This window comes from Kitasatospora sp. NPDC058063, assembly GCF_042885395.1.
Classification (GTDB): domain Bacteria; phylum Actinomycetota; class Actinomycetes; order Streptomycetales; family Streptomycetaceae; genus Kitasatospora; species Kitasatospora lactacystinica.
In genome coordinates this window covers 283146-340816 of sequence record NZ_JBHVSD010000007.1, presented here as the reverse complement: position 1 = coordinate 340816, position 57671 = coordinate 283146, and the positions used below count along the sequence as shown (strand labels likewise).

Genomic DNA, 57671 nt, shown 5'->3' with positions numbered 1-57671 from the left:
CGGTGGCTCCGCTGCCCTGGTACCGGCGGGTGCCCCGCAATGTTGTGATCGCGGCGGTCGTGGTCGTCGCCCTGTTCGCCGCGGTGACCGTCGCGGCGGTGACCGGGGCCGGCGCCCCGACGCGGCACCGGATCGTGCTCGCGGACCGGATCGGCGACCAGGTGCGGCTCCCGGACGCGGACAGCACTCTGGCCCTGCGCGCCGACTACGAGCGGCGGATGACGGCCCTGCGGCCGTACCGGGAGCTGACGGTGGCCGGCTACGGCGCCGCCGGGTCGACCAGGACCACGCTGACCGTGATCGGGCTGACCGGCAGCTACCCGGACGTCCGGCGGGAGCTGGACAAGTACTTCGGCAGGCTGACGACGATCGACCCGTCGGGTGAGACGGTGGTCGACCGCCTGGACTACCCGGCCGGCCCTCTCGGCGGCGCGCTGGACTGCGCGGTGCTCGACCTCCCGGCCGCGTTCCAGACCACCTGCGCCTGGGCGGACGGCAACACCGTCGGCATCGTCGTCGACGAGACGGGCGCCAGTGAGCCCGAGGAACTGGCCCGGCGCACGCTGGACATCCGGGCCGCCGTCGAGGTCGAGGCGAAGGACTGACCGAAGGCCCGGCCGGAACTGTCGGACACGCCTTAGGGTCGGCGGAATGAAACCCAACCTTGTGGACCCGGCAACGGTCACCACGGAGATGGCCCTGCAGATTCGCACGTGGCGAGTCGACGAGGAGTTCAGCTGGCGCGCCGTGGCCCGGGCCGCGACCGACCTGTGGAGCTCCGAGTACGGCAGCAACCAGATCTACGGCAGGGAGCTCTGCGTGGCCGCCGCGAAGGTGCTGGGCGAGGACCCCGACGGGGAGCCGTGGAACTGACCCCCGGGGGTGAGCACAGGAAGTCGGGCGGGCCGACTTCCTGTGCGGGCGGCGAACCTTGTGGTCAGTCGCGGGCCGGTGGCGGGGACCAGAGGCCCAACCACTGGTCGGCGCCGAAGGCCTCGAAGCGCTCCACCTCGGTGAAGCCCAGCTTCGCCGCGAGGCGCATCGAGGGGAGGTTCGCGGTCTGGGTGGCGAGCACCACCGGCTCGCCGGGGAGCACGCCCGCGAACCAGTCGAGTGCCGCCGCACACGCCTCGGCGGCGTAGCCGCGCCCCCACGCCCGCGGCAGGAACAGGTAGCCGAGCTCGGCCCTCTCGCCGACCCGGCCGACGCGCCCCGCCTCCTTGCGGAGCAGGACCTGGCCGATCGTCTCCCCGTCGAGATCGACCGCGAGGACGCCGGGGCTCCGGCTGGGAACCCCGGGCATCTCGCGCTCGATCTCGTCACGCGGCCGGGCTCCACCGAGGTAGGTGTTCACCTCAGGCGAGGCCAGCAGCTCGATGAACGCCGCACGGTCCCGGGCCTCGGGCTCGCGGAGCACGAGCCGCTCGGTCCTGATCGGGGCGGACGGCGGCCAGGGAAGGGGGCGCACGGTGGTCTCCTGATCCTCTCGGGCGGCGACTTTCCGGCGCCGTCGAAGATCAGGACGCGCTCTAGCGCGACGCCAGTTGCGTGCGCCCGGAGGACGGGCTCAGCCGTGCGGGTTGGCCGGGGTGGGGAGGGCCAGTTCGCACCAGACGGTCTTGCCGATGTAGCCCTCACCGCGCAGGTGGGCGCCCCAGGAGGTGGAGAGGGAGGCGACGAGTCCGAGGCCACGGCCCGACTCGTCGTCGAGGGTCGCGTGGCGCAGGGTCGGGAGGTTGGCGTTCGCATCGGAGACCTCGATGCGGAGGAGGGAGTCGGTGGGGAGGAGGACGCGGACGCCGATCATCCGGTCACGCTGGGAGCGGGCGTGACGGCAGGCGTTGGTGACGAGTTCGCTGAGGAGGACGAGCCCGGTCTCGGCGGAGTCGACGGGCACCTCCCACTCGAAGGCCTGCCGGATGAAACGGATCCGGGCACGGCCGGCGCTGCGAGGGAGGCGGGGGAACATCCACTCGACGACATCGACGGGGTGAGTGAGCATCAGAGTCCTTGGGGGGGCGTACGGACGGCTTCACTCGGGAGAGCTGAGTTCGGCCATTTCACCCTTCAAGCGTCGGCAGCCGGGCATAGCCTCAGCAGTAACGCGATATGTACAGCGAGAGCTTGACCGCCCTGTGACCAGGGCAGGGAGGGGCACCGGCGATGAGCGCGCCGAAGGAGAACCCGATGTCGTGGAAGTACTGCGGCGATCAGCTCAAGCGGTGGCGTGCGAAGGCGGGCGTGACCCGGGAGCAGCTGAGCAAGGAGGCCTGCTACGACATCGAGAGCGTGCGATCGATGGAGGCGGGGAGGCGGAAGCCGTCTCTCAAGCTGCTTCAGGTGGCGGATGAGTTGTGCGACGCGAAGGGGATGCTGGTGGCTGCCGAGCCGTATCTTCTTCCGGAGACCAAGCCGGCGCGCAGTGATGTTTTCTTCGACGCCGAGAAGGAGGCAGCTGCCTGCTACTTCTTTGAGGCTCTCTATATCCCGGGCTTGATGCAGACCGAGGACTATGCCAGGGCGATCCTCAGCCGCCACATGCCCCCTGTGGACAGCGCCACCATTGAAGAACGTGTGGCGTCTCGCCTCAAGCGACAAGAGAGGCTCATGGAGCCCGAGGTGCTGTTCAGTTTCACCATCTATGAAGCGGCCCTCCACACTTCCATCGGTGGCAAGGAGGTCATGAAGGAGCAGCTCCATCGGCTGCTTGAGTTCGAGGACTCACGCAACATCCAAATCCAGATCGTACCTACCAAGCAGATGCCCCCTTCCGGACTCTCGGGATCGCTCACCATCTTGGAAACGATCAACAATGAGCAGTATGCGTATGTTGAGACGCATCTGACGAACGCTCTTCACTCCGAACCACGACTCGTAGGCCAGCTCAGCCGACGCCACGCGATGATCCGCTCACAAGCCCTGAACTCGCAGGAATCAGCACAGCTCATCCGAAAGACACTGGAGCAACTATGAACGCCACCATGCCGTGGTTCCGCTCTAGCTACAGCGACCACGACGCTGGCAACTGCGTCGAAGTCGCCCCCTCCCCCACCACCATCCACGTCCGCGACTCCAAGGACAAAGCCGGTCCGACCCTCGCCTTCTCCCCCGCCGCCTGGTCGGCCTTCGTTGCCTTCGCGGCCGAAGCTCAAGCCACCGAGCCCGAGTGACCCCTTAGTGGAACGGGTGGGTAACCACCTTCCAACCACCCCCGCACGCAGCAGATATGACTTATCGTCACGACTTCTCCACGGGCAGTTCCCCCATGTAGCGTGCGCACTAACGAAACAACCCCCGCCGGTGCAGCAACACCGAACGGGGGTCTGACCGGCACGATCGAAGGCTCGATCCTGTGGCTACCCAGAACTCTACCGTCATGGCCTCCCCCGGATACGGCAAGCAGTCGGCCCCCGGGCAACTCCCCCCGGCGGCGGACGACTTCACCCACCTACCGGCCCGCGAGGCATACCTCGCCAGCCTGATCAACCAGCTCCCCGACGGCGCCGCGATGGACGTGAAGACCCTCGCCGCACACCAGCCCCTCTTCGGGCAGATGGCCGTCCGCTCGGCTCTCAACAAGCTCTCCACCGCAGGTCACCTGCGCCGTGTCCGGGAACGGGTCAACGCCGAACACCCCCAGTGGGTGTTCCGCACCTACTTCTCCCGGACGCCCCGCTCCGACGCCTGGTGGAACCACTTCCTCGCCACCGGGGGCACCGGGGAGGCGTCAACGGATTCCGCACCCGATCCCCCGGAAGAGCGAACGCGCAACCGCACCCCCCTCACCTCGGTCGCCTATGCCGCCCTCGCCGGCCTCGGCATCGCGGACGCCCGCCTCTCCCTCTCCGCCACCGACTGCGAAGCGCTCGAACCGCTCGCCGCCGAGTGGTTCGCCCGGGGCGCCACCCTGGCCCTCTTCGTGAACGCCCTCACCTCGGGCCTGCCCACCCCGGTCCACAGCCCGGCGGCCCTCACCCGCCGCCGCCTGATCGACAAGCTTCCGCCCGAACGCCCGCATCTGCCGGAAGCCGTCCGCATCCCCGAGTGCACCGACTGCCGGACCCCCTGCCGACCGCAGGCCCTCCTCGGCGGCCTCTGCCGCGCCTGCCGCAGCAGCAGCGGAACGGCGACCCGACCGCCCCGCCCTGGCGGCCTCTCCCCGACCGCGGTCCGGGCGCACGCCGCACGAGCCCGTCAAGCCATGGTCACATCGCCGCGTTCGTGAATATTCACAGGCAATGGCGTTAACCTATGCAAAATCCAAAGGTGAACTAGGTAACAAGCCTTGCATTCCAAGACGCCTGGTTTGCCCGCATGCTGAGATCCGTGCGATAGTCGAAGCAGCCCAACGGCGGGCGACACCGCACGCCGCCCTGGGCCGATGACTTCGGCGGGCCCGACCTGGCACTGCCGACGCCCATCGCGCGGCACGCACCCCCTTGGCCGGCGCGATGACCTGCAAGGGCCCCCGCCCGCCGGACCACGGCGAATCCGGGGGCCTTGCGTGTTTTCCGGGGAAACCGTCGGCCCCGCCCGGACCCCTCATGGCCGCTCGCGCACCTTCAGGACCGCTCGCGCACCTTCAGCTCGAACCAGACACCCTTGCCCCGCGGCAGCAGGTCCGCGCCCCAGCGGTCGGCGAGGTCGTCGACGATCTTCAGCCCCCGACCCCGCTCGTTCACCGGCCTGGCCTCGGCGAGGATCATGCAGGGCAGCGCCCGGGAGGAGTCCCGGACCTCGATCCGGAGCCAGCCGGGCTTGCGGCTGACGTGCAGGCCGATGGTGCGCCCGGCCGCGTGCCGCACCGCGTTGGCCACCAGCTCGCTGGTGAGCAACTCCCCGGCCTCCAGGCACTGGTGGAGATCCCAGGACTCCAGGACGGAGAGCACCAGTCTGCGGGCCACCGGGCCGGACTCCGGCCGGGACGGCAGCCGCACCTCGTTGGGCGCCGACTGGTCGCACAGTCTGCCGGAGTACAGCTCCTCCAGTTCCTCGGAGGTGAGCCGCTCCAGCGCCGAGAGCCCGCCGCCCTGGACGTCGATCCAGGAAACCTCGGCCACCGCGCCGACCCCGGGAACCGATGACTGATCTGCTTCGCCCCAACCCGCCATGCGGACCATCATTGCGGAACGCAAGCAGCCGCGTACGGACAATGAGCAAACGATCTCCGCGAGTCGGCATATGCCGGAAGCAAGAAGGGGTCACCCGGGCCGACTTCCGTCAATCCCGGGTTGACCCCTCGCACGCCTCAGCAGCCGGTCACCAGGTGCTCCACGGCATGTTCCAGCCGCTCAGCCCGTTCGCCGGGTCGAGCGTCTCCTTCCGGATCGAGTTCTTCACGACCATCACGTCGCCGACCAGCGAGCCGTCGTAGAACTTGCCCATGGAGGTGTTGGCGCCGCCGCCCTCGACGTCCTTGAGGCCCACGCAGCCGTGGCTGACGTTGTCCTCGCCGAAGGTGCTGCTGCTGCTCCAGTAGTTGCCGTGCACGTACGTGCCGGAGGTGGTCAGCCGCATCGAGTGCGGGACCTGGAGGTCGTACGGCGCGCCGGTCATCCCGGGCAGGGTGCTGGACTGCATCCGCACCACGCCCTCCTTGGACATGACCACCATCGTGCCGTTCCAGGTGGGGTGTTCGGGCGCGCCGGCGCTGATGTCGATGTCGCTCGACACACCATCCCGTACGACCGTCATCTTGTGTGCCGCGGCGTCAACCGTCGAAACCTGGGACCGCCCGATCGTGAAGGGCTCGTCCCGGTCCGCGCCGTACACCCCCGTGGCGATCTCGACGCTCTTGAGCCGGTAGTGCACGACCACCTTGGTCCCGGGCGTCCAGTACTGCTCCGGGCGGAAGTCCAGCCGGCGGTCGTCGAACCAGTGGCCCTTGACCACGGTGCCGTTGTCGGTCTGGAAGGTGATGCCCCGCAGGACCTCGTCCTTGTTCTTGACGTCCTTGCCGAAGTTCACCGAGACGATCATGCCGACGCCGTACGTGGCGTCGTTGTCCACGTTGTCGGAGGCCTTGACGAGCGCCGTCGGCGTCAGCGTGGTGAAGCTGCTGTCCGCCGTGGCGACCGCGCCGTTCGCGTCCGCGGCCATCGCGCTGACCTGGTAGGCGGTGCCCACCTCCAGGCCGGCCGTGGGCGTCCAGGAGGCGCCGTCGGCGGAGATGGTACCGGGGACCTCCTTTCCGGCCTTGTCGCTCACCTTGACGGTGGTGAGCCTGCCCCCGGTCGCGCCGATCCTGAGCGCGTTCGGCGCCACGTCCACCGAACCGGCCTTGGGCTCGATGCTCACGGCGGCCGTGGAGACCTTCGGCACCGCGCTGGTGGGCGCCGCCGCGGGCGCCGTGGGCGTGGCAGCGGCCGCGCCGGCCCCCAGGTCGGCCTTGGCCGCGCTGCCCCCCGCACCCCCGCCGCCCCCGCCGCAGGCCGCCGTCAGCGTCATCGCCCCGCCGACCAGACCGACCGCCACCACTCTGCGTATCGACCTCAACGTCGATTCCCTCCCTCAGAAGATCCGAGAAACTCCCCGTGGACCCGACGGACCCGACCGGCTGCACGCACCCGGCCACCGGAAAGGTTGCGTCACGCGTGGGGCTGATCGCCCCGGAAACCGCGGCGGCCCGACCCCAACGGGTGAGGATCGGGCCGCGCTGCGAAGGACTCGCCGGAGGGCCCGGGTATCCGGGCCCTCCGGCGGGTAGGGCCTACCAGTTGGCCCAGTCCACGTTCCAGCCGCCCAGCCCGTTGGAGGGCGCGACGGTCTTCTCCTTGGTGTTCACGACCTTGATCGGGTCGCCGATCATCGAGTCGTTGAAGAACTTGCCCGCGACCGAGCTGTCGCTGCCGCCCTTCACGTCCTGCATCGACACGCAGCCGTGGCTGGCGTTGGTCTTGCCGAACGGGCTGGCCCAGTAGTTGCCGTGCACGAAGGTGCCGGAGGTGGTCAGCCGCATCGCGTGCGGCACGTCCTGGATGTCGTACTCGCCGCCGAGACCGACGGTCTGCGAGTTCATCCGGGTGACCTTCTCCTTGGACATGACCACCATCGTCCCGCCCCAGGACGGCGTGGCGTCCGCGCCCAGGGTGACCGGCAGGGTGGCGCTCTGGCCGTCCCGCTCCACGGTCATCTGGTGCGACTTGGCGTCCGCGGTGGAGATCATCGACCGGCCGATGGTGAACGGCTCGTCCTTGTCCACGTCGCCGTAGATGCCGGGCGCGACCTCGACGTTCTTCAGCCGGTACTTGACGGTCACCTTGGTGCCCGGCGCCCAGTACTGCTCCGGGCGGAAGTCCACCCGGCGGTCGCCGAACCAGTGGCCCTTGACCACGGTGCCGTTGCTGGCCTCGATGCTGATGCCCTTGACGACGGCGTCCTTGTTCTTGACGTCCTTGTTGAAGTTCACCGAGACGATCATGCCGACGCCGTAGGTGGCGCCGTCGCTGATGTTGTCGTTGGTGGCGATCTTCTTGTCCGGCGTCAGGGTGGTGAACGAGGTGGTGGACGCGGCCACCAGGCCCTCGCCGTCCTTGGCCTGCGCGTTCACCTTGTACGCCATGCCGACCGCGAGCGCCCCCGCGGGCTTCCAGCCGGCGCCGTCCGGGGTGATCGCCCCGTCGACCGGCTTGCCGTCCTTGTCGGTCACCTCGACCGTGGTGAGCTTGCCGTTGGAGACGGACACCTGGAGCCCGTTCGGCGGGACGTCCTGGGCACCGTCCTTCGGCTCGACGGCGAGCACCGCGGCCGAGGGCTTCGGCGTGGCCGACCCGCCCCCGTCCGCCGCGGCCGACGCCGAGGCGCCACCGCCGGCCGCCGAACCGCCCGAACCCCCCGAACCGCTGCCCTTGTCGTCATTGCAGGCGGCAGTGAGCAGCAGCACCCCACCCATGACCAGCGCCATCGCACTCCTGCGCCCGTAGCGGTTGGTGGTGCGTATCGCTGCCTCGGCCGTCTTACCCGTCTTCACGGTTTCTCCCCTCCCGGTATTCACTCACTTGACGCGCTGAGTGCCCCCATGAGTTGCACTGTCCGGCCGATCTTTCCGGCCGGACCCCGGACGCGCCGGAGCAGGATAACTAAGCCATCCGAGTGAAAGCTGAGGGGAGTCGGGTTGACGGCATGTGAAGCAGCCGTGAAGTCGGGACGGAACGGGACGGAAACCCCTTACGGCACGGGCGGCACGGGCGGCACGGCCGTCACGGGCGGCGCGGGCGGCACAGCGGGCACGGAAACCACGGCCGACGGCCCGGCCGGCCCGGACACCCCGGCCGACGGAAACCCGGCCGACGGAACCCCGGACTCGGACGCCCCCGCCGACGCCGCCTGCGGCAGCGCGCTCCCCGCCACCCACTGCTCCCACGGCACGTTCCAGCCGTTGAGCCCGTTCTGCGGCGGCACGAAGTCCCCGGACGAGGCCCTCACCTCCAGCACGTCCCCCGGGATGGTGTGCTCGAACAGCCAGCCCGCCGGGGAGTCCTTGCTCGCCCCGCCCTTGGCATCGGCCAGCCCGATGCAGCCGTGGCTCGTGTTGGCGGCGCCGAACACCCTCTGGTCCGCCCAGTAGTTGCCGTGCACGAAGGTGCCGGAGGTGGTGAGCCGCATGGCGTGCGGGACGTCCTTGATGTCGTACTCGTCGCCCATGCCGACGGTCTGCGAATCCATCCGGGTCACCCTGTACTTCTCCGACACCACCATCACGCCCCGGTAGGTGGAGTGGTCCGGGCTGCCGCCGGAGACCTTGAGCACCCGGACGACCGTGCCGCCCTGGCCGGCCCGGACGGTCAGGGTGTGGGCGTCCAGGTCGACGGTGGAGACCTGCGCCCGGCCGACGGTGAAGTGCAGGTCCCGGCTCTGGGTGCCGAACTCCCCCGGCGCGCCCTGCACATCCTTGAGCCGCAGCGCCACCGTGACCCTGGTGCCGGCCGCCCAGTACTGCTGCGGGCGGAAGTCCAGCCGCTGGCCGCCGAACCAGTGCGCGGCCACCGGCACCGGCGGGTCGGCGGCGACCTGAACGGCCTTCTCCACCGCCGCCCGGTCGGTGATCGGACGGCTGAAGCGCAGCGAGACCGGCATGCCGACGCCGACCGTGGAGCCGTCCTCCGGGGTGAAGAACGCCACGAAGGTGTGCGCCCGGGCGACGGTCGTGAACGCCGAGTGCTGGGCCGCCTTCTGGCCCTGGTCGTCCTCGGCGACGGAGTCCAGGGTGAACGCGGTGCCGAGCGGCAGCGGGCCGTCCGGCGCCCAGCCGGTGCCGTCCGGGGCGATCGTGCCGGGCACCTCGGTGCCCTTGGCGTCGGCCAGCCGGACGGAGACCAGCCGGCCCTGCGCGGCGTTCACCCGCACGGCGCCCTCCGGCTGCACGTCCTGCGCGCCGTCGGCCGGCGTCGTGGTGAGCACCGCCCGGGACGGCGCCGCCGGCGCGGTGCGCCCACCGGCCGCGGCCGCGTCCCCGTCCGGCAGGGCCGTGGAGCCGCCGCCGCAACCCGTCAGGACCGCCAGGCAGCAGGCCACCGCCGCCGCGCCCCGCGCCCACACCCGTCCTCGGCGCCGCATCCCGGGGCCCTCCCACTGTTCGCGTCCGACGCCGGGAACAACGAGGCGCATCGACACGGGGACACGCCGATCGCCCCGGAATCCCCCCGTCCCGTCAACCCGCCACCCTGGCCGCCATCCGCCGGTAAGCCCCCGTTCAACGGCTTCCGATCTGCGCAATCCGGGAAGGAGAAGGTGAACGGGGTCCGGGACACCCCGCCCAGGGAGGGTGCGGCCATGGCGTCAGGGCAGGAGCTGGAAGCCGGGGTACGGCCGGTCGGCGGTCCGCACCGCACCGCCGAACCGCCCTGGCCCGGCAGCTGGCAGCCGCTCGGCGCCCGCTGCCGCACCGACCGGCGCGGCCGCCGGGGCACCAACTTCGCGCTCTGGGCGGCCGGCGCCGAGGCCGTCGAGCTGTGCCTGTTCGACGAGGACGGCCGGGAGAGCCGGCACCACCTCACCGAGCAGGACGTCCAGATCTGGCACGGCTTCCTCCCCGGCGTGCGCCCCGGCACCCGCTACGGCTTCCGCGTGCACGGCCGCTGGGACCCGTGGACCGGCGCCCGCTGGAACCCGGCCAAGCTGCTGCTCGACCCGTACGCCCGTGCCGTGGACGGCTGTTACACCTCGCACGACGCCGTCTGCTCCGCCGTCCGCAACTGGCCCGAGGCGGACGTCGCCGACACCGTCCGGGACAACCGCGACTCCGCGCCGTACGTGCCCAGATCCGTGGTCGTCCACGACGACGACGACTGGTCCGACGACCACCGCCCGAGGACCCCGTGGGCCGAGACGGTGCTCTACGAACTGCACGTGCGCGGCTTCACCATGCGCCACCCCGAGGTCCCGCCGCAGCTGCGCGGCACCTACGCCGGCCTCGCCCACCCCGCCGCCGTCGCCCACCTCACCCGCCTCGGGGTGACCGCCGTCGAGCTGCTGCCGGTGCACCAGCACGCCAGCGAGGACCACCTGCAGGCCCGCGGACTGGTCAACTACTGGGGCTACAACACGATCGGCTACTTCGCCCCGCACGCCGGCTACTCCGCCTCCGGCTCCCGCGGCGGCCAGGTCGGCGAGTTCAAGCGGATGGTCCGCGCCCTGCACGCCGCCGGGATCGAGGTGATCCTGGACGTGGTGTTCAACCACACCGCCGAGGGCGGCGCGCTCGGCCCGGCGCTCTCGCTGCGCGGCATCGACAACGCCGCCTACTACCGCCTCCCGCCCAACCGCCCCCGCGGCTACGCCGACTACACCGGCTGCGGCAACACCCTGGACACCCGCCGCCCGCAGGTGATCCGGCTGATCACCGACTCGCTGCGCTACTGGGTCGCCGAGATGGGCGTGGACGGCTTCCGCTTCGACCTGGCCGCCGCGCTGGCCCGCGGCGGACCGAACGGCGGCGACGCCGTCGACATGGACCACCCCTTCCTCGCCGCCGTCGCCCAGGACCCCCTGCTCAGCCGGGTGAAGCTGATCGCCGAGCCCTGGGACGTGGGCCCGGGCGGCTACCAGGTCGGCGGCTTCCCCCCGCTGTGGGCCGAGTGGAACGACAAGTACCGCGACACCGTACGGGACTTCTGGCGCGGCGCCCGCCCGGACGTGCGCGAGCTCGGCTACCGCCTCTCCGGCTCCTCCGACCTCTACCAGCGGGCCGGCCGCCGCCCGGGCGCCTCGGTCAACTACGTGACGGCGCACGACGGTTTCACCCTGCGCGACCTGGTCTCCTACGACCGCAAGCACAACGAGGCCAACGGCGAGGACAACCGGGACGGCACCGAGGACAACCGCTCCTGGAACCACGGCGCCGAGGGCGAGACCGCCGACCCGGCGGTCAACTCCCTGCGCCTGCGCCAGCTGCGCAACCTGACGGCCACCCTGCTGCTCTCCGCCGGCGTCCCGATGATCACCGCCGGCGACGAGCTGGGCCGCACCCAGGGCGGCAACAACAACGCCTACTGCCAGGACAACGAGGTCGGCTGGCTGGACTGGTCACTGCTGGAGCAGCCCGGCTGGCAGGAGCTGTGCGAACTCACCGCCCGGCTGGTCCGGCTGCGCCGGGCCCACCCAGTGCTGCGCCGCCGGGCGTTCTTCTCCGGCCGCGCCACCGCCCCCGGCGGCCGGCCCGACCTCGTCTGGTTCACCCCGCGGGGCACCGAGATGACCGAGGCCGACTGGTTCGCGCCGACCGCCTGCCTCGGCATGCTGCTCTGCGGGACCGCGCTGTCCGAACGGGACGAGGCCGGGCTGCCGCTCAGCGACGACAGCTTCCTGCTGCTGCTCAACGCGGGCCACGAACCGGTGGTGTTCACCCTGCCCGGCGAGCCCCGGGCGGCGCCGGCCGCCGGGCAGGAGGCGGCGGCCGGCTGGGAGACCGCGGCCGGGCGGGAGGCGGCGGCCGGCTGGGAGACGGTGATCGACACCGCCGCGGGCCCGGACGGACCGTGCCCGCGCGGCGCCGTCGTGCTGGGCGGGCGCTCGCTGCGGCTGCTGCGCGCACCCGCCGTCTGAGGGCCCGGGCTCAGCCGCGGGCGTGCCCGAGCTCGACGTTCTCCAGCACCCCGATCGCGTCCGGCACCAGCACCGCCGCCGAGTAGTAGGTGCTGACCAGGTAGGAGGCGATCGCCTTCTCGTCGATGCCCATGAACCGCACGTTCAGGCCCGGCTCCACCTCGTCCGGGATGCCGACCTGGGTGAGGCCGACCACGCCCTGGTTGTCCTCGCCGACGCGCATCGCGATGAACGCGGTGGTCTGCTGGCCGGACACCGGGATCTTGTTGCACGGGAAGATCGGCACCCCGCGCCAGGTCGGCCGCTGCTTGCCGAGGACGTCGACGGTGGACGGGTAGACGCCGGCCCGGTTGCACTCCCGCTCGAAGGCCGCGATCGCCCGCGGGTGGGCGAACAGGTAGTCGGTGTCACGGCGCATGCTCAGCAGCTCGTCCAGGTCGTCCGGGGTGGGCGCCCCGGCGCGGGTCTGGATCCGCTGGTCGAAGTCGGCGTTGCCGAGCAGGCCGAACTCCGGGTTGTTGATGATCTCGTGCTCCTGCCGCTCCCGCAGGGCCTCGACGGTCAGCCGCAGCTGCTCCTCGGTCTGGTTCATCGGCTGGTTGTAGAGGTCCGCGACCCGGGTGTGCACCTTGAGCACGGTCTGCGCGACGCTCAGCTCGTACTCGCGCGGCTTCAGCTCGTAGTCCACGAAGGCGCCGGGCAGCTCGTACTCGCCCCGGTGGCCGGCCGAGAGGTCGATCCTCGCCTCGCCGTGCTCGTTCTGCGCCTGTGCGACGTCGGCGGCGAAGCCCAGCAGCTGCTCGCGCAGCGGCTCGGAGCGGCCGATCAGCTCCTGGAGCACCGGCCAGGACAGCGTCATCGCGACCCCGGAGGTGTTCGCCCGCACGGTGTACGGCCAGGTGCCGCCGCCCTCGGTGATCGCCTCGTCGCCGAGGTGGTCGCCGTCCGCGAGCGAGCCGAGCACGGTCTGCTCGCCGTACTTGCCGGTGCCGATCCGGTCCACCTTGCCGTGCGCGATCAGGAACACCTCCTCGATCGGCGCCCCCTCCTGCGCCAGCACGTCGCCCTGCGCGAAGTCCCGCTGCACGAACCGGCGGGCCATCTCGGCCAGCACCTCCTCGTCCTCGAAACCGCGCAGCGCCGGCACCTCGGCCAGCGAGGGGGCGATCACCGTCACCGCGGAGCCGGTCTTCGCGAAGCTCACCCGGCCCTGCCCGGGGGCGAAGCTCAGCCGCCGGTTGACCCGGTAGGTGCCCGCGCTGACCTGCACCCACGGCAGCATCCTCAGCAGCCAGCGGGAGGTGATCTCCTGCATCTGCGGCTTCGACTTGGTCGTCGTCGCCAGGTTCCGCGCCGCGGTCGTGCTGAGGCTGAGCTGGGCCCGTACCTGCACGATTGCGGAGCCGGGCCCTGGCGTGGGTTCGGTTTCGACCGTCATGTGTGCACTCCTGTCACTCGCGCATCAAAAGGCATCCGTCAGGAGGTGTCATCGGCCGATCAGCAGGGCGCTCGCAAGAGGCGCGCGGCGCACTCCTCCCCGCACGAACGGCTGCGCGCGCCCCGCCGTTTCGCGCGCGCCCCGGCCGTTCGGGTGGCCGGTTCTCGGCGGGCCGCACCGACAGGGGCGAAAAACCGGATGAGAAGTGACGGGCTCTGTGCCTACCCTCACCGCGATGGCCGAGAACAGGCAGGACCACGACAACGCGCCCCAGGGAAGCCCCCGAACCGACGGCCCCGGGGAGCCGGACAGAACCGACGAACCCGACGGAACCGGCCGGACCGGACCCGGGCCGCGGCACTCCGCGGTCCGCTCCCTGCTGCGCCTGTGGCCGTACGCCCGTGCCGTCCGCGGCCGGCTGGCCGTCTCCGTGACGGCCGCGACGCTCGCCATGCTGAGCACCCTCGCCGTCCCGGTGATCCTCGGCCGGATCGTGGACGGCCCGCTCGCCGAGCGCGACCTCGCCGGCCTCTGGCCCCTGGTCGGCCTGCTGGTGCTCCTCGGCCTGGTCGAGTCGGCGCTGTTCTACACCCGCCGGGTGGTGCTGGCCCGCCCGCTGGCCGGGCTGGAGACGGCGATGCGCGGGGACCTCTTCGCCAAGCTCCAGCGGCTGCCGGTCTCCTTCCACGACCGCTGGGGCTCCGGCCAGTTGCTCTCCCGGGCCACCGCCGACATGTACACCATGCGGCTGTTCCTGGCCTTCCCGCTGGTCTTCCTGATCGTCAACTCGGTGATGTTCCTGGCCGGCACGGTGCTGATGTTCACCCAGGACTGGCGGCTCGCCCTGATCGCCCTGATCCCGGTCGTCCCGCTGTTCGTGGTCACCCGGCGGTTCGAGACCGGCTACTCCGGCGCCACCCGGCGCGCCCAGGACCAGAACGGCGACCTCGCCACCGTGGTCGAGGAGTCCGTCCTCGGCATCCGCATCCTCAAGGCCTTCGGCCGGCACCGCTCCATGGCCGAGCGCTTCCGCGCCCAGTCCCAGGAGCTGCGCCGCACCGAGCTGCGCAAGGCGCACCTGCTCGCCAACCTGTGGGCGGTCACCGTCGGCCTGCCGGAGATCGCGCTGGGCTGCGCCCTCGCCGTCGGCGCCTACCTGGTGGCGAACGACGGCCTGAGCGCCGGCACCCTGGTCGCCTTCCTCTCCACCGCGCTCGCGCTGCGCTGGCCCGTCGAGTCGCTCGGCTGGCTGCTCGCCTACGGCAACGACGCGGCCACCGCCACCGACCGCTTCTTCGAAGTGATGGACGAGCCGGAGACCCCGGACCCGGGCACCGCCGCCGAACTCGCCACCGCGGACGGCATCCGCTTCACCGGCGTCCGCTTCCGCTACCCCGACGCCCCCGGGGACAGCCCCGACCTGCTGGCCGGCATCGACCTGCACGTCCGCAGCGGCGAGACGATGGCCCTGGTCGGCGCCACCGGCAGCGGCAAGACCACACTCACCGCCCTGCTCCCCCGGCTGTACGACGCCACCGCCGGCACCATCACGCTGGACGGCCGGGACGTCCGCGAGCTGCCCCGGCAACGGCTGCGCGAACTCGTCGCGGTCGCCTTCGAGGAACCCACCCTGTTCTCCGCCACCGTCCGGGAGAACGTCCTGATGGGCGCCCCGGGCGCCGGCGAGGAGCAGCTGCGCACCGCCCTCGCCACCGCCCAGGCCGGCTTCGTCGAGAAGCTCCCGCAGGGCCCGGACACCGAGGTCGGCGAGCAGGGGCTGAGCCTGTCCGGCGGCCAGCGCCAGCGCCTCGCGCTGGCCCGCGCGGTGGTCGGCGACCCGGCCTTCCTGGTGCTGGACGACCCGCTCTCCGCCCTGGACGTGCACACCGAGGCCCTGGTCGAACGGGCGCTGCGCGAGGTCCTCGGCACCACCACCGCCCTGGTGGTCGCCCACCGCCCCAGCACCGTGCTGCTCGCCGACCGGGTCGCGGTGCTGGCCGACGGCCGGATCGCGGCCGTCGGCACCCACCAGGAGCTGCTGCGCGACTGCGCGCACTACCGAGAACTGATGTCGGGCGAGGCCGCCCCGGTGCCCGAGGGCTCCCTCGCGTCGAATGGAGGGCACGCATGACCACCACCGCCGAACCCGTCCGGACCGGGCCCGCCGAGCCGGCCGAGGAGGAGCTGCCCGCGCCTCCCGCCGACGAGGAGGACATCCCCGTCCCGCCGGGTGCGCCCCGGGCGCTGCTGCGCTCGCTGCTCGGCCCGCACCGGGCCCGGATCACCATCGCGATGGTGATCATCCTGGTCCAGCAGGCCGCGCTCCAGTCCGGGCCGCTGCTGGTCGCGGTGGCGATGGACCGCGGCATCCCGGCGCTGCGCGAGCACGACTCCGGCCCGCTGATCGCGGTGGTCGCGGCCTACCTGTTCTGCGCGCTGCTCAGCCCGGTGCTGCAGTGGGCGTTCATCAAGATCAGCGCCCGGGTCAACCAGGACATCGTGCTGGAGCTGCGCGGCCGGATCTTCCGGCACGCCCAGCGGCTCAGCCTGGACTTCCACGAGCGCTACACCTCGGGCCGGATCATCTCCCGCGCCACCAGCGACATCGACGCGCTGCGCGAGCTGCTCTCCGAGGGCCTGCAGGAGCTGCTGACGGTCTTCCTGTCGGTCTGCTACATCTCGGTGCTGCTGCTGGTGCTGGACTGGCGGCTCGGCCTGGTCTCGCTGGCGGCCTTCCTGCCGCTGGCCCTGATCGCCCGCTCCTTCCGCCACCGCTCGCGCCGGGTCTACCGGCGCTCGCGCACCGCGGCGGCCTCGCTGATCGTCCGCTTCACCGAGACCATGAACGGCATCCGTCCGGTGCAGGCCTTCCGCCGCGAGAAGGCCAACGACGCCGCCTTCGCCGTGGTCAACCAGCAGTCCGCCACCGCGACGGCGGACGGCCTGCTGGAGATCGCCCGCTACGTCGGCCTCTCCCGCGCCACCGCCAACCTGTGGACCACCGGCGTGGTGCTGCTCGGCGCCTACCTGGTCGTGGACGACGCCCTGGAGCTGGGCGTGCTCACCGCCTTCGCGCTCTACCTGCGCCGGCTCTTCGACCCGATCGACCAGCTGGCGATGTTCCTGAACAGCTACCAGTCGGCCGCCGCCGCCCTGGAGAAGATCTCCGGCCTGCTCGCCCACGAGCCGACCGTCGCCGAGCCGGCCGAGCCCGTCGAGCTGCCCCGGGCCGACGGCAAGGGCCGGGCGGTGGCCTTCGAGGGAACCCGCTTCGCCTACCGGACCGGCAAGGAGGTGCTGCCGCCCTTCGACCTGTCGATCCCGGCCGGGCAGACGGTGGCGGTGGTCGGCGCGACCGGCGCGGGCAAGTCGACGGTCGCCAAGCTGCTGGCCCGCTTCTACGACCCGACCGACGGCCGGATCCGGCTGGACGGCGTGGAGCTGCGCGACCTGGCCACCCCCGAGCTGCGGCGCGGGGTGGTGATGGTCACCCAGGAGTCCTTCCTGTTCTCCGGCACCGTCGCCGAGAACATCGCGATCGGCCGACCCGGCGCCACCCGCGCGGAGGTCGAGCAGGCCGCCCGCGACATCGGCGCGTACGAGTTCATCGCCGCCCTCCCGGACGGCTTCGACACCGACGTGCGCAAGCGCGGCGGCCGGATCTCGGCCGGCCAGCGCCAGCTGGTGGCCTTCGCCCGCGCCCTGCTGGCCGACCCGGCGGTACTGATCCTGGACGAGGCGACCAGCTCGCTGGACGTCCCCGGCGAACAGGCCGTGCAGCGGGCGATGCGCACCGTGCTGGCCGGCCGGACGGCGGTGATCATCGCCCACCGGCTCTCCACCGTGGAGATCGCCGACCGTGTCCTGGTGATGGATCAGGGCCGGATCGTGGAAGATGGCTCCCCACAGGAGCTGATCGACGGCTCCGGCCGTTTCGCCGCCCTCCACCGGGCCTGGCGGGACAGCCTGGTCTAGGGTCCGGCTCCGGGCCCCCATGAATGTGCCCGCCCGGGTGCGCCGTCACGCACCCGGCCGGGCCTCCCCACTTCCCGACCGGACCTACGGGCCCGGCCGCGGCCGCGGTTCACGGCCGCCCCGCGGGCCGCCGCCGTCCTCGCCGGGACGCACGGCGGCCGCCCGCGAGGTCAGCGCAGCAGTCCGGCGTCCATCCCGGCCGACTCGGCCGGCAGGGCGACCAGCCCCAGCTCGGCCGGCGAGGCCAGCCGGGGGTGCGCGGGCAGCACCCGGACGGTGTAGCCGAACGGGCCGGTCCGGCACAGCTCCAACGAGCCCTCGTAGCGGGTGCGGCCGTCCAGGTCCGGCCCGCCGACCGGCTTGAGGGCGAGCAGGCAGGCGTCCGAGATGCGGTCCCGTTCGTCCACCCGGCCGGAGACCGCCTGCACCTCGACGTCGCCCGGTTCCAGCGTCCCGAGCGCGACCTGCACCCGCAGCGCCAGCGAGCTGCCCAGCTCCTGCGCCTCGGCCGGGCAGTCCGCCTCGACGTGCTCGACCCGGACGGCCGGCCACGCCTCCCGGACCTTCGCCTTCCAGACCGCCAGCTCGCGCGCGCCCGTGAACCGCCCGGCCGCTGGCTGCCCCGCCAGCTCCCGCTGGGCCTGCGCCGCCGGGGCGTACAGCCGTTCGACGTACTCCCGGACCATCCGCCCGGCCAGCACCTTGGGCCCGAGGGTGACCAGGGTGTGCCGGACCATGGCGATCCACTGCTGCGGCAGCCCGTCGGCGTCCCGGTCGTAGAACCGGGCGGCGACCTGGTTCTCGATCAGGTCGTAGAGCGCGGCCGCCTCGATGTCGTCGCGCCGCTCGGCCTCGCCGCTGTCCGGGTCGAGCGCCCCGCCGCTCTCGTCGGCGGTGGGGATCGCCCAGCCGTTGCGGCCGTCGAACCACTCGTCCCACCAGCCGTCCAGGACGGACAGGTTGAGGCAGCCGTTGAGCGCGGCCTTCATCCCGGACGTGCCGCAGGCCTCCAGCGGGCGCAGCGGGTTGTTCAGCCAGACGTCGCAGCCCGGGTAGAGGCGCTGGGCCATCGCCATGTCGTAGTCCGGCAGGAAGACGATCCGGTGCCGCACCGCCGGGTCGTCGGCGAAGGCGACCAACTGCTGGATCAGCCGCTTGCCGCCGTCGTCGGCCGGGTGGGCCTTGCCGGCGACCACGATCTGCACCGGCCGGGTGGGGTGCAGCAGCAGTCCGCGCAGCCGCTCCGGGTCGCGCAGCATCAGGGTGAGCCGCTTGTACGAGGGCACCCGGCGGGCGAAGCCGATGGTGAGCACGTCGGGGTCGAGCACCGAGGAGACCCAGCCGAGCTCGGCCGCGCCGGCCCCACGCCGGCGCCAGGAGGCGTGCAGCCGGCGGCGGGCCTCCTCCACCAGCTGGGCCCGCAGGGTGCGCCGCAGCTCCCAGACCTCGGTATTGCCGATGCGTTCCAGTCCGCTCCAGCGCCGGGTCTCGCCGGTGGTCATCGCCTCCTCGGCGCGCTCGGCGCCGAGTTCGGCGGCGCCGAGCCGGACCACCGCCGGGTCGATCCAGGTGGCGGCGTGCACGCCGTTGGTGACCGAGGTGATCGGCACCTCCGCGGGGTCGAAGCCGGGCCACAGGCCGTTGAACATCGAGCGGCTGACCTCGCCGTGCAGGGTGGAGACCCCGTTGGCGCGCTGGGCGAGCCGCAGGCCCATGGCGGCCATGTTGAAGAGCTTCGGGTCCCCGTCGGGCCAGCTCTCGGCGCCGAGCGCGAGCACCTGGTCGACCGGTACGCCCGGCAGCGTGGCGTCGCCGCCGAAGTGGCGGGCGACCAGCTCGCGGTCGAAGCGGTCGATGCCGGCCGGGACGGGTGTGTGGGTGGTGAAGAGGGTGCCGGCCCGGACGGCCTCCAGGGCGGCGGCGAAGTCGAGCCCGGCCCGGCCGTCGGCGATCAGTTCGCGGATGCGTTCGACGCCGAGGAAACCGGCGTGGCCCTCGTTGGTGTGGAAGACGTCGGGGGCGGGGTGCCCGGTGAGCCGGCAGTAGGTGCGCACCGCCCGGACGCCGCCGATGCCGAGCAGCATCTCCTGGAGCAGCCGGTGCTCGCTGCCGCCGCCGTACAGCCGGTCGGTGACGTCCCGCTCGGCGGGCGAGTTGGCCTCGATGTCGGAGTCGAGCAGCAGCAGCGGGACCCGCCCGACCTGGGCCTTCCAGATGTGGGCGGCCAGGGTGCGGCCGCCGGGCAGGGCGAGGTCGACCCGGCCGGGGGTGCCGTCGGCCTCGCGCAGCAGGCTGACCGCGAGTTCGTCCGGATCGAGCAGCGGATAGCGCTCCTGCTGCCAGCCGTCCCGGCTCAGGGACTGCCGGAAGTAGCCGTGCCGGTAGAACAGGCCGACGCCGATGACCGGCACGCCGAGGTCGCTGGCGGCCTTGAGGTGGTCGCCGGCCAGGATGCCGAGTCCGCCGGAGTACTGGGGCAGCGCGGCGGCGATGCCGTACTCGGGCGAGAAGTAGGCGATCGCGGCGGGCAGCGGGGCGGCGTCGGACTGCTGCCGGTTCTGGTACCAGCGGGGGCCGGTGAGGTACTCGCGCAGGTCGTCGGCGAGGTCGCCGAGTCTGCGCAGGAAGCGCCGGTCCGTGGCGAGTGCGGCCAGTCGGGCGGCCGGGACCTCCCCGAGCAGCCGTACCGGGTCCTCGCCGGTCGCGGCCCAGACCTCCGGGTCCACGGACCGGAAGAGGTCCCTGGTCTCGGGGTGCCAGGACCAGCGCAGGTTGAGGGCCAGCTCGTGCAACGGCTGGAGTTGTTCGGGCAGGACGGTGCGGACGGTGAATCTGCGGATTGCCTTCACGGCGTGAAGCGTAGCCTCGGCGGTCGGCCCGACAGTGCGTCAAGTGGGCTATTGGGCATCCGTTCGGGCTATTGATGAGATCGCATTCGGCGCATTGGTCTGCACGAGGGGCGCGCGAGGCGCACATTTCGGGGGCCCGCGCTACCAATACGTGAACTCTTCGGTACGACTCCATTTCCGGGGGCCCGTCCACCCGGGAGAAGGCCCGAAACTACTGTCGTACCGCTGCAAAAACCTTGTCGCCGGTGCGAGGATGACCGAAGGTCGTTGGTGCTGTGGGGAGAGCGACGACGGGTGGCGTCCCCCGCGAAGCAGCACGTCCGAATCCTTTTCGTGTTGGCCGTTCCCGTCCTTCTTAGCCCATTCGGCGCTCACCGCGCACGGACGCGTGTCCTGACCCCCGGCCCGCTCGTTCACGGGTGGACCGGGTCGGCCGGGGCGCGGCCCGCGCAGGCGTGCGCCGGGACGCACACGGGCTCCGGGGCGTCCCACCACCGGCTCGGCGGGCGCCGGGCAGGTTGCCGGGAACAGCGGCGCGGGCAGGCTCCGGTGGCACGTCCTCCCCACCCAGCAGTCCTCCGGTACTCCCCCGGCCCGACCCCGGCCCGCGGGGAGCTGCCGCCGATCTCGGGCAGGAGCTTGGCATGCACGGCGACACGCGGGACCAGTCCACACCGATGGCCGAAGGCCTCGACGCAGCGGTCGCGGAATCCGCCGGACGGATGGATTCTGACACTCGGACAGATCCGGCGATGCCGGCGCCGAGGGCGTCCGGGGCGGTCGGTGGCGGATCCTCCGAAGCCCAGCCCCCCGCGGCACAGCCCTCCGCGACCCGACACCCCGGGAGCGAGGAGGACCGGACCGCGGCGCCCCGCCGGCGCACCACCACGCGCCGCACCACCGCCACCGCGTCGGCCACCACCCCGAAGGCCGGCACCGGGGCCGATCCCGCGCCGCGCCGCCGGACGGCCGCGGCCGAGGCGCCCGCAGAACCGGCGACCGCCCGCCGGACCGCGGCCGAACCCGCCGGGAGGACCGTCGGCAAGGCCGCCGCCAAGCCCTCCACCAAGCCCGCCACCAAGCCCTCCGCCCGCAAGACGACAGAGAGCGACACCGTGATCGGCCGCATCCCCGTCCTGGACGTCAGTCCCCTCGTCGACGCCGGCCGCCGCCCGGCCAAGGCCGTCGTCGGCGAGACCTTCCCGGTCACCGCGACCGTCTTCCGCGAGGGCCACGACGCCGTCAACGCCAACGTGGTGCTGCGCGACCCGCGCGGCCGCAGCGGCCCGTGGACGCCGATGCGCGAACTGGCCGAGGGCACCGACCGCTGGGGCGCGTACGTCACCCCGACCGCGCCCGGGCGCTGGTCCTACCTGGTGGAGGCGTGGAGCGACCCGGTCGCCACCTGGCGCAAGGCCGCCGCGGTGAAGCTGCCCGCCGGGATCGACACCGCGCTGGTCCTGGAGGAGGGCGCCCGGCTGCTGGAACGGGCCGCGGCCGGGGTGCCCAAGAAGGAGGGCCGCGCCGACGTGCTGGCCGCCGCCGAAGCGCTGCGCGACCCGACCATGCCGCCGCTGTCCCGGCTGGCCGCCGCGCTCGCCCCCGAGGTGCTCGACGTGCTGGTCCGTTATCCGCTGCGCGAGCTGCTCAGCGCCTCCCGCCCGCTGCCGCTCCAGGTGGACCGCGAGCGCGCGCTGTTCGGCTCCTGGTACGAGTTCTTCCCCCGCTCGGAGGGCGCCGTGGTGGACCCGGCCGGCGTCGAGCCGCCGCGCCCGGGCAACCTGCGCACCGCCGCCGAGCGGCTGCCGGCCGTCGCCGCGATGGGCTTCGACGTGGTCTACCTGCCGCCGGTCCACCCGATCGGCCGAGCCTTCCGCAAGGGCCCGGACAACACCCTGACGGCCGGTCCGCACGACGTCGGCTCGCCCTGGGCGATCGGCTCCCCCGAGGGCGGCCACGACGCGGTCCACCCGGACCTCGGCACCATCGAGGACTTCGACCACTTCGTCGCCGAGGCCCGGGCGCTGCACCTGGAAGTGGCGCTGGACTTCGCCCTCCAGTGCTCCCCCGACCACCCCTGGGTGAACAAGCACCCGGAATGGTTCAGCCACCGCGCGGACGGCACCATCGCGTACGCCGAGAATCCGCCGAAGAAGTACCAGGACATCTTTCCGGTCAACTTCGACCAGGACATGGACGGAATCGTCAAGGAAACCATCCGGATCCTCCGGTTCTGGATGTCCCACGGCATCCGGATCTTCCGGGTCGACAACCCGCACACCAAACCGGTGGCGTTCTGGGAGAAGGTGCTCGCCGACGTCGCCCGGACCGACCCCGACGTCGTGTTCCTGGCGGAGGCCTTCACCCGCCCGGCGATGATGCACACCCTGGCGAAGATCGGATTCCACCAGTCGTACACGTACTTCACCTGGCGCACCACCAAACCGGAACTCACCGAGTACCTCACCGAACTCACCGGTGACGCCGCCGCCTACATGCGGCCCAACTTCTTCGCCAACACCCCGGACATCCTGCACGCGTACCTCCAGCACGGCGGCCGGGCCGCCTTCGCGATCCGCGCGGTGCTCGCCGCCACCCTCGCCCCCAGCTACGGCGTCTACGCCGGCTACGAGCTGTACGAGGACGAGCCGGCCCACCCGGGCTCCGAGGAGTACCTCCACTCGGAGAAGTACGAACTGCGCCCGCGCGACTGGAGCCGCACCGACACCCTGGCCCCGCTGCTGACCGTGCTGAACCGGCTGCGCCGCCGCCACCCCGCCCTCCAGCAGCTGCGCGACCTGCGCTTCCACCCCACCGACAACGACCAGGTGCTCGCCTACTCCAAGACCGCGACCACCCCCGAGGGGCTCACCGACCAGGTCATCACCGTGGTGAACCTCGACCCGCACCACGTCCAGGAGGCCACCGTCACGCTGGACGGCGACGGCCCGTACGCGGTGCACGACGAGCTCACCGGCGCCGTCTTCACCTGGGGCCGGCACAACTACGTCCGGCTCGATCCCTCAGCCGAGCCGGCTCACCTCCTCACGGTTCGGAGGAACCCAGCGTGACAGTGAACGAGCCCGTCCCCGACACCTTCCCCGAGACCTCGAAGAAGACGCTCGACCCCGACTGGTTCAAGCGTGCGGTCTTCTACGAGGTGCTGGTGCGGTCCTTCCAGGACAGCAACGGCGACGGGGTCGGGGACCTCAAGGGGCTCACGGCCAAGCTCGACTACCTCCAGTGGCTCGGGATCGACTGCCTCTGGCTCCCCCCGTTCTTCGCCTCGCCCCTGCGCGACGGCGGGTACGACGTGTCCGACTACACCTCGGTACTGCCGGAGTTCGGCGACCTCGCCGACTTCATGGAGTTCGTCGACGCCGCCCACGCCCGCGGCATGCGCATCGTCATCGACTTCGTCATGAACCACACCAGCGACCAGCACCCGTGGTTCCAGGCCTCCCGGACGGACCCGGACGGGCCGTACGGCGACTTCTACATGTGGGCCGACGACGACAAGCAGTACCCGGACGCCCGGATCATCTTCGTCGACACCGAGACGTCCAACTGGACCTACGACCCCGTCCGCAAGCAGTACTTCTGGCACCGCTTCTTCTCGCACCAGCCGGATCTCAACTACGACAACCCCCGGGTCCAGGACGAGATGATCGCCGGGCTGCGGTTCTGGCTCGACCTCGGCATCGACGGCTTCCGGCTGGACGCGGTGCCGTACCTGTTCGCCCGCGAGGGCACCAACTGCGAGAACCTGCCGGAGACCCACGAGTTCCTCCAACGGGTCCGCAAGGAGATCGACGCCAACTACCCGGACACCGTGCTGCTCGCCGAGGCGAACCAGTGGCCGGAGGACGTCGTCGACTACTTCGGCGACTTCGCCTCGGGCGGCGACGAGTGCCACATGGCGTTCCACTTCCCGGTGATGCCGCGGATCTTCATGGCGGTGCGCCGGGAGTCCCGCTACCCGGTGTCGGAGATCCTCGCCAAGACCCCGCAGATCCCCGGCGGCTGCCAGTGGGGCATCTTCCTGCGCAACCACGACGAGCTGACCCTGGAGATGGTCACCGACGAGGAGCGCGACTACATGTACGCGGAGTACGCCAAGGACCCGCGGATGCGCGCCAACGTGGGCATCCGCCGCCGGCTCGCCCCGCTGCTGGAGAACGACCGCAACCAGATCGAGCTGTTCACCGCCCTGCTGCTCTCCCTGCCCGGCTCCCCGGTGCTCTACTACGGGGACGAGATCGGCATGGGCGACAACATCTGGCTCGGCGACCGGGACGGCGTGCGCACCCCGATGCAGTGGACCCCGGACCGCAACGCGGGTTTCTCCTCCGCCGACCCGGGCAGGCTCAGTCTGCCGCCCATCATGGACCCGGTGTACGGCTACCAGGTGACCAACGTCGAGGCGCAGCAGAGCAGTTCGAGTTCGCTGCTGCACTGGACGCGTCGCATGATCGAGATCCGCAAGCTCAATCCGGCGTTCGGCCTCGGCGGCTACGCCGAACTGCCCTCCAGCAACCCCGCCGTACTGGCCTTCGTGCGCGAGCACGAGGGGGACCTGGTCATGTGCGTGAACAACTTCTCGCGGTTCGCGCAGCCGACCGAGCTGGACCTGCGGCAGTACGGCGGGCGGTATCCGGTCGAGCTGATCGGTGGGGTCCGCTTCCCGTCGATCGGCGAGTGGCCCTACCTGCTCACCCTGGCCGGGCACGGCTTCTACTGGTTCCAGCTCCGGCAGCCCCCGCGCCTGAGCGGGACCAGGCGATCGAAGTAACGATCCGCCGCACGCCGCACACCAGCGTGAACAGCACCATCAGACCCTCCGGGGGCGCGAGTTGAACCCCGCGCCCCCGGAGTTCTCTGCACCACCGCGTACGGAGAACAGCCCAACGGCCACCCACACGAAGGCGTGACACCCGAGCCGTGCTCGCGTGCCGCGACCGCCGCGCCGCCGCAATCCGGAAGACTGACGGACCCGGCCACGACCCGTCGGGCAGTCCGCGTGCTTCCGGGGAAAGGGAGCCATGTCCGAAACCTCCCGTTCTCAAGCCCACCTCCAGGACGGCGCCCCCGCCGGTTCCGCCGCCGCGGCGGGCACCCGGGGCGCCGGGGCCCGGAGAACCGCCCTGGGCGTCAGCGAACTCGTCCAGGCGGCCCTGCCGCTGATCGCGGCGTGGCTGCCCACCCAGCGCTGGTACGCCGGCAAGGGGCGGCCCATCACCGGCCTCACCCCGGTGGTCGGCACCCCGCTGCAGGTCGGCGACCCGGCCCTGCTCCACCTGTTGCTACGGGTCGAGCACGCCACCACGGCCGGCGCCCCGCACGGCGACATCTACCAGCTGCTGCTCGGCATCCGCTCCGGCGGGCTCGGGGACATCGAGCCCGGCGCCGTACTCGGCCGGCTCAGCCAGGGCCCGTACGACGGCGCGACCCTCTACGACGCGGTGCACGACCCGGAACTCACCGGGAGACTGCTGGAACACCTGGCCACCGGCGACCGCTTCGGCGCGCTGTCCTTCCGCCGCACCCCCGGCTCGGGGCTGCCCGCCAACCTCCCCGGCCGCGCCTCCACCGCCGAGCAGTCCAACAGCTCGGTCATCTACGGCACCTCGTACATCCTCAAGCTGTTCCGCCGCATCCACCCCGGCACCAACCCCGACCTCGAACTCTCGCTCGCGCTCTCCCGGGCCGGGTCCACCCGCATCCCCCGGGTCGCCGCCTGGTTCGAGAGCCGGATGGAGCGCGCCGAGCCCGCCACCCTCGGGCTGCTGCAGCGCTACCTGCCGGACGCCGAGGACGGCTGGGAACTGGCCCTCGACCAGGTCGGCCGGCTCAAGGGCGACCGGTCCCCGGGCAACTTCGCCATCGAGGCGCACCGGCTCGGCCGGGCCACCGCCGAGGTGCACCGGGTGCTGGCCCGCTCGATGCCGGTCGCCCGGCTCGACCGCACCCAGACCGGACGCCTCGCCGGCGCGATGGCCGACCGGCTGGACAGCGCCGTGGCCGCCGTCCCCGGGCTGCTGCGCTTCCGGGCCGCGCTGCGCGCCGCCTTCCAGCAGCTCGCCGACGCCCACCCGGACGGTCTGCCGGTCCAGCGCATCCACGGCGACCTGCACCTCGGACAGGCGATGCGCACCCCGCACGGCTGGGTGCTGCTGGACTTCGAGGGCGAGCCGGCCAAGTCCGTCAACGAGCGCCGCGAACCGCAGCCCGCCCTGCGCGACGTCGCCGCGATGCTGCGCTCCTTCGACTACGCGGCCGCCCACCTGCTGGCCGGCGGCCCGGTCGACCCGGAGCTGGCCCACCTGGCCGCCGCCTGGGCCCAGCGCAACCGCACCGCCTACTGCGCCGGCTACACCGCCGGCGGCGGCGCCGACCCGGCCGCCTCACCGGAGCTGATGCGCGCGCTGGAGATCGACAAGGCGGTGTACGAGGTGGTGTACGAGGCCCGGCACCGGCCGAGCTGGCTGCCGATCCCGCTGGCCGCGATCAACCGGCTGGCCCTGTCCGTCTGACCCCCCGCTTCCTGTACCGCCCGCAGGAGTTCGCCCACCCCCGTCGCAGGAGGACCCCGCCGTGACGCCGATCGACCCGACCGGCCGCCCCACCCGCACCGTACCGGCCACCTTCCTGGCCGGACCGCTCCCAGCCGAAGGGCGGGCGGCCGAAGGGCGCGCCGGCCACGACCGCGAAGCGCGCCGGGCGACCGAGGAGAAGGACGCCGGGACCGCCTCCGAGCCTCCGCCCACCCCCCGGCCCGCCCCCCGGTCCGCCGCCGGAGAACCCCGGGAGGCCGGACGCCCGGCCCCCTCCGGGGCGCTGCGGCTGCCCGAGGCACCGCTGCCGCCGTCCGAGGTGGACCGGCTGGTCGGCGGGCAGCACCACGACCCGCACGCCCTGCTCGGCGCACACCCGGTGCTCGGCGGCACCGCGATCCGGGTGCTGCGCCCGTTCGCCGAACGGGTGGTCGTGGAGACCACCCAGGGCCCGGCCGAACTCACCCACCAGCAGGGCGGACTGTTCACCGGCCTGGTGGCCGGCGGCGACCCGCCGGACTACACCCTGCTGGTGACGTACCCCGACGGCGAGCCGCTGCGCCAGCACGACGGCTACCGCACCGCGCCCACCCTCGGCGAACTCGACCTGCACCTGATCTCCGAGGGCCGGCACGAACAGCTGTGGCGGGCGCTCGGCTCGCACCTGCGCACCGTCGACGGGGTGGCCGGCACCGCCTTCGCGGTCTGGGCGCCGAACGCCGCCGGGGTGCGGCTGATCGGCGACTTCAACCACTGGAACGGCACCGGGCACCCGATGCGCTCGCTCGGCTCGTCCGGGATCTGGGAACTGTTCGTCCCCGGCCTCGCCGAGGGCGCCACCTACAAGTACGAGGTGCACACCCGGCAGGGCTGGGTGCTGGACAAGGCCGACCCGCTCGCCCGGGCCGCCCAGTGCCCGCCCGGCACCGCCTCGGTGGTCACCTCCTCCGACCACACGTGGCAGGACGGCGAGTGGATGGCCCGCCGGGCCCGCTCCGCGCACCACCGGGCACCGATGTCGGTGTACGAGCTGCACCTGCCGTCCTGGCGCCCGGACCTCACCACCTACCGCGCCATCGCCGAGGAACTGCCGCGCTACCTCCAGGAGTTGAACTTCACCCACGTGGAGTTCATGCCGGTGATGGAGCACCCCTTCGGCGGCTCCTGGGGCTACCAGGTGTCCGGCTACTACGCCCCCACCGCCCGGCTCGGCGGCCCCGACGACTTCCGCCACCTGGTGGACACCCTGCACCGGCACGGCATCGGCGTGATCGTCGACTGGGTGCCCGCGCACTTCCCCAAGGACGACTTCGCGCTCGCCCGCTTCGACGGCGAGCCGCTGTACGAGCCGGCCGACCCGCTGCGCGCCGAGCACCCGGACTGGGGGACGCTGGAGTTCGACTACGGCCGCAAGGAGGTGCGCAACTTCCTGGTCGCCAACGCGGTGTACTGGTGCGAGGAGTTCCACATCGACGGCCTGCGGGTGGACGCCGTCGCCTCGATGCTCTACCTCGACTACTCCCGCGAGGGCGGCGACTGGACGCCCAACCAGTACGGCGGCCGGGAGAACCTCGACGCGGCCTCCTTCCTCCAGGAGATGAACGCCACCGTCTACCGCCGCTGCCCGGGCGTGATCACCATCGCCGAGGAGTCCACCGCCTGGGACGGGGTCACCCGGCCCACCGACGCCGGCGGCCTCGGCTTCGGACTGAAGTGGAACATGGGCTGGATGCACGACTCGCTGGTCTACATCTCCAAGGAGCCGGTGCACCGCAAGTACCACCACAACGAGATCACCTTCTCGATGGTGTACGCCTACTCGGAGAACTACGTCCTGCCGATCTCCCACGACGAGGTGGTGCACGGCAAGCAGGCGCTGGTCTCCAAGATGCCCGGCGACTGGTGGCAGCAGCGCGCCAACCACCGCGCCTACCTCGGCTTCATGTGGTCCCACCCGGGCAAGCAACTGCTCTTCATGGGGCAGGAGTTCGCCCAGGGCGCGGAGTGGGACCACGAGCAGGGCCCGCAGTGGTGGGTGCTCGACGAGCAGTGGCCGGCCCATCGGGACCACCTCGGGGTGCGCCGGCTGGTCGGCGACCTCAACCGGTGCTACCTCGACACCCCGGCGCTGTGGGAGCTGGACACCGTCCCGGACGGCTTCCGCTGGCTCGACGGCGGCGCCGCCGAGGACAACCTGCTCTCCTTCGTCCGGTACGCGGCCGACGGCTCGCCGCTGGTCGCGGTCTGCAACTTCTCGCCGGTCGTCCGGCACGGGCACCGGGTCGGCCTGCCCCGGCTGGCGGGCCGCGAGCAGCTCTGGGAGGAGGCACTGAACACCGACGCCGAGGAGTACGGCGGCAGCGGCGTCGGCAACTCCCACCCGGTCAAGGCCGAGCCGGTGGAGTGGGACGGCCAGCCCCGCTCCGCCGAACTGGTCCTCCCCCCGCTCTCCACCGTCTGGCTCCGCCCCGCCCGCTGAGCGCCGCGCGGCCTGGGGCCGCGCACGACGAGGCCCCGGGTGCCCGCCCCACCGGGCGGGCACCCGGGAGGGACCTCCGCCCCTTGCCCGAACCCCGCCGTTCTGCTCGCGGACGGCCGTTCGGGGTGCGAAGGTATGGTCGATATGACCACTTTCCGAGACGACGGGACGGAGACACCCACGTGGCGCGCAGCGTGTACGTGACCGGTATCGACCGGGGGGACGGCCGCCAGGCGGTCGAACTCGGGGTCATGGAACTGCTCACCCGCCAGGTGGACCGGGTCGGGGTGTTCCGCCCACTGGTGCACGCCGCCGCGCCCGGGCGGCCGGGCTCCGACCACGTGGTCGAGCTGCTGCACGGCCGCTACCGGATCGACCTGCCGAGCACCGAGCTGTACGGCCTCACCTACGAGGAGGCCGCCACGCTCCAGGCCGCCATGGGACAGGACGAGCTGGTCTCCGTGCTGGTCGACCGCTTCCACGCACTGGAGCGGCGCTGCCAGGCCGTGCTGGTGCTCGGCACCGACTTCTCCGACACCAGCATCCCGGACGAACTGGCCTTCAACGCCCGCCTGGCCAACGAGTTCGGCGCCGCCGTGCTGCCCGTGGTCGGCGGGCACGGCGCGGACGCCGAGACGGTCATCGCCGAGGTCCGCAACGCCCACCGGGCGTACACCGACCTCGGCTGCCAGACCCTCGCGATGATCGCCAACCGGGTCTCCCCCGGCGCCGAGCAGCGGATCCGGCACACCCTCACCGAGAAGCTGCCGGTCCCCGCCTACGTCATCCCGGAGGAGCCGGCCCTGGCCGCGCCCACCGTCGCCCAGCTGGTCGAGGCGACCGGCGCCGAGGTGCTGATCGGGGACGCCGCCGGCCTCGCCCGGGACGTGCGCGGCTACGTCTTCGGCGGCGCCATGCTGCCGACCTTCCTGGACGCGCTGACCGAAGGCGCGCTGGTGGTCACCCCCGGGGACCGCGCCGACCTGGTGATCGGCTCGCTGGCCGCGCACGCCGCCGGCGCCCCGCCGATCGCCGGCGTGCTGCTGACGCTCGGCCAGCACCCAGGCCCCAACGTGATGGCACTGGCCGCCCGGCTCGCCCCCGGCACCCCGGTCGCCGTCGTCCCCGAGGGCAGCTGGCCCACCGCCGCCCATCTGACGCACCTGGAGGGCAAGCTCACCCCGGCCAGCCCCCGGAAGGCCGAGATCGCCCTCGGCCTCTTCGAACTGCACGTCGACACCGCCGAGTTGACCAACCTGATCGAGGTCGGCCGGTCCGATCGGGTCACCCCGATGATGTTCGAGCACGAGCTGCTGGAGCGCGCCCGGGGCGCCCGCCGGCACGTCGTCCTGCCCGAGGGCACCGAGGAGCGGGTGCTGCGCGCCGCCGAGATCCTGCTGCGCCGCAACATCTGCGACCTCACCCTGCTCGGCGAGGTGGACGCCGTCCGCCGCAAGGCCTCGGCCCTGAGCATCGCCCTCCCGGACGCGGGCACGGCCCCCGGCCACCAGGCCGGGGGGAACCCGGCCGCCGACCGGGCCCAGGTGCGGATCGTCGACCCGGCCACCAGCCCGCTGCGCCGCCAGTTCGCCGAGCTGTACGCGAAGCTGCGCGCCCACAAGGGGATGACCGTCGAACTGGCCCTGGACGTGGTCACCGACGTCTCGTACTTCGGCACCCTGATGGTCCAGGAGGGCATCGCGGACGGCATGGTCTCCGGCGCGGCGCACTCCACCGCCGCCACCATCCGGCCCGCCTTCGAGGTGATCAAGACCTCGCCGGGCGCCTCGATCGTCTCCTCGGTCTTCTTCATGTGCCTGGCCGACCGGGTGCTGGTGTACGGCGACTGCGCCGTCAACCCGGACCCGGACGCCCAGCAGCTGGCCGACATCGCCATCCAATCGGCCGCCACCGCCGCCCAGTTCGGGGTGGAGCCGCGGGTCGCGATGCTCTCGTACTCGACCGGCACCTCCGGCTCCGGCGCCGACGTCGACAAGGTCCGCAAGGCCACCGAGCTGGTCCGCGAGCTGCGGCCGGACATCCTGGTCGAGGGCCCGATCCAGTACGACGCGGCGGTGGACGCCCACGTCGCGGCCACCAAGCTGCCGGGCTCCCCGGTCGCCGGGCGGGCCACCGTGCTGATCTTCCCGGACCTCAACACGGGCAACAACACCTACAAGGCGGTCCAGCGTTCGGCCGGCGCGGTCGCGGTCGGGCCGGTGCTCCAGGGGCTGCGCAAGCCCGTCAACGACCTCTCCCGCGGGGCGCTGGTGCAGGACATCGTCAACACCGTCGCGATCACCGCCATCCAGTCCCAGGACCGCACACCGGACAGCAAGGAGCCGCAGGCATGAGTGGAGGCACCCGCGTTCTCGTGCTGAACGCCGGCTCCTCGTCGGTGAAGTACCAGCTGATCGACATGCTGGACGGGGCCAAGCTGGCCGCCGGACTGGTCGAGCGGATCGGTGAGACCGGCGGGCGGCTGGTGCACACCCCGCGCGGCGGCAAGGCGCGCGAGACCGTCCAGGTCTTCCCGGACCACGCCGGCGCGCTCAAGGCCGTCGCCGAGGAGCTGGCCGCCGACGGCCTCGGGCTGGACTCCCCCGAGCTGGCCGCGATCGGCCACCGGGTGGTACACGGCGGCCTGCGGTTCACCGAGCCGACCGTGATCACCGACGACGTGCTCCGGGAGATCCGCCGGCTGATCCCGGTCGCCCCGCTGCACAACCCGGCCAACATCACCGGCATCGAGGTGGCCCGCGCGCTGCGCCCCGACCTCCCCCAGGTGGCCGTCTTCGACACCGCCTTCCACGCCTCGATGCCCGAGTACTCGGCCCGGTACGCGATCGACAAGGCCGTCGCCGACCGGCACCGGGTGCGCCGCTACGGCTTCCACGGCACCTCGCACCAGTACGTCTCGCGGGCCACCGCACGGCTGCTCGGCAAGGACCCGGCCGAGGTCAACGTGATCGTGCTGCACCTGGGCAACGGCGCCTCCGCCTCGGCGGTCGCCGGCGGCCGCTGCGTGGACACCTCGATGGGCCTGACCCCGCTGGAGGGCCTGGTCATGGGCACCCGCTCGGGCGACATCGACGCCGGCGTGGTGTTCCACCTGCACCGGGTCGGCGGCCTCTCCGTGGACGAGATCGACGACCTGCTCAACCGCCGCAGCGGCCTGCGCGGGCTGTGCGGCGAGAACGACATGCGCGAGATCATGCGCCGGGCCGACGAGGGGGACGCGGACGCGAAGCTGGCCTTCGACTCGTACGTCCACCGGCTGCGCAAGTACATCGGCGGCTACTACGCGGTGCTCGGCCGGGTGGACGCGATCGCGTTCACCGCCGGCGTCGGGGAGAACGCGGCGCCGGTGCGCGCGGCGGCCACCGCGGGACTGGAGGAACTGGGCATCGCCGTCGACCCGGAGCTGAACTCGGTGCGGTCCGGCGAGGCCCGGATCATCTCGCCCGAGTACGGCCGGGTGGCGGTCGCCGTGGTGCCCACCGACGAGGAGCTGGAGATCGCCCGACAGGCCTTCGCCCTGGTGCACCGGGAACGCCGGGAGTCCGAGGACTGACACGGAACCGTCTCACTCCTCGGAACTTTTCGTCGGCGATTCCTCCCGGTGCGTGCCGAATGCACCTATAACACGAACGGATAGACTGATCCATATGCGCCGAGCGAAAATTGTCTGCACCCTGGGTCCGGCGACGGACTCCTACGAACAGCTGAAGGCCATCGTCGAGGCGGGCATGAACGTCGCCCGACTGAACATGAGCCACGGCAACCACGCGGACCACGAGGAGCGGTACCGCAAGGTCCGCCAGGTCTCGGAGGACACCGGCAAGGCCATCGGCGTCCTGGCCGACCTCCAGGGTCCGAAGATCCGTCTGGCGACCTTCGCCAACGGCCCGGTGACCGTCGACAACGGCGACGAGTTCACCATCACCACCGAGGACGTCCCCGGTGACCAGCACATCTGCGGCACCACCTACAAGGGCCTGCCCGGCGACGTGAAGCCCGGCGACCCGATCCTGATCAACGACGGCGTCATCGCCCTGGAGGTCGTCAGCGTCGACGGCCCGCGGGTGAGGACCGTGGTGGTCGAGGGCGGCGTGCTCTCGAACAACAAGGGCATCAACCTGCCCGGCGCGGCCGTGAACGTGCCCGCCCTGTCCGAGAAGGACAAGGACGACCTGCGCTTCGCGCTGCGCCTGGGCGTCGACATGATCGCCCTGTCCTTCGTCCGCAACGCGGACGACGTCAAGGACGTCCACGAGGTCATGGACGAGGTCGGCATCCGCGTGCCGGTCATCGCCAAGATCGAGAAGCCGCAGGCCGTCGAGGCCATGGAGGAGATCGTCCTCGCCTTCGACGCCATCATGGTCGCCCGCGGCGACCTGGCCGTGGAGTACCCGCTGGAGCGGGTGCCGCTGGTCCAGAAGCAGCTGGTCACCCTGGCCCGCCGCAACGCCAAGCCGGTCATCGTCGCCACCCAGATGATGGAGTCGATGATCCACGCCTCGCGCCCGACCCGCGCCGAGGTCTCCGACGTCGCCAACGCCATCCTGGACGGCGCCGACGCGGTCATGCTGTCCGCCGAGTCGAGCGTCGGCAAGTACCCGGTCGAGACCGTCCGCACCATGAGCCGGATCTGCGAGAAGGCCGAGGAGGAGCTGCTCTCCCAGGGCCTCCAGCCGCTCAACCCGGGCCGCAAGCCGCGCACCCAGGGCGGTTCGGTCGCCCGCGCCGCGTGCGAGCTGGGCGACTTCCTGGACGGCAGGGCGCTGGTCGCCTTCACCAAGTCCGGTGACACCGCCCGCCGGCTGTCCCGCTACCGCTCGCCGATCCCGGTGATCGCCTTCACCCCGGACACCGCCACCCGCAACCAGCTCTCGCTGAGCTGGGGCGTCGAGGCGTACGTGACGGAGCAGGTGGCCACCACGGACGCGATGGTCGCGCAGGTCGACCGGGAGCTGCTGAAGCTGGGCCGGCTCGGCGAGGGCGACACCGTCATCGTCACCGCCGGTGTCCCGGTCGGCATCCCCGGCACCACCAACATGGTGCAGGTGCACCACCTCGGCACCCGGAGCGAGTGACCGCCCGCCCGGCCCGAACGCCCGTGGGGCGGTCCTCCTTCCGGAGGGCCGCCCCACGGGCCTTGCGGCGCACGCCGCTCGTCGGCCGCGCCGCCCGTCGCCGCCGCTACTTGTCGCTGTAGGGCGCGTCGTCGTTGAACATGCGCATCCCGGGGATCCGCAGGGTGCCGCCGAACTGACCGGCCTGCTTGGCGGTGACGCCGGTCAGCTCCAGGTCCAGCGGGATCGGGATGGCGCCGATCAGGTCGTACAGCCAGCGCGGCAGGGTGTCCGGGGTGAGGGTGATCTCGCCCAGGTCGATCAGGATCGGCAGGCCGAGCACCTTGGAGAGGTGGCCGGACAGCCGCTCCACGTACATGGTGACCGGGCCCTTGCGCATCGTCGAGGTGGACCCCGGGGCGCCCTGGACGTGGAAGGTGACGCCGTTGCCCTCCAGGGTGGACATGTCGAGGTTGTCGATGTCCACGCTGTCGACCACGAACTTCAGGACCCGCTTGCTGCCGGTCGGGGTCTTCACGTCGTAGACGCCGTGGAAGGTCGCGCCGTGCAGGGCGAGCCGGCTGGTCTTCAGGGTCCAGTTCTGCTCCGGGACGACGTGCCCGGGGGCGGGCGCGCCGGCGGTCAGGGACCGGGCGTCCACATCGCAGTTGGGGTTCTCGGTGGGCGTGGCGGACGGGCTGCCGGAGGCGCCCGCGGAGGGCGTCGCCGAGGCGTCCGCCGACGGCTTCGGCCTGCCGGTCGCCTTGCCGCTCGGCGCGGCGGTGGGCGCGGCGGTGGGCGCGGCGGTGGGCGAGGGCTCGTCGTCGGCCGGCCGGGTCGCGGGCGGCGCGGCCTGCGGGGCGGCGGCCCGGGCCTGCGGCTGGGCGGGCTGGGCCGGGGTGCCCGTGCTCGGGGCGGGTGCGGTCGGGGCCGTCGGAGCGGTCGGCGCGGTCGGCGCCGTGCTGGCCGCCGGTGTGGTGGCCGGCGTCGGGCCCGGCGCGGCGTTCGGGTTCAGCAGGTGGCCGATGCCGCCGACCAGGTCGTCGATCAGACCGCTCCGGACCGCCGTGCCGGTGTCGGCGGAACCGGCGACGGCGGAACCGGCGACGGACGGCTGGGTGGTGGCGGCCGACGGCTTGACCGGCGAGGTGGGCTGCTGGGCGGGCGCGGTGGTCGGCACCTGGGTCGGCACCGAGCCGGGGTCGGTCGAGGGACCGGCCGGGGGTGCCGTGGTCGGGGCCTGGCTCGGCGCGGTGGACGGGCCCGGCGGCGGCTCCGGCAGCTCGCTCTTGGGCACCGGCGTCTCGATCGGCGCGACGTCCGGCACGGTGGCCGGAGCGGTGCCGCAGGGCTTGCCCGCCGCGGACTCGGCGACCGCCGGGCTGGGCGTGTAGGCCGCGGCCATCAGCAGCGCGGTCGGCACCGCCGCCATCGCCAGCGCCCGGCCTCTCAGCCGGACCCGTACGGGCGTGCGCGGGGCCGCGTGCCGGCCGGAGCGCTGCGCGGGAACGGTCGTACCGTTGTCGGCTTGCTCGGCCGGCCCGGTCACCGCGCCTCCTCCTGGTCCACGGCACCGGCCTGCTTCGGGACGGCGGTTCCGGCGACGGGTTCGGCGGCCGCGGTAACGGTCGCGGGGACAGCCGCGGCAGCGGTCCGGGTCTCGGCGATCGGCTCGGCGATCGGCTCGGCGTTCGGCTGGGTGGCGACGCTCTGCGCGACGGCCTCCGGCTCGGTGGCGACGCTCTGCGCGACGGCGCTCCCGGCCGCCGCGTCCCCGGCGCCGCTCCCGGTCCGGCGCCAGCGCCGGCCCTTGGCGGCCTTTCCGCCCTCGGGCTCCGGCAGCGGGGCCCAGGAGACCATCAGCCCGCCGCCGATCAGGCCCGGCAGCAGGGCCAGCCCGAAGCCCCCCAGGTTGGAGACCGGGATCGAGACCAGCGTCAGCAGGGTGGTGGCGATACCGGCGAAGACGCGTACGGCCGGCTGGAACCACGCGGTCAGTCCGAGCACCACCAGCAGCACGCCGATGATCAGTGACCCGGCACCCGCCGTGGTGGCCATGGCCACCGTCATGCCGCCCAGCGAGAGCTTGGCGTACGGGAAGTACATGATCGGGACGCCGGCGATCATGGCCAGCAGACCGCCGTAGTACGGCCGCGTCCGGCGGAACGTACGGAACACCCGGCGCAGCCACTGGGCGGGGTTCTCGTGCTCGGCGGGCCGGTAGGAGGCAAGGGCGCTGGACACGGTGCAGCTCCTCGATGGTGTGAACGAGGGGATGGACGAGACACGGGATCCGGGGACGGCGCACGCACCGTCCCCGGTCCCGCAGGTGCCGTCGGGGCGGGCGGACCGGGCCCGGTCCGCCGCCGTCAGCGGCTTAGTAGCACTCGCCGGAACCGTCGGTGTGCAGCGCGAGCTTCAGGCCCTGGAGCTTGAAGGTGCCGGCCGAGGTGGCCCAGGCGGTCTGCTGCACGTTGTACAGGTCGGCCTTCTCGGCGGCCTGGGCGAAGCCGGTCTGCCCGGACGGCAGGCCGCCGAGCTTGGACTGCCAGCCCTGGGTGGCCGAGCCCTTGAGGGTCGAGGCGTCCTGGCCGATGTTGATGTTGGTGAACTCGGCGTCGGCGTTCAGCTGGTCGAGGTCGATCAGCAGGTTCTTGGCGTAGACCTGCTTCTGGACGTCGTCGCTGTTGCCGGCCTCCAGGCGCAGGACGATCTTGGGCAGCTTCCACGGCAGGTGGGGGATGACGTTGGGGTCGGTCACCACCGACTGGCAGAGGCCCTTGATGGTGGCCTCGTCGAAGGCCGAGACGGCGACCGGGTGCGGAGTGCCGTTCGTCTCCGCGTCGATCGAGCCGAACTGGGCGAAGTTCTTGCCGTGCAGCTCCGGCGTGGTGACCTTGAAGCTCTGGCCGGACACGCTGAACGAAGCCGCCAGCGCGTTGTTGGCGATCGAGATGCCGACCATCGCGGTGGCCGCGACGCTCGGCACCATCACCAGGGCGAAGCGCTTCCAGCGGGTCTTGCCGTAGGTCTGGGACATGCGAGTCCTCCTTCTAGGACGTACATCTCCGGCTCCCCGGCGGTGCGTCCCGCACCGGTGGGGGCCTGGGATGGGAGAGAGCTACGTCCTCGGTAGCGGAGAGCGCCTTGGGCGTCGTCGGACGCGGGAGCGACCCGCGTGCAGCGGGCGTCCCGTCCGAGCACCGGCCGACCTTGCGGGGCGGCGGGCAGGACCGACGACATCGGCGATCACCCCCGAGCGACAACCAGCGACCGCGCAGGGCCGCGCGGCCGGTCGAAGGACAGGAACCGCCGTGGGACCGCGGATACCCCCCTGCCCTCCCTCCCGCCGGCCGGGGCCGGCGGATCACCCGGTGGGGATCCCGCGCTCCGCGTGGCCGACCGGGGTCGGCGGAGGTGGAGTCTGGGACCGGGCGTGGCCGATCGTGCTTGAATCCCGGGCGAAGCACAAGAGGTTCCTTACTGACGGGTAATGCAACACCAGGTGACGTTGATCATGAAATCGACCCGAGCCGCACCCTGTGTGACGTCTTGAAGGAATCGTGATGGCGAAATCCGCCGGAAACACCAGCGAAACACCCGCGGGTGGTCACACATGGTGACCACCCGCGGGTGAAATCAAGATTTGGTAAACCTCTGTTCGGTTGACCGGATTGTCGCCAAATCCCCAGCGACACCGCAGGTCATCCGCCGTGCCAGACGGCGGACCTGATCCGGACTCAGAACAGCACGCGCGCCAGCGCCGTACGGGCCGCGACGACCCGCGGGTCCTCCGGGCCGATCACCTCGAACAGCTCCAGCAGGCGCAGCCGGGCGGCGTCCCGGTCCTCGCCGGCCGTCCGCCCGACGGTGGTCACCAGACGCCCGAAGGCGTCCTCGACGTGACCGCCGACCAGGTCCAGGTCGGCCGCCTTGAGCTGGGCCTCGACGTCCTTCGGGTCGGCGGCCGCCGCCGCCCGGACGGCCTGGAGGTCCAGGCCCTCGATCCGCTTCAGCAGCTCGGCCTGGGCCAGGCCCAGCTTGGCCTCGGTGTTGCCCGGCTGCTCGAGCAGCACGTTCTGGTACGCCCGGATGGCACCGCCCAGGTCACCGGAGTCCAGCGCGTCGTGCGCGGCGGACAGCGCCGGGTCCTCGGGACGCTGCGGCGCGGCGGCCTCGGCCTCGCCCGGGGCGGCGGCACCGCCGCCCACGCCGAAGCGCTGCTCGGCGACCAGGATCAGCTGGTCCAGGATCTTGCGGATGTTGGCGGCGCTCTCCGCGCCCTGGAACAGCGGCACCAGCTGGCCGGCCACCACGGCCATCACGGCCGGGATGCCCTGGATGCCGAACTGCTGGGCGAGCAGCTGGTTGGCGTCCACGTCGATCTTGGCGAGCACGAAGCGGCCGGCGTACTCCTCGGCCAGGTCCTCCAGGATCGGGCTCAGCTGCTTGCAGGGCCCGCACCACTCGGCCCAGAAGTCGATGACGACCGGCACCTCGGTGGAACGCTGGACGACCTCGGTCTCGAAGGTGTCCTCGGTGACGTCGATGACGAGCTGCTGGGCGGACTGGGCGGGGGCGGCTCCGGCCGATTCGGCGGCGGCCGCCTGCCGGGCCCGCTCGGCCCGGGCCTGCTCGGCCTTCTGGGCGGCTTCACCGGCCGCCTTCACTGCGGCGAGGTCGACCGCGCCGCGCAGGGCGGAGCTGTTGAGACGCGAATTCCGTGGCTGCATGGCACCATCCTCCCCCGTCCGCGCTGCTCGCGGGCACCATCCTCCGGAAAGTCGCCCCGCGCGGACCGCGCGGCACGGAATTCCGGGCGCGGTGCCCCTCCCCCGGTAGCCTGGACCGTTCGGCGCGGATCCCCACCCGCGCCCGCGCCGCTCCCGTCCCACGGGACGCGGCGCCTGGTTGTCACTGCTTTCGCTACGAGTCGTAGCGTAACTGGAGCCGGTGCCCCGCCCGCAAGCCCCACCGGCGGTTCGGGGACGTGACCTGCCCCACTTTCCCGGGCCGCCCCGCTGCCCGAACGGGCGAACAGTCGCTACCGTTACCAACCCCACCCAAGTTACTTACCAGTAAAGCGCGAGGAGGCCCGGTGCCGGCCGCCCAGCCCCCAGCGAGCCCGGACAGCGTGGAGCCCGCCGAGCCCACCGCCCGGACCTGCCCCGACCCGGCCGGCGCGGCCCCCCACCGGGCCGCCGCCACCCCGGAACCCGCGGGCGCCGCCCGGGCCAAGGGCCGCCCCCGCAGCGCCGCCGCCGACCGCGCGATCCTCGACGCCACCCGCGAGGCGCTGGCCGAACTCGGCTGGGGCGGACTGACCATGGGCCACGTGGCGAGCCGCGCCGGGGTCGCCAAGACCACCCTCTACCGCCGCTGGCCGTCCAAGAACGAGCTCGTGGTGGACGCCGTCGCAACCCTCTTCGACGACCTGGTGATGCCCGACCTCGGCAGCCTGCGGGCCGACATCGAGGCCGTGGTGGCCCAGTTCGCCGATCTGCTGGCCCGCCCGGAGACCCAGGCCGCGCTGCTCGCGCTGTTCGCCGAGGGGACCCGCGACCGCCAGCTGCGGCGCCGGATCCGCGAGTCCATCGTGGATCCGCAGAAGCGGCTGGTCCGCCAGGGCCGGGCGGCCGCCCAGGCGCGCGGAGAACTCGGAGCGGACTGCGACGCCGACTCGGCCCGCGAGGAGGTCGACATCATCTTCGACACCATCGCCGGCACCGTCGAGCACCGCGTCCTGGTCAGCGGCGAGCCGATCACCCCGGAGTGGACCCGCCGCTTCACCGACCTGCTGCTCGGACCGCTGCTCGCCGGCTGAGCGCACGGCGGAGCCGCCGTACGGGATCCCGGTCCCGTACGGCGGCTCCGCTCCGGCCGCGGCCTCGGCCTCGGCCTCGGCCTCGGCCTCAGAACATCGCGTTCTCCTGGTACGTCCCCCACTCCTGCCGCAGCGCGTTGCAGATCTCGCCCAGCGTCGCCTCGGCACGCACCGCGTCCAGCATCGGCGGGATCATCGACGCGCCCGAGCGGGCCGCCGCCAGCATGGCGTCCAGCCCGGCACGGACGGCCGCCTCGTCCCGGGCCGCCTTGCGCTCGCCCAGCGCCCGGACCTGCTCGCGCTCGACCTCGTGGCTGACCCGCAGGATCTCCAGCTCGGGGGTGACGCTGCGCGGGTGGCAGTTGACGCCGACCACGCGCTTGTCGCCCTTCTCCACCGACTGCTGGTACTGGAAGGCCGCCTCGGCGATCTCCCCGGTGAACCAGCCCTCCTCGATGCCGCGCAGGATGCCGGAGGTGATCGGGCCGATCTCGTGGTCCTCGCGGCCCTTGTCGAGGATCCGCTGGAAGATCGCCTCGGCCTGCTGCTCGATCCGGTCGGTCAGCGCCTCGACGTACCAGGAACCGCCCAGCGGGTCGGCCACGTTGGCGACGCCGGTCTCCTCCATCAGCACCTGCTGGGTGCGCAGGGCGATCTCGGCGGCCTGCTCGGAGGGCAGCGCCAGGGTCTCGTCCAGGGCGTTGGTGTGCAGCGAGTTGGTGCCGCCGAGCACCGCGGCCAGTGCCTCCACGGCGGTGCGGACCACGTTGTTGTACGGCTGCTGCGCGGTCAGCGAGACGCCGGCGGTCTGGGTGTGGAAGCGCAGCCACTGCGCCTTGTCGGTCTTGGCCCCGAAGCGGTCGCGCATCCAGCGGGCCCAGATCCGGCGCGCGGCGCGGAACTTGGCGATCTCCTCGAAGAAGTCCAGGTGCGCGTCGAAGAAGAAGGACAGGCCGGGCGCGAAGACGTCCACGTCCAGGCCGCGGGACAGGCCCAGCTCGACGTAGCCGAAGCCGTCCGCGAGGGTGTACGCCAGCTCCTGCGCGGCCGTCGCCCCGGCCTCGCGGATGTGGTAGCCGGAGACCGACAGCGGCTTGTACGCGGGGATGCCCTCGGCGCAGTAGGCCATCAGGTCGCCGATCAGGCGCAGGTGCGGCTCGGGGGCGAAGAGCCACTCCTTCTGCGCGATGTACTCCTTGAAGATGTCCGTCTGGAGGGTGCCGTTGAGCACCGCCGGGTCCACGCCCTGGCGCTCGGCGGCAACCAGGTACATGCAGAAGACCGGCACGGCCGGGCCGCTGATCGTCATCGAGGTGGTGACCTCGCCGAGCGGGATGCCGTCGAACAGCACCTCCATGTCGGCGGCCGAGTCGATGGCCACGCCGCAGTGGCCGACCTCGCCGAGCGACTTCGGGTCGTCCGAGTCGTAGCCCATCAGGGTGGGCATGTCGAAGGCGACCGAGAGGCCGCCGCCGCCGGCGTCCAGGATCATCCGGTAGCGCTCATTGGTCTGCTGGGCGTTGCCGAAGCCGGCGAACTGGCGGATGGTCCAGGTGCGGCCCCGGTAGCCGGTCGGGTGCAGGCCGCGGGTGTACGGGTACTCGCCCGGCCAGCCGATCCGCTCGAAACCCTCGTGGGCCTGCCCGGCGGGCGGGCCGTAGACCGGCTCGACCTCGTCACCGGAGAGGGTGGTGAAGTCCGCGTCCCGCTTGCGGGCCTTGTCGTACCGCTGCTGCCAGCGCTGCCGGCCGCGCTCGATCTCCTCGGCGTCCATGACCCCGAACTCCGCTCCGTACGGCCGCCACGGCGACGGGCGGCGCAACTAGTAGGACGTCCTAATAATTTACTCGGACGTCCTAGCACTTGTCGATGGACGACCGCCCGCACGGCCCGGAATCCACTCCGAAGGCCCACGAAACGCCGAGAGCGCCCCTCCCCCTTGATCGGGGAGGGGCGCTCTCGGCGGCGCGGGCGGCGGGGCTCAGATCCCGGCCGGCTGGCGGGCGGCGCCCGCCGGGAGCTTCTCGGCGGCCTCGCGGGCCACCTTGCGCTCGAAGACGAAGGAGAGGAAGGGGATGCAGCCCGCCGCCAGGGTCAGCACCAGCCGGCCCATCGGCCACTTCAGCTTCTGCCCGAGCAGGAAGGTCACCACGAAGTACCCGATGTAGAGGTAGCCGTGCAGCATCGCGACGTACGTGGTCACGTCCTCGGCCGCGCCGAAGCCGTACTTCGCGACCATGAAGCCGCAGAACACCAGCAGCGCCACACCGGTCGCAACGGCCAGGGCCCGGTACCAGCCCAGCAGGGGGGTCGCCTTCATGATCTTCCTCGCGTCGCTCGGCAGTATCGGCCGGTACGCCCGGATCCGCGCACCGCTCCAACGAGGGTAGCCGCCCTCACGCCGTCCCCTTCGCAGCCCCCTCGCCCGGATCGGTGAAGTCGCCGGCGGCCACCCTCAGCGGCCTGAGCAGATCGAAGACCTGGCGGCACTGCTCCTCGCCGTACTCCTCCAGCCCGAACTCCATCGCCATCAGCCGCCCGGTCGCCTCCTCGACCACCTCGCGGCCGCGCCCGGTGATCGTGGCCAGCACGCCGCGGCCGTCCAGCGGGTTGGGCCGGCGGGCGACCAGGCCGGCCCGCTCCAGGCGGTCGACGGTGTTGGTGACGCTGGTCGGGTGGACCATGAGCCGCTCGCCGATCTTGGAGAGCGAGAGCTCGCCGGTCCGGCTGAAGGTCAGCAGCACCAGGGCCTCGTAGCGGGCGAAGGTCAGCCCGTACGGCTTGAGCACCGCGTCCACCCGGGAGAGCAGGATCTGGTGGGCGCGCATGACCGAGGTGATCGCCGCCATCGAGGGGACCGCGCCCCAGCGGCGGGTCCACAGCTCGTCGGCGCGGGCGATCGGGTCGAAGTCGAGAGCGAGGGGCTTGGCCACCTCCTTACCGTACCGGCGGACGGGACGCGTGTTACCAGGCGTCCTGATGGTGGACAAGCGCAGCACGTGGCGAGAACCCGCCAATCGGACGGCCAGGTCCATACCAGGACATTGCGTCGATGTGAACGCGCGACAACGGGCTGCCGGCGCAACGGGGTTGACCCCCGATCGGCCCTGCGCCGTGCCACCAGGCCTCGGTTCGGACGGTAACCCGCTGCAAGGCCGGGCGATTCCCCCCTTTTGTCCGCCCGTTCACATTCCTCGGCCGTGGCGGGACTTGGCCAATTCATGAGCAAGACCTGTCATTTGATTTGCTCGATTGTCATGCTTTCGGCCAACCCGTTCGGTAGCCACCACCCCCACCCACCGGTGGCACAGCCGCTCCGACCGCACGGGGACCTGCACGTCAGCGCTCGTTCCGCCCCTCAGGTGCCGGCCCGGCCCCCCGGAACGCCGCGCGACCGCGTCCGTTCGCGGTTTCCCGGAAGGACTCGTTCGTGAAGCGAAAGCTCGCCGCAGTCGCCGTACTCTCCGCCACCGCCCTGCTCACCGGCGTCGTCCAGGTGAGCGCCGTGGCCGTCGCGGACCCCGCCCCGCAGTCCCAGGGCGCGCAGCAGCGTGCCGACCTGATCGCCCTGGCGAACGGCCAGGCCGGCAAGGTGGCGCACGCCCTGGCCCTGGGCGGCCAGGAGCAACTGGTGGCCAAGGACGCCGTGGTGGACGCCGACGGCACCCGCCACCTGCGCTACGAGCGCACCCTGGCCGGCCTCCCGGTCCTGGGCGGGGACCTGGTGGTGCACCAGAAGGCCGACGGCTCGACCACCTCCGTGGACAAGGCGACCGGCGCGACCCTCGCGCTGCCGAGCCTCACCCCGCAGATCCCCGCCGACCAGGCCGCCGCCCAGGCGACCGGCGCCGTGCAGTCCACCGTGGGCATCGCCGCCGACGCGGACGAGTCCCCGCTGACCGAGGTCCACCAGACCGGCAAGGCCGAGCTGGTCGTCTGGGCCGCCGACGGCAGCCCGCGCCTGGCCTACCGCACCACGGTCGAGGGCCTGCGCGCCGACGGCACCCCGAGCCGCCAGCTGCTGGTCACCGACGCGGCGAGCGGCCAGGTGCTCTCCAGCCACGAGCAGGTCCGGACCGCCTCCGGCACCGGCAAGGGCGTCTTCGTCGGCACCGTCCCGCTGACCACCACCCAGAGCGGTTCGAGCTACCAGCTCAAGGACGCGAGCCGCGGCGGGCAGGCCACCTACACCCTGAAGGGCAAGACCTCCGGCTCCGGCACCCTGGTCGCCAAGACCACCAACAGCTTCGGCAACGGCCTGGCCTCCAACGCGGAGTCCGCCGCGGTCGACGCCCAGTACGGCGCCGCGGCGACCTGGGACTTCTACAAGAACACCTTCGGCCGCAACGGCATCAAGAACAACGGCGTCGGCGCCGCGAGCCGGGTCCACTACGGCTCCAACTACGTCAACGCGTTCTGGGACGACTCCTGCTTCTGCATGACCTACGGCGACGGCACGAGCAACACCCACCCGCTGACCGAGCTGGACGTGGCCGGCCACGAGATGAGCCACGGCGTCACCTCCGCCACCGCCAACCTCAACTACTCGGGCGAGTCCGGCGGCCTCAACGAGGCCACCTCGGACATCTTCGGCACCATGGTCGAGTTCTACGCCAACCTGCCCGCCGACAACCCGGACTACCTCATCGGCGAGCTGATCAACATCAACGGTGACGGCACCCCGCTGCGCTACATGGACAAGCCGTCCAAGGACGGTGCCTCGGCCGACTACTGGTCCTCCACCGTCGGCAACAAGGACGTCCACTACTCGTCCGGCGTCGCCAACCACTTCTTCTACCTGCTGTCCGAGGGCAGCGGCGCCAAGACGATCAACGGCGTCAGCTACAACAGCCCGACCTCCAACGGCTCGACCCTCGCCGGCATCGGCCGGGACAAGGCCGCGCAGATCTGGTACCGCGCGCTGACCACCTACTTCACCTCCACCACCAACTACGCGGGCGCCCGCACCGGCACCCTCAAGGCCGCCGCCGACCTGTACGGCGCGAGCAGCGCCGAGTACAGCGCCGTCGCCGCCACCTGGAGCGGTGTCAACGTCAACTGACGCACCGCACAGGCGCACCGGACGCCCGGGACCTCCATCGGGAGGGCCCGGGCGTCCGGCCGTTGCGGAGGACTGTCAAGGCCGGGCGGCTGGCGGAGTCCCGCCAGGGGGACGAACCGCCGAAACCGGGCAGCGGGCGGCAACCGAACCATCCGTACCGGGATTGGCGGTTCCTGGCCAATCCCCGGAGGCACCCTGTCCATCCCTGCCAACGATTGTCATGCTTCTGACCAAGTCCCGTCCGACCCTCCGCCGCCCCCACCCACACCCGGCGGAGCGTCAGGAACCGCACGGGACCGGCACGTCCGCGCCCTACCGCCCCAAGGCGCCAACCCCGGCGCCCCGGTACGCGGCGCACCCGCACGCACCCGCGGGTCTCGTGGAAGGAACCCCCGCACGTGAAGCGAAAGCTGACTGTCGGAGCCGTACTCTCCGCCACCGCCCTGCTGGCCGGCGTCATCCAGATCGCCGCCGCCCCCGCCCAGGCCGCCGCCCCCTCGCCGGCCCAGCAGCAGTCCGCGCTGCTGGCGCTGGCCTCCGGGCAGAGCGCCCCGGTCGCCCAGGCCCTCGCCCTCGGCGGCCAGGAGAAGCTGGTGCCCAAGGACGTCGTGGTGGACAAGGACGGCACCCGCCACCTGCGGTACGACCGGACCTACGCGGGCCTGCCGGTCATCGGCGGCGACCTGGTCGTCCACCAGAAGGCCGACGGCTCGGTGAAGTCCGTCGACCAGGCCTTCGCCGGTCGGCTGTCGGTTCCCAGCCTCACCCCGGGCCTCGCCGCGCCGCAGGCCGCCGAGGCGGCCACCGCCGCGGTGCGGGCGACCGTCGGCATCACCGCCGACGCGGACGAGGCGGCGCTCAGCCGGGTCGACGGCGCCGGCGCTCCCGAGCTGGTCGTCTGGGCCGCCGACGGCACCCCGCGACTGGCCCACCGCACGGTGGTCTCGGGCCAGCGCTCGGACGGCACCCCGAGCCGCCAGGAAGTGATCACCGACGCCGCCACCGGCCAGGTGCTCGCCAGCGACGAGAAGGTGCAGACCGCCACCGGCACCGGCAAGGGCGTCAACGTCGGCACCGTCACGCTGACCACCACCCAGAGCGGTTCGAACTACCAGCTCAAGGACGCCTCCCGGGGCAACCAGTCCACCACCGACCTGAAGGGCGGCACCTCGGGCAGCGGAACGCTCTTCAGCAACACCACCAACAGCTTCGGCAACGGCACGCCCTCCAACCGCGAGTCCGCCGCGGTCGACGCCCAGTACGGCGCCGCGGCGACCTGGGACTACTACAAGAACACCTTCGGTCGCAACGGCATCAAGAACAACGGCGTCGGCGCCGCGAGCCGCGTCCACTACAGCACCAACTACGTCAACGCGTTCTGGGACGACTCCTGCTTCTGCATGACGTACGGCGACGGCGCGAGCAACACCCACCCGCTGACCGCCATCGACGTCTCCGGCCACGAGATGAGCCACGGCGTCACCTCCGCCACCGCCGGCCTGATCTACTCCGGCGAGTCCGGCGGCCTCAACGAGGCCACCTCGGACATCTTCGGCACCATGGTCGAGTGGTCCGCCAACCTCCCGGCCGACCCGCCGGACTACCTCATCGGCGAGAAGCTCAACATCAACGGCAACGGCACCCCGCTGCGCTACATGGACAAGCCCTCCAAGGACGGCGCCTCGGCCGACAACTGGTCCTCCACCGTCGGCAACAAGGACGTCCACTACTCCTCGGGCGTCGCCAACCACTTCTTCTACCTGCTCGCCGAGGGCAGCGGCGCCAAGGTCATCAACGGGGTCAGCTACAACAGCCCGACCTCCAACGGCTCGACGGTGACCGGCATCGGCCGGACCAAGGCGGCCGCGATCTGGTACCGCGCGCTGACCGTCTACATGACCTCCACCACCAACTACAAGGCCGCCCGCACCGCGACCCTGAAGGCCGCCACCGACCTGTACGGCGCGAGCAGCACCGAGTACAACACGGTCGCCGCGGCCTGGAGCGCGGTGAACGTCAACTAGGGCGTGCCCGGCACGCCCCGACCGGCCCCGGCGCGAGCCGCCGGCAGGACCGGCCAGAGCCACCCCCGGTAAGAAACGGCGACAGGCTGCCGCGGCCCTTTGGGAGAGGAGGCCGCGGCAGCCTGTCGACCGTCCACGATGACGCCGGGGCTCAGGCGGTGGCGGGCTTCGGCTCGCCCCGCTCCTCGCGGGCGAGCATCCGCTCGGCGAAGAAGCCGCCGGTGGGCAGCACCGCGAGCACGAACATCAGGACGCCGCGCTTGGCGTCCCACTTCTGCGCCTGCCAGGCCTGGATCCAGAAGACCGCGTAGAGGATGAACAGGACGCCGTGGACCATGCCCATCACCGGGACGGCGTCGAACGAGGTCGTCCGCTTCAGCACCGAGCAGATCAGCAGCAGGATGAAGGAGACCCCTTCGGGGCCGGAGACCAGGCGCAGGCGGTGGACGGCGCTGCTGTTCACGATGGATACCTCAATACGGGGGTCGGCGGCGCGGGCGCGCTTGTGAAGCAACTCACAAGCATTCCGGCCATTATCGCCGAGCACACGGCCGGACCCCCGGCCGGGGGTGGCCACCGTGCCCGATCTCACAGCGCCCGCCCGCCCTGTCACAGCTGTGTGCCGGAACGCCTCCGAGCGCGACCGCCCGTCACCGGGAACCCCTATCCTGCTGCCCGCGCGCCCACCGATCCGGGCGCCGACGCATCGCACACGGGGGTAGTCGCCACATGCTCAAGCTCGACTGGGACCGCAGGACCTGCGCCAGGCGCGGTCACACCACCTACGCGCCGACGGAACCCGAACTGGCCTCCCGGCTGCACGCCTCCACCGCCCTCGGCGACGCCTGGCGCTGCCTGCGCTGCGGCGACTTCGCGCTGGGCGACCCGCACGGCTCCGGCCCGGCCGAGGACGCGCCGCTGGTGCCGCGCGGCAAGGCGCTGCGGGACCTGTTCATCCTGCGCTTCCTGGCCGTCGAACGGGTGCTGCGCGGGCTGCTGATCATCGTCGTCGCCTGGGCCGTGTGGAAGTTCTCCAACAGCCAGGACGCGGTGCACCGGGTGTTCGACGAGAACCTCACGGTCTTCAGGCCGGTCACCGACCACTTCCACTGGGACCTCGAACACGCCCCGATCGTCGAGACCATCCGCAAGACCTTCGACTTCAAGAAGAGCACCCTGCTGATCGTCGCGGGCGCCCTGATCGCCTACGCGGTGATCGAGATCGTCGAAGCGGTCGGCCTGTGGCTGAACAAGCGCTGGGCCGAGTACCTGACGGTGGTCGCCACCGCGGCCTTCCTCCCCCTGGAGGGCTACGAGCTGAGCCACCACGTCAGCGCGCTGAAGGTCTGCACCCTGGTGCTGAACATCGCGGCGGTGCTCTGGATCATGCTCTCCAAGCGCCTGTTCGGACTGCGCGGCGGCGTGGTGGCCTTCGAGGCGGAGCGCCACTCGGCCTCGCTGCTGGAGGTCGAGCAGGCGGCCGGCACCGTTCCGCGCCCCGGACAGGGGGCGCACGCCCGAGCCTGAGCGGGGCGCGCGCCCCGGCCTGACCGGCGCGTTTGTCGCAGGCCGGTACCAGTTGGCCCGCGCACCCTCCCCGGACCACGGCCGCAGCGGCTAGATTGCGGCCGTGGCACAGTTCAGACTCCAGGGATCGCGCGTGCTCGCCGTCGAATTGGGCGGGGACGCCGTCAAGGCGCGAAACGGTTCGATGGTCGCCTACACCGGGCAGATGGCCTTCAAGAAACTGACCGGCGGCGGGGACGGCCTGCGCGGCATGGTCACCCGCCGGCTGACCGGCGAGAAGATGACGGTCATGGAGGTGAAGGGACAGGGCACCTGCTACTTCGCCGACAAGGCCACCGAGATCAATCTGGTCCGGCTGAACGGCGAGACGCTGTACGTCGAATCGGACAACCTGCTCTGCACCGAGTCGACCCTGCACACCGGCACCAGCTTCACCGGGCTCAACGGCATGTCCTCCGGCAACGGCCTGTTCACCACCAAGGTGGAGGGCCACGGCTGGGCGGCCGTCACCTCCAACGGGCCGGCCGTCATCCTGCGGGTCGACAAGAGCATGCCGCTGCGGGTGGACCCGGGCGCGTACGTCGCGCACACCGGCACCCTGCAGCGCAGCCTGAAGTCGGGCGCGGGCTGGACGACGATCATCGGCGAGGGCGGCGGCGAGGCCGTCCAGATCGAGTTCACCGGCGAGGGCCTGGTGTACGTCCAGCCCTCCGAGAAGGTCACCATCGGGGGCGACGTCTGATGGGCTTCACGAAGATCAACGGCAAGATGGTCGAGGCCCAGGTCCTACCCGGGCAGCGGCTGTTCAGCCAGCGCGGCGCGATGCTCGCGTACAGCGGCGACGTCCGCTTCACGCCGAACATCACCGGCGGGCAGGGCGGCGTGATGTCGATGATCGGCCGCCGGGTGGCCAACGAGGACACCCCGCTGATGACCGTCGAGGGCCAGGGCCGGGTGATGTTCGGCCACGGCGGCCACCACGTCCACGTGATCGACCTGTTCGGCGACACCCTCTACGTCGAGGCGGACCGGCTGCTCGCCTTCGAGGGCACGCTGCGGCAGTCCACCATGTTCATGGGCTCGCAGGGCGGGGTGATGGGCATGGTCCGCGGCCAGGTCACCGGGCAGGGCCTGTTCACCACCAAGCTGGAGGGCCAGGGCTCGGTCGCGGTGATGGCCCACGGCGGCGTCTTCGAGCTGCCGATCGTCCCCGGCCAGTCGGTGCACGTCGACCCCCAGGCGTACGTGGCGCACCGCGGCGACGTGCGCAACAAGCTGTCCACGGCACTGGGCTGGCGCGACATGATCGGCCGCGGCTCGGGCGAGGCGTTCCAGCTGGAACTGTCCGGGCAGGGCGCGGTGTACGTCCAGGCGAGCGAGGAGAAGCTCTGATGTCCCACCCGCCGCAGCCCCCGTACGGCTCCCCGCACAACCAGCCGACCCAGCCCGGCTTCGCGGTCCCGCCGCCCCCGCCGAACTACGGCCCGCCGCAGGGCTACCCGCCGCCCCCGCCCGGCGGCTACCCCCCGCCGCCGCAGCAGCCGTACGCCCAGCAGGCCCCGCCGCCGCCGCACCAGCAGCCGTACCAGCAGCAACAGCCGTACGCTCAGGAGCAGTTCGGCGGACCGGTGGCCCCGCTGCCGACCGGCCACGGCAGCACCGGGCCGGTGGTGTGGGACGCCCACAGCCTGCCGGCCGGCGACAACGTCAACCCGTACGCCTTCTCGGTCGACCTGAACGGCTCGTACTTCCTCCAGAAGGGCAAGATGGTCGCCTACTACGGCGACATCACCTTCAAGGGCGTCGGCGCCGGGGCGGTCGACCGGATGCTCGGGCAGCACTTCAACTCGCCGATGCACGCGGCGGACTGGGTGGTCGCCGAGGGCCGGGGCAAGCTGCTGCTGGCCGACCGGGCGTTCGACCTCAACTCGTACGACCTGGACGAGGGCAACCTGACCGTCCGCTCCGGCAACCTGCTGGCCTTCGACCCGACGCTGCGGCTCAAGCAGTCGATCATCCCGGGCTTCCTGACCCTGATCGGCACCGGCCGCTTCGTCGCGGCCTCCAACGGGCCGGTGCACTTCGTCGAGCCGCCGATCCGGGTCGACCCGCAGGCGCTGGTCGGCTGGGCGGACTGCCCGGCGCCGTGCCACCACTACGACCACGACTACATGCACGGGCTGATCGGCGGCCTGCGCCGGCTGACCGGCTTCGGCGGGGCCTCCGGCGAGGAGCACCAGTTCGAGTTCATCGGCGCCGGCCAGGTGCTGCTGCAATCGAGTGAAAAACTCCTGGCCGAGCGGTCGGTCGGCGCGGTCGGGGCCGAGGCGGGCGTGCCGATGGGCGGCGTGCCGTCCCAGCCGGGAACGGCCGGGCACGGCGGCGGGAATCCCAACATCCCCGGGCTCGGTAATCTGGGCGACCTCGGCCGACGTTTCGGCCTGTAAACTTGTACAAGATTGAACTAAATCGGCTATGCTTGAGAGCATGGATACGCACACGATCGACACTGCGGACACCCCTCCGCCGCAGCCCGAGGAGGAGACTCCCTGGCTGACCGCCAGGGAGCAGCGGATGTGGCGCGCCCATCTGGAGGTCGCCAAGCTGCTGGACTACCAGCTCAGCCGCGAACTCCAGCCGCACAACCTCGCGATCAACGACTACGAGATCCTGGTGGTGCTCTCCGAGGCACCGGACCGCCGGATGCGGATGACCGACCTCGCGACCGCCACCCTCCAGTCCAAGAGCCGTCTCTCCCACCAGATCACCCGGATGGAGAACGCCGGCCTGGTCCTGCGCCAGGAGTGCCCCGGCGACCGCCGCGGCCTCTACGCCCACCTCACCGAACACGGCTGGGAGACCATGCAGCGGGTCGCCCCGGACCACGTGCGCAGCGTCCGCGCCCACTTCATCGACCGCTTCACCCCGGAGCAGCTCGACGACATGTACCAGGCCCTCGCCCCCATCGCCGAACACCTCCGCGGCCTGCGCGGCAAGCCGTAGCGCCGCCCCCGCACCGCTCCGCCCCGCCGCGACCACCGTCGCGGCGGGGCGGACCGCGTCTCAGCTCGCAGTCAGGCCGGCGACCAGCTCGTCGGCCGCGCCGTACGGGTCCAGCGCGCCCTCCGCCACCCGTTCGGCCAGGACGGCCAGGCGCCGGTCCCCGCGCAGGTCGCCGATCCGGGCGCGCAGTTCGGCCAGGGCGATCGCCTCGATCTCCTCGGCGGCCCGGCGGCGGCGCCGCGCGGCGAGCTCGCCGTGCTCCTCCAGCCAGGCCCGGTGCTTCTCCAGCGCCTCGACCACCTCGTCCACGCCCTCGCCACGGGCCGCGACGGTCTTGACGATCGGCGGGCGCCAGTCCCCCGGCTCCCGGGCCTCGCCGAGGCCCAGCATGTGGTTGAGCTCCCGGGCGGTGGCGTCGGCGCCGTCCCGGTCGGCCTTGTTGACCACGAAGACGTCGCCGATCTCCAGGATCCCGGCCTTGGCGGCCTGGATGCCGTCACCCATCCCGGGGGCCAGCAGCACCACGGTGGTGTCGGCCTGGGCGGCGACCTCGACCTCGGACTGACCCACCCCGACGGTCTCCACCAGGATCACCTCGCAGCTGGCCGCGTCCAGCACCCGCAGCGCCTGCGGCGCCGCCCAGGAGAGCCCGCCGAGGTGGCCGCGGGTGGCCATCGAGCGGATGAACACCTCCGGGTCGGTGGCGTGGTCCTGCATCCGGACCCGGTCCCCCAGCAGCGCGCCGCCGGAGAACGGCGAGGACGGGTCGACGGCCAGCACCCCGACCCGCTTGCCGAGCCGCCGGTAGGCGGAGACCAGCGCCGAGGTGGAGGTGGACTTGCCGACCCCGGGCGAGCCGGTCAGGCCCACCGTGTACGCCCGCCCGGTGTGCGGCGCGAGCGCGGCCATCGCCTCCCGCAGCTGCGGCGCGGCGTTCTCGACCAGCGTGATCAGCCGGGCGACCGCCCGCGGCCGGCCCTCCCGGGCCTGCTCGACCAGCGTGGCGACATCGATCATCAGGAGCTCCTAGCGCAATGCCGTCGAATGCCGAAAGGGGCTGCGGACCGCCACTCGCGGTCCGCAGCCCTGGAGCGATCGGCCGGTCAGGCCTTCGGGACGCGCACGATCAGCGCGTCGCCCTGGCCGCCGCCACCGCACAGCGCGGCCGCGCCGACCCCGCCGCCGCGGCGCTGCAGCTCCAGCGCCAGGGTCAGCACCACGCGGGCGCCGGACATCCCGATCGGGTGGCCGAGCGCGATGGCGCCGCCGTTGACGTTGACGATGTCGGAGGAGACGCCCAGGTCCTTCATGGACTGGTGGGCGACGGCCGCGAAGGCCTCGTTGATCTCGATCAGGTCGAGGTCGGCGACCTCCAGACCCTCCTTGGCCAGCGCGTGCTTGATCGCGTTGGACGGCTGCGACTGGAGCGAGTTGTCCGGGCCGGCCACGTTGCCGTGGGCGCCGATCTCGGCGATCCAGGTCAGGCCCAGCTCCTCGGCCTTGGCCTTGCTCATCACGACCACGGCGGCGGCGCCGTCGGAGATCTGCGAGGAGGTACCGGCGGTGATCGTGCCGTCCTTGGCGAAGGCCGGGCGCAGCTTGGCCAGGCCCTCGACGGTGGTGTCCGCGCGGATGCCCTCGTCCTGGCTGAACAGCACCGGCTCGCCCTTGCGCTGCGGGACGGCGACCGGGGTGATCTCGGCGTCGAAGACCCCGTCGGCCTGCGCCTTGGCGGCCCGCTGGTGGGAGGCGGCGGCGATCTCGTCCTGCACCTCGCGCGGGATGCCCAGGCGGGTGTTGTGCTTCTCGGTGGACTCGCCCATCGGGATGTTCTCGTAGGCGTCGGTGAGGCCGTCGTGGGCCATCGCGTCGAGCATCGCGATCGCGCCGTACTTGAAGCCCTCGCGGGACTTCGGCAGCAGGTGCGGGGCGTTGGTCATCGACTCCTGGCCGCCGGCCACCACGATGTCGAACTCCCCGGCGCGGATCAGCTGGTCGGCCAGCGCGATGGCGTCGAGGCCGGAGAGACAGACCTTGTTGATGGTCAGCGCCGGGACGTTCATCGGGATGCCGGCCTTGACGGCGGCCTGGCGGGCCGGGATCTGGCCGGCGCCGGCCTGGAGCACCTGGCCCATGATCACGTACTGGACCTGCTCGCCGGTGATCCCGGCCCGCTCCAGAGCGGCCTTGATCGCGACGCCGCCGAGGTCGGCGCCGGAGAAGCCCTTGAGGGAACCCAGCAGGCGGCCCATCGGGGTCCGCGCACCGGCAACGATCACAGAGGTGGTGTTGGTCATGGGACGGGCCCCTTCGCACGTCGTGGCCAGGTGAGGATGCGCTCAATGTACTGACCTGTTACCCGCCCGTCACCGGAGCGACAGTGTGATCGAGCGCACTGGCACCATCCAGTCAACACCGTGCCGACCCGCTCCGGGTGAACCGCCCGCCGTGTGAGCAGGCTCGCACGCCGGGTACTGGCGTACGGCGCGGGCCATGCGCTGCACTTGGTGCACCTTTCCCACCGCCCTTCCCCACCCCGGAGGCCGTCGTGCTGACCCGCATCGACCACATCGGCATCGCCTGCCGAGACCTCGACAAGACGGTCGAGTTCTACCGCGCCACCTACGGCTTCGAGGTCTTCCACTCCGAGGTCAACGAGGAGCAGGGCGTCCGCGAGGCCATGCTCCGGATCAACGGCACCGACGACGGCGGCGCCTCCTACCTCCAGCTGCTGGAGCCCACCCGGCCCGACTCCACCGTGGCCAAGTGGCTGGAGAAGAACGGCGAGGGCGTGCACCACATCGCCTTCGGCACCGCCGACGTGGACGGCGACTCCGAGGCCATCCGGGACAAGGGCGTCCGGGTCCTCTACGACCAGCCGCGGATCGGCTCGATGGGGTCGCGGATCACCTTCCTCCACCCCAAGGACTGCGGGGGCGTCCTGACCGAGCTGGTGACCTCCGCGCAGCAGGGCCACGACGAGCACTGATCCCCTCCCGGCCCGCCCCGGGGCGGGCCCCGCCCCGGCGGCGACCGACGGCCCGTCGGTCATGACCCGTCAGTAACCTGGCGGGAAGAGCCGGAAAACACCCCTGCGGCCATTCCCCCGCAGTGCGCTCCCACTACAATGCCCAGGTGCGCGACGGCTCCGGGGGACGGAGGCGACGGGCACGGCCGAAGACAGGCCCGTCCGCCCTCCGGTGGTCGGCCCGTCGCAAGGGGAGTCCATTACGCGGGCACGGCTGAACAGTCGCAAGACGGATCTGTCACCATTCTCCACAAGGCAAGAGTTCGCCCAGGAGTCCACTCGGACGGGGGAACGCGGCATCCCCGCGCTCCCGCGCCCCGGACTCCGACAACCGCGGCGGGCGGCCCCGACATGGCGGGGAGCCGTCCACCGGCTGCGGATGCAAGGACCAGTCGGACCGGCGCCCGGGATACCGGAGCCCGGCCCCGGCCCGGTCGAGGACGCGACCAGGAGATGGATGGGACCGCGGAGTGCGGGGCAACGACCGCTACGAGGCTGACGATCACCTCTCCCAGTTCGAGGCCGAGATGGGTCGGACTCGGAAGGAGCGGGACAAGGCAGTCGAGCATGCCGAGGACCTCGCCTACCAGGTGGAGGTACTGCGGGCGAAACTGCACGAGTCCCGCCGCATGCTCGCCCAGCCGCGCGCCTTCGACGCCGTCTCCGGCCAGGCCGAGCAGATGCTCCGCACCGCCGAGATGCAGGCCCAGCAGCTGCGCGCCGACGCCGAGCGCCAGCTGCGCGACTCCCAGGCCGCCACCCAGCGGATCATGGCCGAGGCCGCCGAGCGCACCGCCCGGCTGGAGGCCGACCTGGCCGCTCGCCGCCGCCAGCTGGAGGACGAGCTCACCGAACTGCGCCGCTCCGCCGAGCAGCACGTCAACGGCTGGGCCGAGCAGACCCGGGCCGGCTCCGAGCAGGAGGCCCAGCGGCTGCTCCAGGAGGCCCGCGCCGAGGCCGAGCGGATGGTCGCCGCCGCCCGTGCGGAGGCCGTCGCCCTCTCCGACCACGCCCGCGCCCGGACCGCCGCCGACGTGGACGCCGCCCGCGGTGAGGCCCAGGCCGCCGCCGAGGCCGCCCTGCAGCGGGCCCAGAACGACGCCGAGCGCCTGCTGCGCGCCGCCTCCGAGCAGGCCCAGCAGGCCGGCGCCCAGGCCGCCGCCGACGTGGACGCCGCCCGGGGCGAGGCCCAGCAGCAGCTGGCCGCCGCACACGCCGCCGCCGAGGGCCAGCTGGCCGGCGCCCAGGCCGAGATCGGCCGGCTCAAGGCGCAGGCCGCCGCCGAGCAGGCCCGGGCCGAGCAGCAGCTCGCCGCGGCCAAGGCCGAGATAGAGCGGCTGCGCGCCGAGGTGATCGCCGAGGCGGAGCGCACCCGCTACGAGGTCACCGAGCTGCGCGCCCAGGCCGAGCAGGCCGCCGAACAGCTCCAGGCCGACGCCGAGGCCGCCGCCGAACGCAGGGTCGCCGACGGCGAGGCCGCGAACGAGCAGCGCTCGCAGACCGCCCGGGCCGAGGTGGCCCGGATGGTCGCCCAGGCCACCAAGGAGGCTTCGGCGATCCGCGCCGAGGCCGAGGCCGTCCGCGACGAGGCCGCCACCAAGCAGGCCGAGGCCGACGCCGCCAAGGCCGCCGCGGCGGAGGAGAGCGAGCGGCTGCGGGCCACCGCCGAGTCGGTGGCCACCGAGCTGAAGGCCGAGGCCGAGGCGGCGATCGCCGAGCTGCGGGCCCAGGCCGAACGGGACGTCGCCGAGCTGCGGGCCCAGGCCGAGGCCGACGCCCAGCGGCTGCGCGGCGAGGCCGAGGAGGCGGGCCGGGCGGCCGGCGCCAAGGACGCCACCGTTCACCTCGCCAAGGCCGCCAAGACCGCCGAGGAGGTGCTCGGCCGGGCCGACCAGGACGCCGAGAACGCCCGCGGCGAGGCCGCCGCCGAGGCCGAGCGGATCCGCGCGGAGGCCGCCGCCGAGGCGCAGCGGCTGCGCGAGCAGGCCCAGGCCGCCGTCGAGCAGGCCCAGAACGCCGCTCTGGACGACGCCGCCGCGATCCGCGAGCGGATCGAGCAGATGCAGGACGAGGCGGCCCGGCTGCGGGCCGAGGCCGAGGAGCTGCGCGCCCAGGCCGCCGCCGAGGCCGACCGGGTGCGCGGCGAGGCCCGCCGCCAGGCCGTGGTCCAGATCGAGGAGTCGGCGAAGAACGCCGAGGAGCTGCTCAGCAAGGCCAAGGCCGACGCGGACGAGCTGCGCGCGGGTGCCGCCGGGGAGATCGAGCGGCTGCGCGAGCAGGCCCAGGAGCAGGCCGCCGAGACCCAGGGCCGGGCCGAGCAGACCCTGACCCGGGCCCGCGCCGAGGCCGGGAAGATCACCGAGGCGGCCGAGCAGCAGGGCCAGGACGCGCTCGCCGCCGCCAAGGCCGCGGCCGCCGAGAACCGGGCCGCGGCCGAACGCGAGACCGCCGAACTCCGGCGCGAGGCAACCGAGTTCGACCAGCAGGTGCGCGCCGGGGCGACCGCCGCGGCACAGGCCCTGACCACCGAGGCGCAGGCCGAGGCGACCTCCGTCCGGGACGCCGCGGTGGCCGACGCCGAGCGGGTGCGCACGGAGGCCGACACCGAGGCCGCCCGGGCCCGGGCCGAGGCCGAGGCCGCCGCCGAGGCGCTGCGCGAGGAGAGCCGGCGCGAGCGGGAGGAGGCGGCCGAGGGGCTGCGGCGCGAGCGCGAGGAGACCTCCGAGCACCTGGACGCCGCCGAGGCCGCCCGCGAACAGGCCGAGCAGGCCGCCGCGGAACTGCGGACCCT

General features: G+C 72.4%; 42 protein-coding genes and 1 pseudogene (1 of these 43 only partly in view). 25 read left to right on the top strand and 18 right to left on the bottom strand.

Annotation, left to right across the window (positions count from 1 at the left end):
• Both ACFVUY_RS15045 and ACFVUY_RS15040 read left to right on the top strand, forming a co-directional pair.
• A protein-coding gene (locus ACFVUY_RS15045) for a hypothetical protein (RefSeq protein WP_387730020.1) crosses the window boundary here: on the top strand, positions 1 to 605 show its 3' portion. The gene continues 91 nt to the left of window position 1, outside the view; 605 of the gene's 696 nt are visible here — the last part of the coding sequence; its start codon lies off the left edge, out of view; the stop codon is at positions 603 to 605.
• Positions 606 to 651: 46 nt separating this feature from the next.
• Complete coding sequence (locus ACFVUY_RS15040; RefSeq protein ID WP_387730018.1) at positions 652 to 873, top strand: hypothetical protein; 222 nt, start codon at positions 652 to 654, stop codon at positions 871 to 873.
• 64 nt (positions 874 to 937) lie between these two features.
• Here ACFVUY_RS15040 and ACFVUY_RS15035 read toward each other — a convergent pair whose 3' ends face one another.
• Both ACFVUY_RS15035 and ACFVUY_RS15030 read right to left on the bottom strand, forming a co-directional pair.
• A complete protein-coding gene (locus tag ACFVUY_RS15035; protein WP_387730016.1) occupies positions 938 to 1468 on the bottom strand; it encodes a GNAT family N-acetyltransferase in 531 nt (176 codons plus the stop codon).
• 99 nt (positions 1469 to 1567) lie between these two features.
• Positions 1568 to 2002: an ATP-binding protein gene (locus ACFVUY_RS15030; protein ID WP_359901449.1), complete on the bottom strand. Its 435-nt coding sequence runs from the start codon at positions 2000 to 2002 to the stop codon at positions 1568 to 1570.
• A gap of 161 nt (positions 2003 to 2163) precedes the next feature.
• Here ACFVUY_RS15030 and ACFVUY_RS15025 point away from each other — a divergent pair, with 161 nt between their 5' ends.
• From ACFVUY_RS15025 to ACFVUY_RS15015, 3 genes are all read left to right on the top strand, one after another.
• The gene (locus ACFVUY_RS15025; protein WP_387690824.1) at positions 2164 to 2973 is read left to right on the top strand and encodes a helix-turn-helix domain-containing protein; all 810 of its coding nucleotides are present in this window, start codon (positions 2164 to 2166) and stop codon (positions 2971 to 2973) included.
• On the top strand, positions 2970 to 3170 hold the full coding sequence (locus tag ACFVUY_RS15020; RefSeq protein WP_387690826.1) for a DUF397 domain-containing protein: 201 nt from the start codon (positions 2970 to 2972) through the stop codon (positions 3168 to 3170). The genes ACFVUY_RS15025 and ACFVUY_RS15020 overlap by 4 nt, the downstream gene beginning before the upstream one ends.
• A 206-nt stretch (positions 3171 to 3376) precedes the next feature.
• Positions 3377 to 4225: a hypothetical protein gene (locus ACFVUY_RS15015; RefSeq protein WP_387730014.1), complete on the top strand. Its 849-nt coding sequence runs from the start codon at positions 3377 to 3379 to the stop codon at positions 4223 to 4225.
• Between the two features lie 337 nt (positions 4226 to 4562).
• Here the strand turns inward: ACFVUY_RS15015 and ACFVUY_RS15010 are convergent, their stop codons facing one another.
• The 4 genes from ACFVUY_RS15010 to ACFVUY_RS14995 form a co-directional block, all read right to left on the bottom strand.
• Complete coding sequence (locus ACFVUY_RS15010; RefSeq protein WP_387690830.1) at positions 4563 to 5060, bottom strand: ATP-binding protein; 498 nt, start codon at positions 5058 to 5060, stop codon at positions 4563 to 4565.
• 199 nt (positions 5061 to 5259) lie between these two features.
• Positions 5260 to 6495 carry an Ig-like domain-containing protein gene (locus tag ACFVUY_RS15005; RefSeq protein WP_387690832.1) on the bottom strand — a complete coding sequence of 412 codons (1236 nt, stop codon included), beginning with the start codon at positions 6493 to 6495 and terminating at the stop codon, positions 5260 to 5262.
• A gap of 214 nt (positions 6496 to 6709) precedes the next feature.
• Complete coding sequence (locus ACFVUY_RS15000; RefSeq protein ID WP_387690834.1) at positions 6710 to 7969, bottom strand: Ig-like domain-containing protein; 1260 nt, start codon at positions 7967 to 7969, stop codon at positions 6710 to 6712.
• A 197-nt stretch (positions 7970 to 8166) separates the two neighbouring features.
• Positions 8167 to 9555: an Ig-like domain-containing protein gene (locus tag ACFVUY_RS14995; RefSeq protein ID WP_387730012.1), complete on the bottom strand. Its 1389-nt coding sequence runs from the start codon at positions 9553 to 9555 to the stop codon at positions 8167 to 8169.
• A 216-nt stretch (positions 9556 to 9771) separates the two neighbouring features.
• Between ACFVUY_RS14995 and glgX the strand changes: the two genes are divergently transcribed.
• A complete protein-coding gene (gene glgX, locus ACFVUY_RS14990; protein ID WP_387730009.1) occupies positions 9772 to 12042 on the top strand; it encodes a glycogen debranching protein GlgX in 2271 nt (756 codons plus the stop codon).
• A gap of 10 nt (positions 12043 to 12052) precedes the next feature.
• Here glgX and ACFVUY_RS14985 read toward each other — a convergent pair whose 3' ends face one another.
• Positions 12053 to 13480, bottom strand: coding sequence for a family 2B encapsulin nanocompartment shell protein (locus ACFVUY_RS14985; protein WP_387690840.1), 1428 nt, complete (start codon positions 13478 to 13480; stop codon positions 12053 to 12055).
• A 235-nt stretch (positions 13481 to 13715) separates the two neighbouring features.
• Between ACFVUY_RS14985 and ACFVUY_RS14980 the strand changes: the two genes are divergently transcribed.
• Together ACFVUY_RS14980 and ACFVUY_RS14975 are read left to right on the top strand one after the other, a co-directional pair.
• The gene (locus tag ACFVUY_RS14980) at positions 13716 to 15611 is read left to right on the top strand and encodes an ABC transporter ATP-binding protein (protein WP_387690841.1); all 1896 of its coding nucleotides are present in this window, start codon (positions 13716 to 13718) and stop codon (positions 15609 to 15611) included.
• Positions 15608 to 17455 (top strand): ABC transporter ATP-binding protein, encoded by a 1848-nt coding sequence (locus ACFVUY_RS14975; protein ID WP_387690843.1) that lies wholly within the window; start codon positions 15608 to 15610, stop codon positions 17453 to 17455. The genes ACFVUY_RS14980 and ACFVUY_RS14975 overlap by 4 nt, the downstream gene beginning before the upstream one ends.
• A 170-nt stretch (positions 17456 to 17625) precedes the next feature.
• Here the strand turns inward: ACFVUY_RS14975 and glgP are convergent, their stop codons facing one another.
• Positions 17626 to 20304, bottom strand: a complete 2679-nt coding sequence (glgP, locus tag ACFVUY_RS14970) for an alpha-glucan family phosphorylase (RefSeq protein WP_387690844.1) — start codon at positions 20302 to 20304, stop codon at positions 17626 to 17628.
• A 1115-nt stretch (positions 20305 to 21419) separates the two neighbouring features.
• On the opposite strand from glgP, the gene ACFVUY_RS14965 reads away from it, so the two are divergent.
• The 7 genes from ACFVUY_RS14965 (at position 21420) to pyk (ending at position 34433) form a co-directional block, all read left to right on the top strand.
• Complete coding sequence (locus ACFVUY_RS14965) at positions 21420 to 23375, top strand: alpha-1,4-glucan--maltose-1-phosphate maltosyltransferase (RefSeq protein WP_387730073.1); 1956 nt, start codon at positions 21420 to 21422, stop codon at positions 23373 to 23375.
• Positions 23372 to 25096: a maltose alpha-D-glucosyltransferase gene (gene treS / locus ACFVUY_RS14960; RefSeq protein ID WP_380348689.1), complete on the top strand. Its 1725-nt coding sequence runs from the start codon at positions 23372 to 23374 to the stop codon at positions 25094 to 25096. The genes ACFVUY_RS14965 and treS overlap by 4 nt, the downstream gene beginning before the upstream one ends.
• 250 nt (positions 25097 to 25346) lie before the next feature.
• On the top strand, positions 25347 to 26837 hold the full coding sequence (locus ACFVUY_RS14955; RefSeq protein ID WP_387730006.1) for a maltokinase: 1491 nt from the start codon (positions 25347 to 25349) through the stop codon (positions 26835 to 26837).
• Between the two features lie 61 nt (positions 26838 to 26898).
• The gene (gene glgB / locus ACFVUY_RS14950; RefSeq protein WP_387690847.1) at positions 26899 to 29337 is read left to right on the top strand and encodes a 1,4-alpha-glucan branching protein GlgB; all 2439 of its coding nucleotides are present in this window, start codon (positions 26899 to 26901) and stop codon (positions 29335 to 29337) included.
• Positions 29338 to 29519: 182 nt separating this feature from the next.
• A complete protein-coding gene (gene pta / locus ACFVUY_RS14945; protein WP_387690849.1) occupies positions 29520 to 31691 on the top strand; it encodes a phosphate acetyltransferase in 2172 nt (723 codons plus the stop codon).
• Positions 31688 to 32911 (top strand): acetate kinase, encoded by a 1224-nt coding sequence (locus tag ACFVUY_RS14940; RefSeq protein WP_387690850.1) that lies wholly within the window; start codon positions 31688 to 31690, stop codon positions 32909 to 32911. The genes pta and ACFVUY_RS14940 overlap by 4 nt, the downstream gene beginning before the upstream one ends.
• Positions 32912 to 33005: 94 nt before the next feature.
• Entirely contained in the window at positions 33006 to 34433 is a 1428-nt protein-coding gene (gene pyk, locus ACFVUY_RS14935; protein ID WP_359899892.1) for a pyruvate kinase, read from the top strand.
• A 106-nt stretch (positions 34434 to 34539) separates the two neighbouring features.
• On the opposite strand, the gene ACFVUY_RS14930 is transcribed toward pyk, so the two are convergent.
• The 4 genes from ACFVUY_RS14930 to ACFVUY_RS14915 form a co-directional block, all read right to left on the bottom strand.
• Positions 34540 to 35961 (bottom strand): hypothetical protein, encoded by a 1422-nt coding sequence (locus ACFVUY_RS14930; protein ID WP_387690852.1) that lies wholly within the window; start codon positions 35959 to 35961, stop codon positions 34540 to 34542.
• A complete protein-coding gene (locus ACFVUY_RS14925; protein ID WP_387730003.1) occupies positions 35958 to 36656 on the bottom strand; it encodes a DUF6114 domain-containing protein in 699 nt (232 codons plus the stop codon). Before ACFVUY_RS14925 ends, ACFVUY_RS14930 begins: the two co-directional genes overlap by 4 nt.
• 133 nt (positions 36657 to 36789) lie before the next feature.
• Positions 36790 to 37452, bottom strand: coding sequence for a DUF6230 family protein (locus tag ACFVUY_RS14920; RefSeq protein ID WP_387690856.1), 663 nt, complete (start codon positions 37450 to 37452; stop codon positions 36790 to 36792).
• 700 nt (positions 37453 to 38152) lie between these two features.
• The gene (locus tag ACFVUY_RS14915) at positions 38153 to 39145 is read right to left on the bottom strand and encodes a tetratricopeptide repeat protein (protein ID WP_387690858.1); all 993 of its coding nucleotides are present in this window, start codon (positions 39143 to 39145) and stop codon (positions 38153 to 38155) included.
• 539 nt (positions 39146 to 39684) lie between these two features.
• Here ACFVUY_RS14915 and ACFVUY_RS14910 point away from each other — a divergent pair.
• Positions 39685 to 40236: a TetR/AcrR family transcriptional regulator gene (locus ACFVUY_RS14910; protein WP_359900018.1), complete on the top strand. Its 552-nt coding sequence runs from the start codon at positions 39685 to 39687 to the stop codon at positions 40234 to 40236.
• 88 nt (positions 40237 to 40324) lie between these two features.
• Here the strand turns inward: ACFVUY_RS14910 and ACFVUY_RS14905 are convergent, their stop codons facing one another.
• From ACFVUY_RS14905 to ACFVUY_RS14895, 3 genes are all read right to left on the bottom strand, one after another.
• On the bottom strand, positions 40325 to 42010 hold the full coding sequence (locus ACFVUY_RS14905; protein ID WP_387730000.1) for a methylmalonyl-CoA mutase: 1686 nt from the start codon (positions 42008 to 42010) through the stop codon (positions 40325 to 40327).
• Between the two features lie 207 nt (positions 42011 to 42217).
• Positions 42218 to 42556, bottom strand: a complete 339-nt coding sequence (locus ACFVUY_RS14900) for a DUF3817 domain-containing protein (protein WP_387729997.1) — start codon at positions 42554 to 42556, stop codon at positions 42218 to 42220.
• A 76-nt stretch (positions 42557 to 42632) separates the two neighbouring features.
• Entirely contained in the window at positions 42633 to 43169 is a 537-nt protein-coding gene (locus ACFVUY_RS14895) for a MarR family transcriptional regulator (RefSeq protein ID WP_359899905.1), read from the bottom strand.
• Between the two features lie 497 nt (positions 43170 to 43666).
• On the opposite strand from ACFVUY_RS14895, the gene ACFVUY_RS14890 reads away from it, so the two are divergent.
• The gene (locus ACFVUY_RS14890; RefSeq protein WP_387690863.1) at positions 43667 to 45298 is read left to right on the top strand and encodes a M4 family metallopeptidase; all 1632 of its coding nucleotides are present in this window, start codon (positions 43667 to 43669) and stop codon (positions 45296 to 45298) included.
• Positions 45299 to 45696: 398 nt separating this feature from the next.
• Positions 45697 to 47322: a M4 family metallopeptidase gene (locus ACFVUY_RS14885; protein WP_387729995.1), complete on the top strand. Its 1626-nt coding sequence runs from the start codon at positions 45697 to 45699 to the stop codon at positions 47320 to 47322.
• Positions 47323 to 47473: 151 nt separating this feature from the next.
• On the opposite strand, the gene ACFVUY_RS14880 is transcribed toward ACFVUY_RS14885, so the two are convergent.
• Positions 47474 to 47785 carry a DUF3817 domain-containing protein gene (locus ACFVUY_RS14880; RefSeq protein ID WP_380348672.1) on the bottom strand — a complete coding sequence of 104 codons (312 nt, stop codon included), beginning with the start codon at positions 47783 to 47785 and terminating at the stop codon, positions 47474 to 47476.
• A 266-nt stretch (positions 47786 to 48051) separates the two neighbouring features.
• Here ACFVUY_RS14880 and ACFVUY_RS14875 point away from each other — a divergent pair, with 266 nt between their 5' ends.
• The 5 genes from ACFVUY_RS14875 (at position 48052) to ACFVUY_RS14855 (ending at position 51852) form a co-directional block, all read left to right on the top strand.
• Complete coding sequence (locus ACFVUY_RS14875; protein ID WP_359899911.1) at positions 48052 to 48849, top strand: DUF2127 domain-containing protein; 798 nt, start codon at positions 48052 to 48054, stop codon at positions 48847 to 48849.
• Positions 48850 to 48952: 103 nt separating this feature from the next.
• Positions 48953 to 49591 (top strand): AIM24 family protein, encoded by a 639-nt coding sequence (locus ACFVUY_RS14870; RefSeq protein ID WP_359899913.1) that lies wholly within the window; start codon positions 48953 to 48955, stop codon positions 49589 to 49591.
• Positions 49591 to 50241 (top strand): AIM24 family protein, encoded by a 651-nt coding sequence (locus tag ACFVUY_RS14865; protein WP_387690867.1) that lies wholly within the window; start codon positions 49591 to 49593, stop codon positions 50239 to 50241. Before ACFVUY_RS14870 ends, ACFVUY_RS14865 begins: the two co-directional genes overlap by 1 nt.
• A 245-nt stretch (positions 50242 to 50486) precedes the next feature.
• On the top strand, positions 50487 to 51296 hold the full coding sequence (locus ACFVUY_RS14860) for an AIM24 family protein (protein WP_387690938.1): 810 nt from the start codon (positions 50487 to 50489) through the stop codon (positions 51294 to 51296).
• A 40-nt stretch (positions 51297 to 51336) separates the two neighbouring features.
• Positions 51337 to 51852 carry a MarR family transcriptional regulator gene (locus tag ACFVUY_RS14855; protein ID WP_359899917.1) on the top strand — a complete coding sequence of 172 codons (516 nt, stop codon included), beginning with the start codon at positions 51337 to 51339 and terminating at the stop codon, positions 51850 to 51852.
• A gap of 60 nt (positions 51853 to 51912) precedes the next feature.
• Here the strand turns inward: ACFVUY_RS14855 and meaB are convergent, their stop codons facing one another.
• Both meaB and ACFVUY_RS14845 read right to left on the bottom strand, forming a co-directional pair.
• Positions 51913 to 52869 (bottom strand): methylmalonyl Co-A mutase-associated GTPase MeaB, encoded by a 957-nt coding sequence (gene meaB / locus ACFVUY_RS14850; protein WP_387729992.1) that lies wholly within the window; start codon positions 52867 to 52869, stop codon positions 51913 to 51915.
• An 86-nt stretch (positions 52870 to 52955) separates the two neighbouring features.
• Positions 52956 to 54149 carry an acetyl-CoA C-acetyltransferase gene (locus tag ACFVUY_RS14845; protein WP_387729990.1) on the bottom strand — a complete coding sequence of 398 codons (1194 nt, stop codon included), beginning with the start codon at positions 54147 to 54149 and terminating at the stop codon, positions 52956 to 52958.
• Positions 54150 to 54400: 251 nt separating this feature from the next.
• Here ACFVUY_RS14845 and mce point away from each other — a divergent pair, with 251 nt between their 5' ends.
• Positions 54401 to 54841: a methylmalonyl-CoA epimerase gene (gene mce / locus ACFVUY_RS14840; RefSeq protein WP_316526247.1), complete on the top strand. Its 441-nt coding sequence runs from the start codon at positions 54401 to 54403 to the stop codon at positions 54839 to 54841.
• Between the two features lie 509 nt (positions 54842 to 55350).
• Positions 55351 to 57671: pseudogene (locus ACFVUY_RS14835) on the top strand (hypothetical protein); the annotation flags it as partial.

Bases quoted from the DNA above. Each gene is read 5' to 3' on its own strand.
- ACFVUY_RS15040 (WP_387730018.1), top strand. From the start codon at position 652: ATGAAACCCAACCTTGTGGACCCGGCAACGGTCACCACGGAGATGGCC.
- pyk (WP_359899892.1), top strand. From the start codon at position 33,006: ATGCGCCGAGCGAAAATTGTCTGCACCCTGGGTCCGGCGACGGACTCC.
- glgX (WP_387730009.1), top strand. From the start codon at position 9,772: ATGGCGTCAGGGCAGGAGCTGGAAGCCGGGGTACGGCCGGTCGGCGGT.
- ACFVUY_RS14865 (WP_387690867.1), top strand. From the start codon at position 49,591: ATGGGCTTCACGAAGATCAACGGCAAGATGGTCGAGGCCCAGGTCCTA.
- ACFVUY_RS15025 (WP_387690824.1), top strand. From the start codon at position 2,164: ATGAGCGCGCCGAAGGAGAACCCGATGTCGTGGAAGTACTGCGGCGAT.
- ACFVUY_RS14940 (WP_387690850.1), top strand. From the start codon at position 31,688: ATGAGTGGAGGCACCCGCGTTCTCGTGCTGAACGCCGGCTCCTCGTCG.
- ACFVUY_RS14915 (WP_387690858.1), bottom strand. From the start codon at position 39,145: ATGCAGCCACGGAATTCGCGTCTCAACAGCTCCGCCCTGCGCGGCGCG.
- meaB (WP_387729992.1), bottom strand. From the start codon at position 52,869: ATGATCGATGTCGCCACGCTGGTCGAGCAGGCCCGGGAGGGCCGGCCG.
- ACFVUY_RS15020 (WP_387690826.1), top strand. From the start codon at position 2,970: ATGAACGCCACCATGCCGTGGTTCCGCTCTAGCTACAGCGACCACGAC.
- ACFVUY_RS14900 (WP_387729997.1), bottom strand. From the start codon at position 42,556: ATGAAGGCGACCCCCCTGCTGGGCTGGTACCGGGCCCTGGCCGTTGCG.
- ACFVUY_RS14995 (WP_387730012.1), bottom strand. From the start codon at position 9,555: ATGCGGCGCCGAGGACGGGTGTGGGCGCGGGGCGCGGCGGCGGTGGCC.
- ACFVUY_RS14985 (WP_387690840.1), bottom strand. From the start codon at position 13,480: ATGACGGTCGAAACCGAACCCACGCCAGGGCCCGGCTCCGCAATCGTG.
- ACFVUY_RS14845 (WP_387729990.1), bottom strand. From the start codon at position 54,149: ATGACCAACACCACCTCTGTGATCGTTGCCGGTGCGCGGACCCCGATG.
- ACFVUY_RS14855 (WP_359899917.1), top strand. From the start codon at position 51,337: ATGGATACGCACACGATCGACACTGCGGACACCCCTCCGCCGCAGCCC.
- ACFVUY_RS15015 (WP_387730014.1), top strand. From the start codon at position 3,377: ATGGCCTCCCCCGGATACGGCAAGCAGTCGGCCCCCGGGCAACTCCCC.
- ACFVUY_RS14905 (WP_387730000.1), bottom strand. From the start codon at position 42,010: ATGGACGCCGAGGAGATCGAGCGCGGCCGGCAGCGCTGGCAGCAGCGG.
- ACFVUY_RS14955 (WP_387730006.1), top strand. From the start codon at position 25,347: ATGTCCGAAACCTCCCGTTCTCAAGCCCACCTCCAGGACGGCGCCCCC.
- ACFVUY_RS14980 (WP_387690841.1), top strand. From the start codon at position 13,716: ATGGCCGAGAACAGGCAGGACCACGACAACGCGCCCCAGGGAAGCCCC.
- ACFVUY_RS15030 (WP_359901449.1), bottom strand. From the start codon at position 2,002: ATGCTCACTCACCCCGTCGATGTCGTCGAGTGGATGTTCCCCCGCCTC.
- ACFVUY_RS14920 (WP_387690856.1), bottom strand. From the start codon at position 37,452: ATGTCCCAGACCTACGGCAAGACCCGCTGGAAGCGCTTCGCCCTGGTG.
- ACFVUY_RS14975 (WP_387690843.1), top strand. From the start codon at position 15,608: ATGACCACCACCGCCGAACCCGTCCGGACCGGGCCCGCCGAGCCGGCC.
- ACFVUY_RS14875 (WP_359899911.1), top strand. From the start codon at position 48,052: ATGCTCAAGCTCGACTGGGACCGCAGGACCTGCGCCAGGCGCGGTCAC.